Annotated in this window: 53 protein-coding genes and 1 tRNA gene (1 of these 54 cut by a window edge); 35 read left to right on the forward strand and 19 right to left on the reverse strand. The window is 36.9% G+C overall.

All coding sequences use genetic code 11. The features are described 5' to 3' along the window. Positions 1 to 28 precede the first annotated feature (28 nt). From JNG87_RS01105 to JNG87_RS01115, 3 genes are all read left to right on the forward strand, one after another. Positions 29 to 493 (forward strand): RidA family protein, encoded by a 465-nt coding sequence (locus JNG87_RS01105; protein ID WP_202841223.1) that lies wholly within the window; start codon positions 29 to 31, stop codon positions 491 to 493. A 15-nt stretch (positions 494 to 508) separates the two neighbouring features. Then, entirely contained in the window at positions 509 to 1,462 is a 954-nt protein-coding gene (gene ftsY / locus JNG87_RS01110; RefSeq protein WP_076595870.1) for a signal recognition particle-docking protein FtsY, read from the forward strand. A 72-nt stretch (positions 1,463 to 1,534) separates the two neighbouring features. Further along, the gene (locus JNG87_RS01115; protein WP_034694983.1) at positions 1,535 to 1,795 is read left to right on the forward strand and encodes a GlsB/YeaQ/YmgE family stress response membrane protein; all 261 of its coding nucleotides are present in this window, start codon (positions 1,535 to 1,537) and stop codon (positions 1,793 to 1,795) included. A 77-nt stretch (positions 1,796 to 1,872) separates the two neighbouring features. On the opposite strand, the gene sppA is transcribed toward JNG87_RS01115, so the two are convergent. Further along, positions 1,873 to 3,630 (reverse strand): signal peptide peptidase SppA, encoded by a 1,758-nt coding sequence (sppA, locus tag JNG87_RS01120; protein WP_202841225.1) that lies wholly within the window; start codon positions 3,628 to 3,630, stop codon positions 1,873 to 1,875. A gap of 20 nt (positions 3,631 to 3,650) precedes the next feature. On the opposite strand from sppA, the gene folK reads away from it, so the two are divergent. The 6 genes from folK to fmt all read left to right on the forward strand — a co-directional run bounded on the left by folK (position 3,651) and on the right by fmt (position 11,509). Then, a complete protein-coding gene (folK, locus tag JNG87_RS01125) occupies positions 3,651 to 4,067 on the forward strand; it encodes a 2-amino-4-hydroxy-6-hydroxymethyldihydropteridine diphosphokinase (RefSeq protein ID WP_202841227.1) in 417 nt (138 codons plus the stop codon). Between the two features lie 17 nt (positions 4,068 to 4,084). Beyond that, complete coding sequence (locus tag JNG87_RS01130; protein WP_202841229.1) at positions 4,085 to 5,200, forward strand: OmpA family protein; 1,116 nt, start codon at positions 4,085 to 4,087, stop codon at positions 5,198 to 5,200. A 52-nt stretch (positions 5,201 to 5,252) separates the two neighbouring features. Further along, a complete protein-coding gene (locus tag JNG87_RS01135; RefSeq protein WP_110008045.1) occupies positions 5,253 to 6,779 on the forward strand; it encodes an OmpA family protein in 1,527 nt (508 codons plus the stop codon). A gap of 209 nt (positions 6,780 to 6,988) precedes the next feature. After that, positions 6,989 to 8,428: an OmpA family protein gene (locus JNG87_RS01140; RefSeq protein ID WP_202841231.1), complete on the forward strand. Its 1,440-nt coding sequence runs from the start codon at positions 6,989 to 6,991 to the stop codon at positions 8,426 to 8,428. A 78-nt stretch (positions 8,429 to 8,506) separates the two neighbouring features. Next, on the forward strand, positions 8,507 to 10,414 hold the full coding sequence (locus tag JNG87_RS01145) for an ATP-dependent DNA helicase RecQ (protein ID WP_202841233.1): 1,908 nt from the start codon (positions 8,507 to 8,509) through the stop codon (positions 10,412 to 10,414). A gap of 147 nt (positions 10,415 to 10,561) precedes the next feature. Beyond that, complete coding sequence (gene fmt / locus JNG87_RS01150) at positions 10,562 to 11,509, forward strand: methionyl-tRNA formyltransferase (protein WP_202841235.1); 948 nt, start codon at positions 10,562 to 10,564, stop codon at positions 11,507 to 11,509. An 80-nt stretch (positions 11,510 to 11,589) separates the two neighbouring features. Here fmt and JNG87_RS01155 read toward each other — a convergent pair whose 3' ends face one another. The 3 genes from JNG87_RS01155 to JNG87_RS01165 all read right to left on the reverse strand — a co-directional run bounded on the left by JNG87_RS01155 (position 11,590) and on the right by JNG87_RS01165 (position 14,468). Continuing rightward, positions 11,590 to 12,171, reverse strand: coding sequence for a Crp/Fnr family transcriptional regulator (locus JNG87_RS01155; protein WP_202841237.1), 582 nt, complete (start codon positions 12,169 to 12,171; stop codon positions 11,590 to 11,592). Between the two features lie 102 nt (positions 12,172 to 12,273). Then, positions 12,274 to 13,395, reverse strand: coding sequence for a 3,4-dihydroxy-2-butanone-4-phosphate synthase (ribB, locus tag JNG87_RS01160; protein ID WP_202841239.1), 1,122 nt, complete (start codon positions 13,393 to 13,395; stop codon positions 12,274 to 12,276). A 68-nt stretch (positions 13,396 to 13,463) separates the two neighbouring features. Further along, positions 13,464 to 14,468 carry an LLM class flavin-dependent oxidoreductase gene (locus tag JNG87_RS01165; protein ID WP_062676211.1) on the reverse strand — a complete coding sequence of 335 codons (1,005 nt, stop codon included), beginning with the start codon at positions 14,466 to 14,468 and terminating at the stop codon, positions 13,464 to 13,466. 261 nt (positions 14,469 to 14,729) lie between these two features. On the opposite strand from JNG87_RS01165, the gene JNG87_RS01170 reads away from it, so the two are divergent. Beyond that, complete coding sequence (locus JNG87_RS01170) at positions 14,730 to 15,578, forward strand: M12 family metallopeptidase (RefSeq protein WP_202841240.1); 849 nt, start codon at positions 14,730 to 14,732, stop codon at positions 15,576 to 15,578. A 36-nt stretch (positions 15,579 to 15,614) separates the two neighbouring features. On the opposite strand, the gene JNG87_RS01175 is transcribed toward JNG87_RS01170, so the two are convergent. Further along, complete coding sequence (locus JNG87_RS01175; protein ID WP_202841241.1) at positions 15,615 to 17,741, reverse strand: helix-turn-helix domain-containing protein; 2,127 nt, start codon at positions 17,739 to 17,741, stop codon at positions 15,615 to 15,617. Between the two features lie 82 nt (positions 17,742 to 17,823). Between JNG87_RS01175 and JNG87_RS01180 the strand changes: the two genes are divergently transcribed. Continuing rightward, entirely contained in the window at positions 17,824 to 18,276 is a 453-nt protein-coding gene (locus JNG87_RS01180) for a hypothetical protein (protein WP_202841242.1), read from the forward strand. A gap of 176 nt (positions 18,277 to 18,452) precedes the next feature. Here JNG87_RS01180 and JNG87_RS01185 read toward each other — a convergent pair whose 3' ends face one another. Then, complete coding sequence (locus tag JNG87_RS01185; RefSeq protein WP_034694954.1) at positions 18,453 to 18,989, reverse strand: gamma carbonic anhydrase family protein; 537 nt, start codon at positions 18,987 to 18,989, stop codon at positions 18,453 to 18,455. Positions 18,990 to 19,151: 162 nt separating this feature from the next. Here JNG87_RS01185 and JNG87_RS01190 point away from each other — a divergent pair, with 162 nt between their 5' ends. From JNG87_RS01190 to hemH, 3 genes are read left to right on the forward strand one after another with little or no spacing between them, the layout of a single operon-like run. Then, the gene (locus tag JNG87_RS01190) at positions 19,152 to 20,030 is read left to right on the forward strand and encodes a NifU family protein (protein ID WP_202841243.1); all 879 of its coding nucleotides are present in this window, start codon (positions 19,152 to 19,154) and stop codon (positions 20,028 to 20,030) included. Between the two features lie 10 nt (positions 20,031 to 20,040). Then, positions 20,041 to 20,574 (forward strand): NADPH-dependent FMN reductase, encoded by a 534-nt coding sequence (locus JNG87_RS01195; RefSeq protein WP_202841244.1) that lies wholly within the window; start codon positions 20,041 to 20,043, stop codon positions 20,572 to 20,574. 15 nt (positions 20,575 to 20,589) lie between these two features. Beyond that, a complete protein-coding gene (hemH, locus tag JNG87_RS01200; protein ID WP_202841246.1) occupies positions 20,590 to 21,618 on the forward strand; it encodes a ferrochelatase in 1,029 nt (342 codons plus the stop codon). A gap of 81 nt (positions 21,619 to 21,699) precedes the next feature. Here hemH and JNG87_RS01205 read toward each other — a convergent pair whose 3' ends face one another. Further along, positions 21,700 to 23,652: a M4 family metallopeptidase gene (locus JNG87_RS01205; protein WP_202841249.1), complete on the reverse strand. Its 1,953-nt coding sequence runs from the start codon at positions 23,650 to 23,652 to the stop codon at positions 21,700 to 21,702. A gap of 353 nt (positions 23,653 to 24,005) precedes the next feature. Then, complete coding sequence (locus tag JNG87_RS01210; protein ID WP_110008057.1) at positions 24,006 to 25,226, reverse strand: DUF5103 domain-containing protein; 1,221 nt, start codon at positions 25,224 to 25,226, stop codon at positions 24,006 to 24,008. Positions 25,227 to 25,296: 70 nt separating this feature from the next. Between JNG87_RS01210 and JNG87_RS01215 the strand changes: the two genes are divergently transcribed. Beyond that, entirely contained in the window at positions 25,297 to 25,935 is a 639-nt protein-coding gene (locus tag JNG87_RS01215) for an MBL fold metallo-hydrolase (protein WP_202841251.1), read from the forward strand. Positions 25,936 to 26,435: 500 nt separating this feature from the next. On the opposite strand, the gene JNG87_RS01220 is transcribed toward JNG87_RS01215, so the two are convergent. From JNG87_RS01220 to JNG87_RS01230, 3 genes are read right to left on the reverse strand one after another with little or no spacing between them, the layout of a single operon-like run. Beyond that, positions 26,436 to 28,880: a TonB-dependent receptor gene (locus JNG87_RS01220; protein WP_202841253.1), complete on the reverse strand. Its 2,445-nt coding sequence runs from the start codon at positions 28,878 to 28,880 to the stop codon at positions 26,436 to 26,438. 23 nt (positions 28,881 to 28,903) lie between these two features. Then, a complete protein-coding gene (locus JNG87_RS01225; protein WP_202841255.1) occupies positions 28,904 to 30,385 on the reverse strand; it encodes a trehalase family glycosidase in 1,482 nt (493 codons plus the stop codon). A 2-nt stretch (positions 30,386 to 30,387) separates the two neighbouring features. Further along, complete coding sequence (locus JNG87_RS01230; RefSeq protein ID WP_062676222.1) at positions 30,388 to 31,617, reverse strand: MFS transporter; 1,230 nt, start codon at positions 31,615 to 31,617, stop codon at positions 30,388 to 30,390. A gap of 123 nt (positions 31,618 to 31,740) precedes the next feature. Between JNG87_RS01230 and JNG87_RS01235 the strand changes: the two genes are divergently transcribed. Beyond that, positions 31,741 to 32,646: an AraC family transcriptional regulator gene (locus JNG87_RS01235; protein WP_202841256.1), complete on the forward strand. Its 906-nt coding sequence runs from the start codon at positions 31,741 to 31,743 to the stop codon at positions 32,644 to 32,646. A 544-nt stretch (positions 32,647 to 33,190) separates the two neighbouring features. Here the strand turns inward: JNG87_RS01235 and JNG87_RS01240 are convergent. Continuing rightward, complete coding sequence (locus tag JNG87_RS01240; RefSeq protein ID WP_120232903.1) at positions 33,191 to 33,745, reverse strand: thioredoxin family protein; 555 nt, start codon at positions 33,743 to 33,745, stop codon at positions 33,191 to 33,193. 309 nt (positions 33,746 to 34,054) lie between these two features. Between JNG87_RS01240 and JNG87_RS01245 the strand changes: the two genes are divergently transcribed. The 4 genes from JNG87_RS01245 to JNG87_RS01260 all read left to right on the forward strand — a co-directional run bounded on the left by JNG87_RS01245 (position 34,055) and on the right by JNG87_RS01260 (position 40,980). Continuing rightward, positions 34,055 to 34,651 (forward strand): TetR/AcrR family transcriptional regulator, encoded by a 597-nt coding sequence (locus JNG87_RS01245; protein ID WP_034694942.1) that lies wholly within the window; start codon positions 34,055 to 34,057, stop codon positions 34,649 to 34,651. A 363-nt stretch (positions 34,652 to 35,014) separates the two neighbouring features. Further along, a complete protein-coding gene (locus tag JNG87_RS01250; RefSeq protein WP_062676224.1) occupies positions 35,015 to 36,175 on the forward strand; it encodes an efflux RND transporter periplasmic adaptor subunit in 1,161 nt (386 codons plus the stop codon). A gap of 40 nt (positions 36,176 to 36,215) precedes the next feature. After that, positions 36,216 to 39,398 (forward strand): efflux RND transporter permease subunit, encoded by a 3,183-nt coding sequence (locus JNG87_RS01255; RefSeq protein ID WP_202841257.1) that lies wholly within the window; start codon positions 36,216 to 36,218, stop codon positions 39,396 to 39,398. A 169-nt stretch (positions 39,399 to 39,567) separates the two neighbouring features. Next, positions 39,568 to 40,980, forward strand: a complete 1,413-nt coding sequence (locus JNG87_RS01260; RefSeq protein ID WP_062676226.1) for an efflux transporter outer membrane subunit — start codon at positions 39,568 to 39,570, stop codon at positions 40,978 to 40,980. 228 nt (positions 40,981 to 41,208) lie between these two features. Here the strand turns inward: JNG87_RS01260 and miaA are convergent, their stop codons facing one another. Continuing rightward, entirely contained in the window at positions 41,209 to 42,129 is a 921-nt protein-coding gene (gene miaA / locus JNG87_RS01265; protein ID WP_202841258.1) for a tRNA (adenosine(37)-N6)-dimethylallyltransferase MiaA, read from the reverse strand. 303 nt (positions 42,130 to 42,432) lie between these two features. On the opposite strand from miaA, the gene JNG87_RS01270 reads away from it, so the two are divergent. From JNG87_RS01270 to JNG87_RS01285, 4 genes are all read left to right on the forward strand, one after another. Next, on the forward strand, positions 42,433 to 43,278 hold the full coding sequence (locus tag JNG87_RS01270) for a YicC family protein (protein WP_062676228.1): 846 nt from the start codon (positions 42,433 to 42,435) through the stop codon (positions 43,276 to 43,278). A gap of 82 nt (positions 43,279 to 43,360) precedes the next feature. Continuing rightward, positions 43,361 to 43,924 carry a guanylate kinase gene (gmk, locus tag JNG87_RS01275; RefSeq protein ID WP_110008065.1) on the forward strand — a complete coding sequence of 188 codons (564 nt, stop codon included), beginning with the start codon at positions 43,361 to 43,363 and terminating at the stop codon, positions 43,922 to 43,924. A 104-nt stretch (positions 43,925 to 44,028) separates the two neighbouring features. Then, positions 44,029 to 45,048, forward strand: coding sequence for a quinolinate synthase NadA (nadA, locus tag JNG87_RS01280; protein WP_002976710.1), 1,020 nt, complete (start codon positions 44,029 to 44,031; stop codon positions 45,046 to 45,048). A 51-nt stretch (positions 45,049 to 45,099) separates the two neighbouring features. Continuing rightward, positions 45,100 to 45,261, forward strand: coding sequence for a bacteriocin-like protein (locus JNG87_RS01285; RefSeq protein WP_157885796.1), 162 nt, complete (start codon positions 45,100 to 45,102; stop codon positions 45,259 to 45,261). Positions 45,262 to 45,317: 56 nt separating this feature from the next. Here the strand turns inward: JNG87_RS01285 and JNG87_RS01290 are convergent, their stop codons facing one another. From JNG87_RS01290 to JNG87_RS01310, 5 genes are all read right to left on the reverse strand, one after another. Beyond that, positions 45,318 to 45,527, reverse strand: a complete 210-nt coding sequence (locus tag JNG87_RS01290) for a bacteriocin-like protein (protein WP_110008066.1) — start codon at positions 45,525 to 45,527, stop codon at positions 45,318 to 45,320. Positions 45,528 to 45,551: 24 nt separating this feature from the next. Then, positions 45,552 to 45,749 (reverse strand): bacteriocin-like protein, encoded by a 198-nt coding sequence (locus JNG87_RS01295; protein WP_202841259.1) that lies wholly within the window; start codon positions 45,747 to 45,749, stop codon positions 45,552 to 45,554. 39 nt (positions 45,750 to 45,788) lie between these two features. After that, the gene (locus JNG87_RS01300; protein WP_157885797.1) at positions 45,789 to 45,959 is read right to left on the reverse strand and encodes a bacteriocin-like protein; all 171 of its coding nucleotides are present in this window, start codon (positions 45,957 to 45,959) and stop codon (positions 45,789 to 45,791) included. 46 nt (positions 45,960 to 46,005) lie between these two features. Next, a complete protein-coding gene (locus JNG87_RS01305) occupies positions 46,006 to 46,200 on the reverse strand; it encodes a bacteriocin-like protein (RefSeq protein WP_110008068.1) in 195 nt (64 codons plus the stop codon). A 110-nt stretch (positions 46,201 to 46,310) separates the two neighbouring features. Beyond that, positions 46,311 to 46,493, reverse strand: a complete 183-nt coding sequence (locus JNG87_RS01310) for a hypothetical protein (protein WP_202841261.1) — start codon at positions 46,491 to 46,493, stop codon at positions 46,311 to 46,313. A gap of 42 nt (positions 46,494 to 46,535) precedes the next feature. On the opposite strand from JNG87_RS01310, the gene thrA reads away from it, so the two are divergent. The 9 genes from thrA (at position 46,536) to JNG87_RS01355 (ending at position 54,998) form a co-directional block, all read left to right on the forward strand. Further along, on the forward strand, positions 46,536 to 48,983 hold the full coding sequence (thrA, locus tag JNG87_RS01315; protein ID WP_202841263.1) for a bifunctional aspartate kinase/homoserine dehydrogenase I: 2,448 nt from the start codon (positions 46,536 to 46,538) through the stop codon (positions 48,981 to 48,983). A 10-nt stretch (positions 48,984 to 48,993) separates the two neighbouring features. Next, positions 48,994 to 49,920 carry a homoserine kinase gene (locus tag JNG87_RS01320; protein ID WP_202841265.1) on the forward strand — a complete coding sequence of 309 codons (927 nt, stop codon included), beginning with the start codon at positions 48,994 to 48,996 and terminating at the stop codon, positions 49,918 to 49,920. Positions 49,921 to 49,935: 15 nt separating this feature from the next. Then, positions 49,936 to 51,240: a threonine synthase gene (gene thrC / locus JNG87_RS01325; protein ID WP_202841266.1), complete on the forward strand. Its 1,305-nt coding sequence runs from the start codon at positions 49,936 to 49,938 to the stop codon at positions 51,238 to 51,240. Positions 51,241 to 51,243: 3 nt separating this feature from the next. After that, complete coding sequence (folB, locus tag JNG87_RS01330; RefSeq protein ID WP_110008073.1) at positions 51,244 to 51,612, forward strand: dihydroneopterin aldolase; 369 nt, start codon at positions 51,244 to 51,246, stop codon at positions 51,610 to 51,612. A 34-nt stretch (positions 51,613 to 51,646) separates the two neighbouring features. Beyond that, positions 51,647 to 53,011, forward strand: a complete 1,365-nt coding sequence (locus tag JNG87_RS01335) for a DUF4403 family protein (RefSeq protein WP_202841268.1) — start codon at positions 51,647 to 51,649, stop codon at positions 53,009 to 53,011. Between the two features lie 42 nt (positions 53,012 to 53,053). Further along, on the forward strand, positions 53,054 to 53,563 hold the full coding sequence (locus JNG87_RS01340; protein ID WP_202841270.1) for an RDD family protein: 510 nt from the start codon (positions 53,054 to 53,056) through the stop codon (positions 53,561 to 53,563). 58 nt (positions 53,564 to 53,621) lie between these two features. After that, positions 53,622 to 53,692, forward strand: a tRNA-Cys gene (locus JNG87_RS01345). Positions 53,693 to 53,781: 89 nt separating this feature from the next. Further along, complete coding sequence (locus JNG87_RS21760; protein ID WP_202841272.1) at positions 53,782 to 54,225, forward strand: CPBP family intramembrane glutamic endopeptidase; 444 nt, start codon at positions 53,782 to 53,784, stop codon at positions 54,223 to 54,225. A 545-nt stretch (positions 54,226 to 54,770) separates the two neighbouring features. Further along, positions 54,771 to 54,998, forward strand: a complete 228-nt coding sequence (locus JNG87_RS01355; protein ID WP_202841274.1) for a glutathione synthase — start codon at positions 54,771 to 54,773, stop codon at positions 54,996 to 54,998. 653 nt (positions 54,999 to 55,651) lie between these two features. On the opposite strand, the gene JNG87_RS01360 is transcribed toward JNG87_RS01355, so the two are convergent. Further along, positions 55,652 to 56,092: a hypothetical protein gene (locus JNG87_RS01360; protein ID WP_110008077.1), complete on the reverse strand. Its 441-nt coding sequence runs from the start codon at positions 56,090 to 56,092 to the stop codon at positions 55,652 to 55,654. Positions 56,093 to 56,334: 242 nt separating this feature from the next. Here JNG87_RS01360 and JNG87_RS01365 point away from each other — a divergent pair, with 242 nt between their 5' ends. Further along, positions 56,335 to 56,883, forward strand: a complete 549-nt coding sequence (locus JNG87_RS01365; protein ID WP_110008078.1) for a glycine zipper domain-containing protein — start codon at positions 56,335 to 56,337, stop codon at positions 56,881 to 56,883. Between the two features lie 55 nt (positions 56,884 to 56,938). Beyond that, on the forward strand, positions 56,939 to 57,671 hold the beginning of the coding sequence (locus JNG87_RS01370) for an LIC_10190 family membrane protein (RefSeq protein ID WP_238349648.1). Its footprint extends 902 nt past the window's final position; the window shows 733 of its 1,635 coding nt (coding positions 1–733); its start codon is at positions 56,939 to 56,941; the stop codon falls past the right edge of the window.

A 57,671-nucleotide genomic window follows, 5' to 3' on the forward strand; every position in this document is an offset into this window, starting at 1 on the left:
TGCTCACCAGATTATTAATCAGTAAAGTATGAAAAAGATACTTGTTCTGGCCTGCACAGCAACTTTTCTATTTTCATTCAGTCAGAAAACAATGAATTTAGAATATAAAAGTTCGCCGAAAGTTTTCAGCATAAAAGGATTATCTCAATCGGTAAGTATTGATTGCGGAAATTCCAGAATGATTTTGCTATCCGGACAGGTTCCTCTGGACACGGAAGGCAATCTTGTGGGAAATACGATTGAAGAGCAGACCCAGCAGGTTTTCAAAAATATTGAAAACATCCTGAAAGAATATGAAGGTACAGGAAAAGATATTATCAAACTGGTCATCTACACCACAGACATCAAAAAAACACCTGATTTCAGAAAAGTAAGGGATTTGTATGTCAATCTTCAGAATCCTCCCGTAAGCAGCCTTGTAGAAGTGAGCAGGCTTTTCAGAGATGATGTGTTGATAGAAGTAGAAGCCACAGCAGTGATTAAAAATAAATAAGAATAAACTAAAACTATGAGTTGGTTTAAAAATATTTTCAAAAAGGAAGAAAAGGAAACCTTAGATAAAGGATTGGAAAAATCCAGCCAGGGATTCTTTGAAAAAATGACGAAAGCCGTAGTCGGTAAAAGCAAAGTAGATGATGAAGTTCTGGATGATCTGGAGGAAGTACTGATTGCTTCCGATGTAGGTGCCTCTACCACTATCAAAATTATTGAAAGAATTGAAGAACGTGTTGCCAGAGATAAATATGTAGGCGTCAACGAACTTGACAAAATTCTCCGTGAAGAAATTTCGGGATTATTGCTTGAAAATCCACATGCCGGTACGGGAAATATAGACACTTCAAAAAAACCATATGTCATTATGGTAGTAGGAGTAAATGGAGTGGGAAAAACAACAACCATCGGAAAACTGGCTCATCAGTTCAAATCGGAAGGTAAAAAAGTAGTTCTTGGAGCGGCTGATACCTTTAGAGCGGCTGCCGTTGACCAGCTTGTTATCTGGAGCGAAAGAGTGGGTGTTCCCATTATAAAACAGGAAATGGGATCGGATCCTGCGTCTGTAGCTTTTGATACGGTACAAAGTGCTGTAGCTCAAAATGCAGATGTTGTCATCATCGATACTGCAGGAAGACTTCACAACAAGATCAACCTGATGAACGAGCTTTCCAAGATCAAAAGAGTGATGCAGAAAGTAATTCCTGATGCACCTCATGAAATTTTATTGGTGCTTGACGGCTCTACAGGGCAGAATGCTTTCGAACAGGCAAAACAATTTACAGCAGCAACGGAAGTAAACGCGTTGGCAGTAACAAAACTGGACGGAACAGCCAAAGGAGGTGTTGTTATCGGTATCTCCGATCAGTTCCAGATTCCGGTGAAGTATATCGGTGTAGGCGAAAAAATGCAGGATTTACAACTTTTTAATGGTACGGAATTTGTAGACTCATTCTTCAAGAAAAGATGATTTATATCATGTTTTCCCTTATATTAGTAACAAATCATTTTTAAAATATTAACAATAAAAAAATTTGCAACTATGGGAATTATTACATGGATCTTATTCGGTCTTATTGCAGGTGCTATCGCTAAAATGATCATGCCTGGAACTCAGGGAGGAGGATGGCTTATCACTATCATCCTGGGAATTCTGGGAGCATTTGTAGGAGGAGCTATAGGAGTTTACGTTTTACACTGGGGTGATGTCACTTCATTCTGGAATCCGAGAAGCTGGATTCTCTCAATCGGAGGCGCTTTAATCATTCTCTGGATTTATGGAATGGCCACAAAGAAAAGCTGATAGTAACGCTGATAAAAAATAAAATCCCGGATCTGAAATTTCAGGTCCGGGATTTTTGTATACAATATAAAATTTAGTTAGTTGTTGATTCTGATCTGATAAGGCATTTCCATTTTCACCTCAGACTGTAGTTTTTTGTTTGTAATCTGCTGTAAAATCTCATAGTTGGACTTCCCTATCTTATTTTTAATAATTCTTGCCGAAACATCTTCCTCATTCAGGTCTTTAAAGATTTGCTCGAACGGAGTCATTCTCTTAGGGAAAGCCTCTACGTGGTAAGATTTCATTCCTGCTTTCTGAGCGGCAAATTTCACAGCATCAGTTAAAGTACCCAATTCATCCACCAATCCAATTTGCTTGGCACGAACACCACTCCATACTCTACCGCCTCCTACATTGTCAATCTGCTCAAAAGTTTTCTTTCTGTTTTGAGTTACAAAATGAACAAATCTCTTGTAAGTACCTTCTACACTTCTTGTCATCATATTCACTCCATAAGGCGTCACTCCGTTTAATCCTGAATAATACATAGAGTTGGCATTGGTAGAAACAATATCCGCACGAATCCCGTTTTTAGCAGCAATATCTTTATAGTAAGGCATCACCCCGAACACTCCGATAGAACCGGTAAGTGTATTAGGCTCTGAATAAATTTTATCTGCAGCCATTGCTACATAATATCCTCCTGATGCTGCATAGTCTCCAAAAGAAACGATCAGTGGCTTTTTCTTTTTCAGCTGCTGTAATTCAAATAAAATTTCATCTGAAGCATTGGCACTTCCTCCCGGAGAGTTGATTCTGAACACAACCGCTTTCACTTTATCATCCTCCTGAAGTTTTTTGATGTACTTCACATATTTCTCGGAATGAATATCATTGTATTCATCTCCGTTATTAATAGATCCCGAAGCATAAAGTACAGCGATCTTTTCACCGGATTTATCTTCATCCGCATAAGAATTGATATAGCTTGTCAAAGAAATCTTGTTCAGCTTTTCTTTATCTTTTACATTAAGCTTCGCTTTCAGAAGATCTTCATATTCGGATTTCTGGATCAGCTTATCCGCAAGTTTATACTGTAAACTCTGCTCAGGAATCATTCCGTATAAGCTGTCTGTAATTGTTCTGAACTGAGCAGTATCAATTTTTCTTGAAGCAGCCATTTTATTGGATGTATTTTTCCAAAGATCATTCAAAAGAGTACTTAACTGTTCTTTATTTTCAGGAGAAATATCATTTCTTAAAAAGGGTTCTACCGCAGACTTGAATTTACCGTGACGGATTACTTCGATTCCGATTCCGTACTTATCTGCAAAATCTTTGAAGAAAGTAACCTCAGTAGAAAGACCTTTTAATTCGATCATTCCTGCCGGATGCAGGTAATATTGATCAGCAACAGATCCTAAATAATAAGCAGACTGTGATACTCCGTTTCCATAAGCGTATACAAACTTTCCGCTTTTCTTGAAATCCTCAATAGCATTTCTAAGATCATCAATCTGTGTAAGGCCTGCAGACAAGTCATCAGCTTCTATACTGATTCCTTTAATATTATCATCAGTTTTTGCTTTGTTGATAGCCTCTAATGCATCATATATAAGAATACTTTTATTTTGGGCGCCTATCCCGAATAATCCCATCTCTTCTTCGGTAGGACTATCGATGATACTGGTCTTTAAATTAATCGTAAGAACTGAGTTCTTTTTCACCGCCACCGACTTATCATTCCCCATTGCACTGAACACAAGCATCATGATGAAAAAGATGAAAAATAGAGCGCAAAGTATGATAATTGCGACTATATTTGCCAAAACATTTTTGAAGAAACTTCTCATAAATCAATCAATTTTCTAATATGTCGCAGCATAAGGTCGTTTTGTTACTGGGAAGTAACTTAGGAGAGCAAAAAAAAAATGTAGAGCTTGCATTAAAAAAAATCAGTGAAGCCGGAAATTACATTTCACAAACCAGCGAATTTTTAATGTCTGAGCCTGTAGAGTTTGCCAGTTCCAATATTTTTTGTAATATTGCAGCAATAATATTCACACATCTTTCACCCATTCAACTGCTTGATTGTATTAAGAATATAGAAGTTGAGATGGGAAGAATTAATGATTCAAAAGTATCCGGAGGTTACACAGACAGGATAATAGATATTGATATCATTAAGTATAATGAGTTGAATTTTAAATCAGAAAGATTAGAAATCCCTCATAAAAAACATCTTTTTGAAAGGGATTTTTCCAGGATATTATTAAAAGATTTTATTTAAAACATAAAACATATTGTATGAAATTAGGTTTATTATTATTGGCTACGTCATTGCCAATTGCAGCTTTCGCACAGAACAGCGGCACAACAGTAAGCTCTTCCACAGAGTACCCTAATACATTCTCCTCAGGTTCCGCTAATGTAAAACCCTTTGACAATAAATCCAGACGTTTCAGAGACTGGTCTATTTCTGTTGGAGGAGGTCCTGCATTTATGGTACACTCCGATTTAAAATCTATCCGCAAGGATAAGACTAATTGGGGATACAATGCTTACGTAAGCGTGGACAAACAAATCACACATGCATTCGGGCTAAGCCTTATGTATATGAGAGGAGAAACAAAACAGACAGCCCAGCTTCCTGGTGCTGAAGGTGTAAAATCAGGAATAGCTACTGCAACAACACAGTTTGACAACATCTCTTTATTGGGGGATATCAACTTCTCGAACTTATTCAGAAGAGTAGACAACCACTCTCCATACAGATGGGCTTTCCACGGATATATGGGTATCGGTCTTCAGGGATTCAGAACATCACTGCATGATAATGACGAATTCAGATGGAGCAATTCTCCAAGAAGAACTCCTTTATTCATTAAACAGGACATTGATATCAACTCTATCTTCTATCAGGGAGGTGTGGGAATCAAGTACAATGTTTCAAAACTTATTGACGTTGAGGCAAGAACCATGTACATTATCAGTGGTGATGATGAATTCGATGGCGGCGGATGGGCAGATCCTAATGATTATGATCCTTCCACTCCAGGTTCAAAATATAACATGTTAAATTCCAGAAGATCTGATAACGCCTGGACAGTAAGTTTAGGAGTATCTTTCAAACTAGGAAAGCACGAATCTCATCTGGCATGGCATGATCCGCTTCAGGAAGCTTATTACAGAACCAGCGTTCTCGAAAATGCAAGTACTGACCTTGTTGTCTGCGAAAAAGGAGATGCAGACAATGACGGAGTATGCGATGACTGGGACAGACAGCTTGATACTCCTGCAGGAGCAAGAGTAGATGGAGCCGGAGTTGCTTTGGATATGGATCTTGATGGAGTTATTGACCTTTACGATAAGTGCGTAACTGTACCAGGACCTGTTGAAAATAACGGATGCCCGATTAAATAATTAAAACAGTCTTACAATTCTTTTACAAAAAGAAATCAAATAATAATACACGATGAAATTAAGTTTAGCAATTGTTGCATTAGCTTTGGCAATTCCTTCTGCCGCTTATGCACAAGACTCAACAGCAGTTTCGAATGGAAAATATCCCAATACATTTTCCTCAGGATCTGCCAATGTTACACCATTTACCAACCAATCCAAGAGATTTAATGATTGGTCTGTTTCAGTAGGAGCAGGTGTTCCGCTTCTGCAGTCAGCAGATTTAACCTCTATCAAAAATGGTAATGGTAAAAACCTTTTTGGCTATTCAGCGTATGTAAGTATTGATAAAGCGATTACCCATGCTTTTGGGATCAATTTACAGTATGACAGAGGTGAAACCAGACAAGGATGGTTCAATACTAAAAATGCAGCACCGGATGCAACAGCAGTAGGAGCAAGAACTCAGTATGACGCGATCTCTATCTTAGGAGATATCAACTTCTCAAACCTGTTAAGAAGAGTTGACAACCATTCTCCTTACAGATGGGCACTTCACGGATATGCAGGTATCGGTACTATTGCATACAGAGCATATCAGAAAGACGGAAGCAACAGACAGAGATTGATGACAGAAATCAAACCTTTCGAATTAGGTTCTATGTTCTTTCAGGCTGGTACAGGTCTGAAGTTCAAAGTGAACAGAAGAATCGATATTGAAGGTAGATTAATGTATGTGGTAACCGGTGATGATGAATTTGACGGTGGAGGTGATGCTTACAGCGCTATCAACAAGCGTTCTGAGCAGGTTTCAGACAACTTCTTCAACGCTACTTTAGGTCTTTCTTTCAAACTAGGTAAGCACGAGTCTCACGTAATGTGGCATGACCCGCTTCAGGAAATCTATTATAAACTTGATGTACTGGCTAACAAAAACCAGGATATTGAAGTATGTAAAAAAGGAGATGCTGATAATGATGGTGTATGCGACGATTGGGACAGACAGCTTGATACTCCTGCAGGAGCAAGAGTAGATGGTGCCGGAGTTGCGCTTGACACTGACTTAGACGGTGTAATTGACCTTTACGATAAGTGTGTAACGGTTCCAGGACCTGTTGAAAACAACGGATGTCCAGTTGTTAAAGATAATAAGCAAACTGCTGTAGAAGTAGAGAAAACCCTTAAAGATATTTATTTCAACTTTAATAAAGCAACCATCAGACCTGAATCTAATGAGAAACTGGATCTGGCTGCTTCAATTATCAAAGAAAACGGAGGTAATTACCTGTTAACAGGACATACCGATATCAAAGGAAATGCAGCATACAACCTTAGATTGTCTAAAGAAAGAGCAGCAGCTGTAGTTGGAGCTCTGGAAAACAGAGGCATCAATGAAAATGTGCTGAAATCAAGAGGAGTAGGTTCTGCTGAAGCTACTATCCCTGCATCAGCTTCAGATGCTGAAAGAATGGCGGACAGAAAAGTTACTGTAAGATTTATAGAAAGTTCAGAATGGGATTCTATCAAAAAGAAAGACTATGAAGATGCTCCTGTAAAAAAAACAGTCAAAAAAGCTCCCGCTAAGAAAAAGAAGAAATAATTTCAAATACTTCATAAACCGAAAAGAATTGTTCTTTTCGGTTTATTTTTTTTCTACTACGAATTTTTTTACATACCTTTATCATTATTTTCAGGACAATTGTACAAACACATTAGTAATCAGTACGTTTGTTTTGAAAAAAATTAACACAATATCACTTTTTAGCGTAAAAAATCATTTAAAATAACTTAACTTAAAAAAATAACACTATGAAATTAAGTTTAGCAATTGTTGCATTAGCTTTGGCAATTCCTTCTGCCACGTATGCACAAGACTCAACGGCAGTTTCAAAAGGAGAATATCCTAATACATTTTCTTCGGGATCTGCTAATGTTTCCCCATTCACCAATCAATCTAAAAGATTTAACGATTGGTCTATTTCTGCCGGGGTGGGTGTTCCACTTCTTCAGTCTGCGGATTTAACCTCTATCAAAAATGGTAACGGTAAAAACCTTTTTGGATATTCAGCGTATGTAAGTATTGATAAAGCGATTACCCATGCTTTTGGGATCAATTTACAGTATGACAGAGGTGAAACCAGACAAGGATGGTTCAATACTAAAAATTCAGCACCGGATGCAACAGCAGTAGGAGCAAGAACTCAGTATGATGCGATCTCTATCTTAGGAGATATTAACTTCTCAAACCTGTTAAGAAGAGTTGACAACCATTCTCCTTACAGATGGGCACTTCACGGATATGCTGGTATCGGTACTATTGCGTACAGAGCATATCAGAAAGACGGAAGCAACAGACAGAGATTGATGACTGAAATCAAACCTTTCGAATTAGGTTCTATGTTTATGCAGGCTGGTACAGGTCTGAAGTTCAAAGTGAACAGAAGAATCGATATTGAAGGTAGATTAATGTATGTGGTAACCGGTGATGATGAATTTGATGGAGGAGGTGATAAATACAGCGCTATCAACAAGCGTTCAGAGCAGGTTTCAGACAACTTCTTCAATGCTACTTTAGGTCTTTCTGTTAAACTTGGAAAACATGAATCTCACTTAATGTGGCATGACCCGCTTCAGGAAATCTATTATAAACTTGATGTGCTGGCTAACAAAAACCAGGATATTGAAGTATGTAAAAAAGGAGATGCTGATAACGACGGGGTATGCGACGATTGGGACAGACAGCTTGATACTCCTGCAGGAGCAAGAGTGGATGGTGCCGGAGTTGCGCTTGACACTGACTTAGACGGTGTAATTGACCTTTACGATAAGTGTGTAACTGTTCCGGGACCTGTTGAAAACAACGGATGCCCTGTAGCAACAACAGGACCTGTAGTAGAAACAGAAACTAAATTGGAAGGAATTGAGTTTGATTTGAATTCTGACAGAATTTTACCTTCAAATACTCCAATTTTAAATAATGCAGTAAACTATATTAATTCTTCAAATGGTTCTTACAATGTAATCGGAGCTACAGATACAAGAGGTACTGATGCTTACAACCAGAAACTATCTGAAAGAAGAGCAAACAACGTTAAGAACTATCTGATCAAAAATGGTGTTCAGACAGGTAAACTACAGGCTATAGGAAAAGGTGAAAAAGACCTTAAATATCCTGAATGTGAACCGGCAACGAAGTGCCCTGAATGGAAAAACAGAGCCAACAGAAGAGTATACTTCGAAGCTAAATAATAAACATATTGATACATTATATGAAAGTCACGCCCTGCGTGACTTTTTTTGTCCTAATTCTTTCCTTATTTTTACAACATGATTTCTCCGCAGGATTTTCAAAAGCTAAAATATGATACTCTTAAGTATTTCTGGGGTTATACCGACTTCAGAGATTCTCAGGAAGAAATTATCAATGCTGTAATCAATGAAAAAGACACCCTGGTTCTCTTACCTACAGGAGCAGGAAAGTCTTTATGTTATCAATTACCAGCCTTACTGAAAGAAGGAACCTGCCTTGTTGTTTCTCCTTTGCTGGCATTGATGAAAGACCAGGTTAATCAGCTTAAAGCGCGTGGTATAGAAGCAGAATATCTTTCCTCCGAATTGGATGAATATGATGCTGAAGCCATTTATGACCGCTGTAAAGAAGGACTTACCAAGCTGCTCTATGTTTCTCCTGAAAGGCTTACCAATACTCAGTTTATTCAAAATATGGAAGAAATACAGCTATCCTTCATTGCCGTTGATGAAGCACACTGTATTTCAGAATGGGGACAGGATTTCAGGCCCAGCTACCAGAATATAAAAGGATTCAGAAATAATAACCCGGAGATTCCCTGCCTTGCCTTGACTGCAACTGCAACTCCGAAAGTGCTGGAAGAAATTAAAAATAAACTGGAACTGAAAAATCCTTTTGTTTTTCAAAAGAGTTTCAAAAGAGAGAATATTAAAATCTTTACAGATGAAGTATCTGATAAATTTCAACGTGTTTTTGATATTCTAAAATACAGCAATGATTCCGGAATTGTTTACGTAAGAACAAGAAAAGAAGCTGAACTGCTGGCAGAATTTCTAAAGAAAAATCAACTGAAAAATGTAGATTATTTTCATGCCGGTCTCACAACCAAAGAAAAGAATGCAAGACAGAATCTTTGGAATAACAGTGACAATCACGTTCTTATTTCTACCAATGCCTTTGGAATGGGTATTGACAAAGATAATGTCCGTTTTGTCATTCATTATTCTCCCGCTGCATCCCTTGAAAACTATTATCAGGAAATCGGAAGAGCCGGAAGAGATGGCAAAGACAGTTTTGCCTTCATGCTCTGGAACAAACAGGAACTATTGAATTTTGATCAGGTTTTAAAAAACCAGACTCCCAACAAAGCTGAGTTTTTGAAAATCGTTAGTTATCTCTACTCTATTTTTCAGGTAGCTGAATTTGAACTTCCGGAAAAGACATTTCAACTGAATCATCTCAGTATACAGAATTTTACAAAACTATCGAAGGCCAAGATCAACAATGTACTCAATTTTCTGCACAATCAGGAAATTGTTTACTACAATGATAACAAAAGTCTGTCTTCGCTCGAACTTTTTATTAAAGCTGATGAGATTGACCAGTTGCCACAAAAAGATGGCCATTTCATAGAACTCCTTTTCCGTACCATATCAGGAATTACTACGCACAAAGTTATGTTCAGCGAACAGCAGGTCAGCAACAAAATCAATATCAGTGTTCCTTTAATCAAGGAACGTCTGAAAGAGCTGCAGCAAAAGAATTACCTTGAATATATTGACGGAGCATTAGCCAGTATTAAATTCCTCAAACCCCGTGATGAAAGAGCTGTGAACAGCGCTTACTGGAAATTATTTGAACATATTCAGAGGAATAAAATCCAGAAATGGGAAGAGATGAAGTTTTACGTAGAAAATAACGACTACTGTAAAATGAAACTAATTCTTGCTTACTTTGGTGAAAAAAATTCAAAAAACTGTGGACAGTGCTCTGTCTGCGAAAAAAATAAGCAGTCTATCTTTGGGAAAAATATTTCCCAGCAGATCATTAATTTATTAGCTAAAAAATCGGCTACTATTGAAGAACTGTCTATCCAGCTCAGCTATCATTCCAAAGAAAATATACTGGAGAATCTGATTTTTCTTTTGGATTCAGGAAAGGTAAGAATGCTGAATTTCAGAACGTATGCGCTGAATCATGAGTAATGAGTAATATGCAATGAGCAATGAGCAATGATTGATAAATATTATGACCCTCAACCTGCCTAAATCTCAAAGCTCATACTCTAAAACTCTCCTACCTTCAAACCCTGATATTTTCCGACTCTCAGATCAAAAACTTATCTTTGCATTATGAAATCATTGAAAGTCGTTTTTTTAGGAACTCCTGAGTTTGCAAAAACCTCTTTGGAGGCCATCCACCAATCTCACCATCAGGTAGTAGGTGTTGTAACTGTAGCTGATAAGGCAAGCGGACGCGGACAGAAAATTCACCAGTCACCGGTAAAAATCTATGCAGAAGAAAATAATATTCCTGTTTTTCAGCCAGAAAAGTTGAGAAACCCTGAATTCCTGGAAGAACTTAGGAAACTGGATGCTGATGTTTTTGTAGTGGTTGCCTTCAGAATGATGCCTAAAGTGCTTTTTGAGATGCCTAAAATGGGAACTTTCAATCTTCATGCTTCACTGCTTCCTGATTACAGAGGTGCTGCACCCATCAATTATGCTGTAATCAACGGAGAAGAAAAAACCGGAGCAACTACATTCTTTATTAATGAAAAAATTGACGAAGGAAATATTCTTCTTCAGCAGGAAATGGAAATTTTACCGGATGAAAATGCAGGAAGCCTTCATGACCGACTCATGGAAATGGGCTCAGGCCTTGTGGTTAAGACATTGGATGGTCTTGCCGAAAATGCTATTGAAGAAAAACCTCAGCCCCATGTAGAACATCCTAAAAATGCTTATAAAATTTTCAAGGAAGATACGAGGATTAATTGGGAACAGCCTTCAAAAACTATTCATCAGTTTATTCTGGGAATGTCTCCTTATCCTGCAGCCTTCACTACTTTAAAGATTGACAACGAAGAAAAAGGATTAAAAATATTCGGGGGTAAATTTGAACTTTCTGATCACGGAAAACCAGCCGGAACGCTGGATATTTCAAAAAATGAATTTAAAATTTACACTCAGGACGGGATCTACTACCCTCTTGAACTTCAACTGGAAGGTAAAAAAAGAATGATGGTAAAAGATTTTCTGAATGGCTTCCGAAACTTTGACGGAATTACATTAAGCTAAAATAGACTATTATCAAACATAGAAAAAGTCCCGAAAACATGTACCAATAAACTTTCGGGACTTTTTATTTTTTTCGGTCATCAGCTTTTACTGACAATTTTCTTTCGGATTCTGCTTATAAATTCCGGAGTTACTCCCAGATATGCTGCAATCTGAATATTCGTTAAACGGTTGGCTGTCTGTGGATAATCTTTTAAAAACTCAACATAACGTTCATCAGAAGGCTTGCTTAGATTATCAATAATTCTACGCTGTAGTGCAATAATTGATTTTTGAAATTTAAGCCTCATTAATCTTTCAACCTCCGGCATTTCAGTATACAGTTTTTCTTTGTCTTTTTTGGGAATAAGAAGGATTTCACTATCCTCAAGCGCCTGAATATTGAGTTTAGAGGGAATACGGTTCACAAAACTATCAATATCGGAGATCCACCAGTTTTCAATTCCAAAATACAATATCTGTTCGGCTGCATTATGATGGGTATGAAAAACTTTAAAACATCCGCTTACTACAAACCCTTCAAATTCGCAAATTTCACCTTCTTTTAAGAGGAATTCTTTTTTCTTGATTTTCCTTAAACTGAAAGCACTGCAGTATTTCTCCAGCTTTTCATCTGAAATTTCAATATAGCCCCGGATATGTTTTTTTAAAGATTCAGTCATGGTTTAAAAAATAAAAAAGGTTTAGAAAAATCCTAAACCTTATATTTTATATTACAAACAGTCAATTAATGTGAAAACAATTCACTATTGACCATTCATTTTTTATAGTTGTACCATCTCCGTAACCTCTACATCATATCCTCCAACCTGAGGTTTGATATTAGGGTTTTGAGTGATTACTTTAAACTTGTTGATTCCTAAATTCTTAAGGATCTGCGTTCCGATTCCATAATCTCTGTAGTTGTACGCCAGTGTAGGATGCTGCTCCTGACCGTCCTGATAGTTCAGGAACTGCTGAAGTTTTCTCAATGTATTTTCAGAGTTGGAAACATTGTTGATGAAAATAATAGCTCCTTTTCCAGCCTCATTAACCATATTGGTTACTTTTTCCAACAGAGGTTTCTCCCCATTATTTAATCTTGTCAATACATCGAAATAAGAATCTGAAGATTGTACTCTTACCAAAACAGGCTCATCTACTGTCCATGTTCCTTTTGTCAATGCAAAGTGGATCTGGTCATTGGAAGTTTCTCTGAAAGCATAAAAATCAAAATCACCATAATGGGTTTTTACTTTTTTCTCTTCAAGTCTTTCTACAAGATTTCCTTTTTTAAGCTGATAATGGATCAGGTCTTCGATAGAAACGATCTTCATATCGTGTTTTTGGGCAAAAGCATGAAGTTCAGGCAGACGGGACATTGTACCGTCTTCGTTCATGATCTCGCAGATCACACCTCCTTCTTTTAACCCTGCTAAGTTCGTAAGATCGATGGCCGCTTCAGTATGTCCGGCTCTTTTCAATACACCTCCTTTTCTTGCACGAAGCGGGAAAATGTGGCCAGGTCTCATAAAGTCCGTAGGCTTGGATTTTTCATCCATCAGCGCTAAAATTGTTTTTGCTCTGTCACTTGCAGAAATTCCGGTAGATGTTCCGTTACCCAGAAGGTCAACTGATACGGTGAAAGCAGTTTCCTTAGGATCGCTGCTTCTGCTTACCATCACTTCAAGTCCAAGCTCATCACATCTTTTTTCAGGAAGCGGCATACAGATCAGCCCTCTTCCGTGAAGAGCCATAAAATTGATAATTTCCGGCGTTGTCAGTTCTGCCGCGCAAAGAAAATCACCTTCATTTTCTCTGTCTTCATCATCTACTACTATGATTATTTTACCATTTCTAAGGTCTTCGATAGCCTCTGGAATAGTATTTAATTTAATATCGGACATTTTTACTTTTTATTTGTGCAAAGATACTCATAAAAATAAGCATCTGCCAATTAATTATGTATGGTTTATTACGCTTTGGATAAAGAGTCTGCAGCCTCTCTGAAAATCTCGTAAGATCTCAATCTTTTCTGATGATCGTAGATATGTGAATTGATCATCAGTTCATCCACCTGGAATCTTTCCTGGAAATCTTTAAGCTTTTCCTGAACTTCAGCCTTATCTCCGATAAAAGTATATCTCAGTTTCTGTAAAACCATAGATTTTTCCATTGGCGACCAGATTTCATCCATATCATCCACGGGTGGAGCAAAAGGTTTTCTGTCGTTTCTTACAATATTGATGAATGCCTGGAATAAAGTGGTGGAAATTTTATGAGCTTCCTCAGAAGTTTCAGCCGCTACCCCATTTACACACGCAATGATATAAGGTTTATCCAGATATTTTGACGGTTCGAAATGTTCTCTGTATATTTTAAAAGCCATTTCCATCTGCTCAGGTGCAAAATGTCCCGCAAATGCATAAGGCAGCCCTAGTTCTGCAGCCAGCCATGCACTGTCTGTACTTGACCCCAGAATATATAGCGGAATATCCAATCCTTCTCCCGGAATGGCACGAACCATCGCCTCTGAATTTTCTTTTGAAAAATATCTTTGAAGTTCGAGGATCTGTCTTGGAAACTGTTCATTGATGATGGCTGGATTCCTTCCCAACGCTTGTGCTGTCAAGCCATCTGTTCCCGGAGCTCTTCCTAATCCAAGGTCAATCCTTCCCGGAAACAGAGATTCCAGAGTACCAAATTGTTCTGCAATGATCAGAGAACTGTGGTTAGGAAGCATAATTCCTCCTGAACCTACTCTGATTGTTTTCGTTCCATTGGCAATGAAACCAATTAAAACAGAAGTTGCAGAGCTTGCAATACTTTCCATATTGTGGTGTTCTGCCAGCCAGAATCTTTTATAATTTAAATTTTCAGCGTGATTAGCTAGTGATAAGCTGTCCTGAAAAGTATCATGAATGCTTTTACCTTGCTTTACCGGGGCAAGATCTAAAACAGAAATTTCAAAATTTTTCATGTTATGATGTTAATTTTTCTTTAATCTGAAAAACAAGGCAAATTTAAAACATAAAAACTGCATTAGTTACTTTTTGTAATTAATAAAAACAATTGCTCAGTTCAGGGAAAAACTATTGGAATGAAAATTTTGCTTACATCGTTTTACCTATGTGATCTTAAAATTAAATAATCATATTAAAAAACATATTTTAACAAAAATAATTCAACAAAAAGAGATATATTTATTATATTCGTATACCAAATTTTTAAAAATTTTAATATGAACAAAAAAACAAACAGCCTGTTTTATAAGCAGATGTTGACAGGAAAAACTGTCTTTATGAGTTTTCTTATTGCTGCAATATTTTCGTCTTGTAGCAAAAACAATGAAGAAATTACTTCTGAAGCTCAAACCAATGCCTTCAACGCAGACAATGTAAAAAAAGGACAATTGAACGGCCAGGAAATTACCTATGAAAGAAAAAACGGAATGAATTTTTTCCAGGGAGATATTGTTCTTACCGACAAACAATTATCAGAAGGTAATGAAGTTAATAAAGGCGGTGCAAGCTATTCAAGATGGCCGAATGGTAAAATTTATTATACTATTGCCGGCAATATGGGTTCCATCAATGTTAACAAAATCAACTCTGCCATCAGCGAGTACAATAATAAAACGAATACACAGTGGATCTACCGTACCAACCAGGCTAATTATGTGGAATTTATTTTCGGAAGCTCATCAGGATCTGATGGCTGGGCGCATATCGGATACCAGGGTGGAAAACAAACTATTTCTTTGGATCAGTATATTTCTGTAGGATCAGTTATCCATGAAATGGGGCATACGGTAGGACTTTATCATGAACATACGCGTAAAGACAGAGATCAATACGTAAAAATTCTGTGGAATAATATTCAAAACGGACAGTCTTATAATTTCAATATCTATAATTCCGGAACAGATATAGGCCCGTTTAATATTAATTCGGTGATGATGTATTGGCCGACCTCATATTCCAGAAACGGGCTGCCTACGATTACCAGAGCTGACAACAGCAATTTTACTTATACCAGAACCGGATTTACCACCGGAGATATCAATACCATCAATGCGATGTATCCTTAAATTTTTAAGAATCGTCTCTCCATAAAAAAAGAACTCTTACGAGTTCTTTTCTTTTTTATAATTATAATGATTAATTAAAATCCTGATTTCGTTAAATTCAAAATGGCTTGGCAATGCATTCTTCCACTCGGTTAATGTTTCATGTGGATTTTTATAGAATTCATCTTCAAAAGCTTTGATTTTATCTGAAGTAATGACTCTGGCGATGTCCAGCAATCCCTGCTCGGCAAATTTGGCAAGATGCCCAATAACTGTTTCTTTCACCAGCCCTCTTTCCAAGGCAATTTCACCGATCGTTTTTCCTTGCTCAAACAACTGGAAGGTTAAAACCTGGGACGGAACTTTAGCAATTTTCAGATTGATTTCCTTATCATTCTTTTCATCTAAAAGTTTCGTTTCAAGCAGGTGAATATCTCTCAGGCTGTTCAGATATTCTTCAATGTCTTCCAGCCAGCTTTTAAATTCTTCGTTGTATTGTTTCAATCCTTTTGCACCTTTTATCTCAGCATAAAACTCTTTCAAAGGATCGAATATTTTATTTCTGGTTTCTGTAAAAAAGAAATTAACCGCACCTTTTGATTTGCTTTCAATTTCGGACCATTCTTCTTTCTGTTCAATAAAATTATTGACTTTCTGGAAAATGATTCGTTCTAATTTTTCAAAAATTTTCCCCAGGTTGACCGCTTCATGTTTCAACTGAAGATAAAGCTGTTTGGTTTTAACGTGGTCTATATTTTTGGTGACAATGGAAAGGTTATTCCACTCCTCCACTTCTTTCAAAAACCATGTACAGTCTAACGTTCGCAATACTTTTCTGATGCTGTAATCATATTTTTCCTGATTCAGAATCGCCTCCACATGATCATTGGCAATAGTATCGGTGTGGAAATGAAGAATCCTGTTATCCTTGAAAATAACTTCGGGAGTAATTTTTGATTTTAAAACAATGCCCTCCAGAGTTCTGCAGCGGGATAAAGCCACATACACCTGACCGGCAGTAAAACTTTTCCCGGCATCAATAATCACTTTATCAAACGTTAATCCCTGGCTTTTGTGAATCGTAACCGCCCATGCTAATTTGATCGGAAACTGCTCGAAACTTCCCAACACTTCCTCTTTGATATTTTTATCCGTATCAAGGAAATATTTTTTCTGTTCCCAGGTTTCCCTTTTTACCACAATTTCTCTTTCACTTTCATCCAGAACAACACGGATTTCATTCTCATCCAACCCGATAATCTCACCCAGTTTTCCGTTAAAATATTTCTTTTCTCCGGAAATATCATTTCGGATAAACATGATCTGAGCTCCAATTTTCAGTTCCAGAAACTGGTCATTTGGAAATTGATTTTCTTTAAAGTCTCCTACCAGTTTAGCTTCATAAATCTGAGGATCTACTTTAATTTCTGCCAGTTTTTGCTGATTGATCTCGTCTGCCATTTTGTTGTGAGAACACAGATATACATAAGACTCTTTTCCCATATCAAAGTCAGGATCATACCTTTCATTGAGATGATCAAAGTCTATATTATCCACATCGCCGTCACGGATCGCATTCAGAATTTCCAGAAACTCTTCGTCAGATTGTCTGTATACCTTTGTCAGCTCAATGGTGACGATTGGAATTTCCTTAATGGCATGGCTGTCAAAAAAGAAAGGTGAGTTGTAATACATTTTGAGTATATGCTCATCCCTTACCACCGGAGGAAGTTGATACAAATCTCCGATAAAGAGCATCTGTACCCCTCCGAATCTCTGATTATTCCTTCTGATGAATCTCAAAGAAAAATCCATCATATCCAGAACATCAGCCCTCAGCATCGAAACCTCATCGATAATGATGATCTCAACCTCTCTCAGAAGTTTGAGTTTATCTTTACGGTATTTGAAATGAGGCATCAGATCGGCAATATTATTGGCCAAACTGGTATCTATCCTTTCTGTAGTAGGAAGAAAGGTTCTCAACGGCAGCCCAAACATGGAATGGATGGTTACTCCTCCAGCATTAATGGCAGCAATTCCCGTGGGAGCCACTACAATATGCTTTTTCTTGGTACGCCTTACAAAATCATTAAGAAATGTTGTCTTTCCTGTTCCGGCTTTCCCCGTTAAAAAAACACTTCTGTTCGTATACTCTATTAAGTCAAAAAAATGATTATTCATCTCCGTCAAAAATACGGAAATGAATTTGAATTTCTTACCTTGGCATAAGTTTTGAAAATTCTTAAAAAGAAAAAAGTTTATTGTGAAAAAATTATTCTTTCATATCCCGGCAATAGTATTGTGTACTACATTAACTTTAGTTTCGTGTAATACATCAAAGAATGCCAATACCAATCTTCCTGTTGATATTGCAGACAGACCTGCTGACGAAGACAGTCAGAAATATGAACAGGCACAACTGGATAGATTAAAAGCTTCTATTGAATCTGAAGTATCAGGAGAAAAATGTACGGATGCCAGCGAATGGGCATTTGCTCCCATGGGATCAAAAGCCTGCGGCGGACCTCAGCAATACATTGCCTATCCTAAGAAAAAAGAAGAAGCTTTCTTACAAAGAGTGAATGAGTATACGGATAAAGTGAAAGCTTTTAATGAAAAGTATAATATTACGTCTGACTGTATGATGATCGAGCCACCTACATCACTCAAATGTATCAATGGTAAGATCAGACTTATCACGCCGGACAATAATTAACAATAAAGCAAAGGTTCTATATCAAATCGAAAAAGCTCTGTTTCAGAACAGAGCTTTTATATTTATTTTTAAATAGTTCAATGGTGAATTTTGCTTTGCAAGTGAATGGTGAATTTTTGCAGTACAAAATAATTGACAAGCGCAGCGGATTGACTATTCACTATTCACCTGACATCCTAAAATTGATGATCCTTCACATTCTCCTTATACCATGATGAATATTTCACATAGTTATCTGCAATTCTGTTCACTTCTCCTTCCAGTAACTGAGCATTGATATCTTTTATTTTTCTTGCAGGAACTCCTCCCCAGACTTCTCCGGATTTAATGTGAGTTCCCTGGGTCACTACAGAACCTGCTCCTACAATGGAGTTTTCTTCTACAAGACAATCATCCATCACAATAGCTCCCATTCCGATCAATACATTATCTTTAATGGTACATCCATGAACAATCGCGTTATGTCCTATGGAAACATTGTTCCCGATATTCAAAGGATATTTCTGATACGTACAGTGCAGCATTGCATTATCCTGAACATTTACCTTGTCTCCCATTTTGATGTAATGAACATCTCCTCTGATTACTGCATTATACCAGACACTACAGTCTTTTCCCATTGTGACATCGCCAATAATAGTTGCCGTTTCTGCTAAAAAAGTATTCTCTCCGATCTGTGGTGCTTTTCCTAAAAGCTGTTTTATTAGTGCCATAATATTAATTTGAAAATGTGAAAATGTGCCCAATTGGGAATTAAAATATACTATCATTTCTGATATCTAACTTCTAAATTATAGTGATAGCAAAAATCTAACTCTCAATTTTCAGCTTCTAACTTCTAATGCGTATTTTTGTATCTCAAATTTAACGAAAAAATGCGTACCGTACTTATAGAACCAACTGAAAACCCAAAAGTGATGAAATTTGTAGCAGATTACAATCTCATCCCCGGGTCTTTGGAACTGGACAGAAATTCAGATATTTCAGAAATTCCTCTGGCACAGGAACTTTTCAATTATCCGTTTGTGGAAAGAGTTTTCATTACCGCTAATTTTGTAGCTGTGGCAAAACAGGATACCATAGAATGGGAACATGTTGCTGAAAGTCTGAAAAATGTAATTGAGGATGAATTACTGGCCAACCCGAGAATTTATCTTCAGAAGAAAAAAGAAATGTATCAGATCTATGCTGAAATGACTCCGAATCCCAACGTAATGAAGTTTGTATCAAGCAAACTGCTGATGGATGGTTTTGTAGAAGTAAAATCGAAAGAAGCTGCTGAAGAAGTTCCTTTGGCACTGGCTATTTTTAAAGAGTTTGATTTTGCTACGGAAGTTTTCATTTCAGACAATTTTGTAGCTGTTACAAGAGATAATTCTGTAGAATGGCACCAGGTGATGATGACTGTTCGTGCCCTTATTGCCGAATATCTTCAGAACGGAGGTGAAATTTCAAAAATCGAACCTCAGAAACATGAAAATCCTGTGGAGAAAATTATCAACAGAGATTATACAGAGGATGAGCAGAAAATTTCTGACATTTTAAATGAATACGTAGCTCCTGCCGTAGAAAATGATGGTGGAAAAATTTCTCTGATGGAATACGATCAGGAAAATAAAACAGCAAAAATGCTTCTACAGGGTGCATGCTCCGGCTGCCCAAGCTCTACTGCTACTTTGAAAAACGGAATTGAAAATATTTTAAAACAATTCGTTCCGGACTTAGTAGAAAGAGTGGAAGCTGTAAACGGATAAAACTGCCGAAATGCCTCCCGGAAAAAAAATTGTAGTGATTATTGGAAGTGCTTCGGCAAATTCCAGCAATCAGAAACTGATGGAACAGGTGCTGGAAAAAACAGACAACGCAAATACAGATTTTCAGTTGTATGCTGACCTTTCTGTTCTTCCGCATTTTGATACCGCATTAACTGATGATCATACTCCTGAAGAAGTTCTGAAGATCAGAGAGGATATTAACCGTTCAGCAGGGGTGATATTTTCTACACCGGAATATATTTTCAGTATTCCCGGAAGATTAAAAAATCTATTGGAGTGGTGTGTTTCCACAACGGTATTTTCTGAAAAACCTGTTGCTGTGATCACGGCTTCCGCCAGCGGAGAAAGAGGACATGAAGAGTTATTATTGATTTTAAAAACTCTCGGAGCTGTAGCAGATGATAAACATCAGGTATTAATAAAAGGGATAAAAGGCAAATTTGAAAGCAATGGCTTACTGGAAAGTAATACCTTTGCCAAAGTATCAAAATTAGTAACAGATTTTAGAACCTCTGTTTCATAATTAAAATTTAGAATATTGAATAAGAAAGGAATTTTACTAGTCAACCTCGGATCACCGAGATCAACAGCTGTAAACGACGTAAAGGAATATCTTGATGAATTTCTGATGGATGAAAGGGTGATTGATTACCGTTGGATCTTTCGTGCACTTCTTGTACAGGGAATCATTCTGAAAACAAGACCTGCAAAATCTGCTGAAGCGTATAAAACAGTCTGGACCGATAAAGGTTCTCCACTGATCGTTATTACTGAACAAATTCAGAAAAAGCTTCAGAAAGTAGTAGACGTTCCTGTGGAAATCGGAATGAGATATGCACAACCAAGCATTGAAACCGGAATCCGGAAACTGGTTGATCAGGGAATCACTGAAATTGTTCTTTTTCCACTATATCCTCAATATGCGATGAGCACCACGGAAACGGTTATTGAAAAGGCCGAAGAGGTAAGAAAAAAGAAGTTTCCCGGTATAAAAATTAATTATATTCAGCCTTTTTATAACAGAGATATTTATATCAATTGTCTTGCAGAAAGTATTAAAGAGAAGCTTCCTGAAAATTTCGATGCATTGCAGTTTTCTTACCATGGTGTTCCGGAAAGACATATTTATAAAACAGATCCTACAAAGACCTGTAACCTTAATGACTGTTGTTCCAGAGATGATAATCCAAGTCATCAGTTCTGCTACCGTCACCAATGTTATAAAACAACGCAGCTTGTTATTGACAAACTGAATTTACCTAAAGAAAAAACGATTGTTTCTTTCCAGTCAAGATTAGGAAAAGATAAATGGATTGAGCCATATACCGACGAAACATTGGAAACAATTGGTAAAAAAGGGATCAAAAACCTGGCCATTGTATGTCCGGCTTTCGTTTCTGACTGTCTTGAAACCCTGGAAGAAATTTCTGTGGAAGGAAAAGAACAGTTCATGCATGGTGGTGGAGAAAATTTCCATTATATCCCATGTCTGAATGATGAAGACCGATGGATTGAAGTGGTAAAAACACTTTGTGAAGAAAAACTTAATGATTTCTATTTAGTATAATTTTTTTTGCTAAAAATATACAAAAGGCCACAAGAATTAACTTGCGGCCTTTTCATTGAATATATTAAAGATTTGATTTGGTTATTTTTTAATCAGGTTTCCTGCTTTTTCTCCGTTGACCAATACAATGTATACTCCCGGAAGAATATTAGAAGGAAGCTGAATGTTCAGTTTATTTGTCCCATCAGTAATTTCAACTTTTTCTGAAATTTCTTTTTTACCTGTAAGGCTTACCAGTTCTACAATTCCTTTTCCTGATTTTCCTTCAAAGTTGATGGTAAATCTGTCTGTTGCAGGATTCGGGCTTATCGTGTACAGTGCTGTATCTGCTGTTGCCATTTTTCCTGCCGGAGAAGTTCCACCTCCTACACCTACAGCATTCCATGCATTTTTAACCTGAGTCACTTCATTGCTGGTTGCTCCGTATAAATCAGTAGCTGCCTGAATAGAATAGGTTCTTGCATTGGCATATGTTGAAGAAGAGGTCAGATAAGTTGTCAATGTTCTATATGCAATGGCTCCAGCCTTATCAAGTCCTATTGCGGAAACATTGTAAGCAAAACCTTTGTCATTCGTACCGGAACCTCCTGTTACTAACAGATAATACCAGAAGTTAAGTACACCTGAATTGGTATGAACCCCACAATAATCATTAGACTGGCTTGGAGTAACGCAACCTGAAGTGGTGGTAGTTTTCCAGTAGGTTCCCATATAGGTATCCGGCTGGCTGTATGCGTTAGGGTTAGCCATATTCCTGATTACATAATTGAAATCTTCTCCCAGTGTCCAGCTTGCCTGTGTAGGTCTTGCCCAACGTTCAATGGTGTTTCCAAATATATCTGAGAAGCCTTCATTTAATGCTCCTGATTCTCTTTGATACGCAAGGTTAGCTGTTTTGGATGTTAATCCATGCGTAATTTCATGGCCGCAAACATCAAGTGCTGTTAATGGTTTTCCTCCGTTTGTAGTGGAACTACCATCTCCATAGGTCATTCTGGAACCATCCCAAAATGCATTAAAATAGTTGGTAGAATAGTGAACATAGGATTTAATAGCAAAGTTATTATTATCAATACTCTTACGTCCGTATTTTGTATAGAAGTAATCCACTGTCATTTCTGCTCCCCAATGGGCATCTGTAGCATATTGATCTTTATTGGTATTGACATTATTCCAGTTGTTGTCCGTATCTGTAAAGTCTACTGCAGAAGCATAGCTTGTTCCTTTTTTCAGGTTATAAGTTTCTACTGAAGTTCCTCCGTTTCTTCCTGTTTCTCTTAATCTGTAGCTTCCGTTATAAGAGTCTGTAGTGATGCTGCGGGTTCCGCTATATCCTGTAACGGCTGTTCCCGGTGTGTTTACTTCGTGAATAATGGCATCTACTCCCAGCACTTTTCCATTTTTAGCATCTACAAAAACATATTGTCTGCTTAATGGTTTTTCTGCATAGATATCGAATTTATAGGCTAGCCTTAAATCATTCAGCTTGTCATCATCAGGATTTGAATAATAAACCAATTCACCTTTTGGAGCATAGCTTGCATTGGGATCACCGGTTTCTTTTTTAAGAAAATCTTCTTCTTCTTTATTTTTCCATTTATAGGATTCTGCTCCTACAAATGACAAAGCGCTCTGTAAAGCAGCATTTTCAGCAAGACTGGCTGTTTTATCAAGTCCTTTCGGAACTTTAATAACCCATTTTCCTGATTGTCCTACAATTTTACCGTCTTTTGTCTGTACCGCCATCATTCCGTATTCTACAGGAATATCATTAACGGTCTGTTGAAATCTTTGAGTTTCAAAGCCTAATGCATCTTTTTCTAACCCTAGTTTACGAGCCTGCCCCGGAGAAAGCCTCTGAGAAGCTTCGTCAAATAAAACAGGGGCTCCCTGATAGGAAGGGGCATTTTTTTCAAATCTCATAAATTCAGCATGTAATCCGCTTTTTCCCGGAACTAATTTTGATGGTGTGTTTTGCCCAAAGACAAAAGAGCATGCAGCAACGCTTGCTACTAAGATAAATTTCGTTTTCATATTAATATTGGTTGATTGTGGTGACGAATTTATAAACTTTTCACAATAAAACAACAAAAACAATGAATAAAATTCAATTGATATTATAAATCAATAAATAAAACATAATAATGATTTTAAAACAAAGAAAATTATTTAAATATATTTTTTTTGTAATATGAATTTTATGTTAAAAAATTTAACTAAAATCAATTTTTTGTGAATTATTATTTTTCACTATGCAGTGCATTATAATGTAAAAAATTAATCCTAATCTACGGTCTGGAGGATAAATTCTGTTCAATAGAATCAAAAAAAAGGAACCATCTTAACAGACAGTCCCATTTTATATGATATTTTTATCGTATTACTACCTACCTCTTGTTGGCAATTGGTGTTCTGAATTCCCCATAACCCATCAAACCATCATAATTTCTTCCGAAAGGTGCATAATAAAGAAAAGCCTGATAGAGATTTTCTGTCTGCCAGAAATTACCGTTTATTTCTCCAAAGTTCAGAGAACCGTTTCCTTCTTTTGTTGCTAATACATAGTTATAAAAACCTTGTTTCAGGAATATTTTCGCGACATACTGTTTGGTAGATGCGTCATACTGCATTTGATTTTCCTTGCTGGGTTTAAAATTATTAAATCCTCCCAGTACATAAATTTCTTTATCCACAGGATCGGAATCCAGATAGAAGTGAACCCATGAATAATCAGCTTCTCTTTCTGCGTCTCTCTCTCTTCCCAAGTCGTTTCTTCTGTAGTACCAGGCTCCATTCACATCCGGCTGATACTGATAATTTAAAGGAAACGCCCATACCGGATGAAGATAAGTCTGGTTAACATCATCTTTTATTTCAGCAGCACGCACCATATCTGCGGCCATATTCATATTTTTATTATCGAAATAATAAAACTCATTATCTCCCGGAAAAACAAGATTCATCTGCTGAAACAATACCTGATTTCCTAAAACACTGCTCGGTTTAAGATTGGAAATCACCATATTCGGATTATTATTCTGCATCACATTCATCGTGATTGAATTGACGTTGGAAGAAATATCTCCGCCTTTCGGAGAAACATTCACTTCTACCCTCTGGTTAACGTTGGGATTTTTCGCATCTGCAAATCTTGAAATATTTAACCCCACAGACGTTACATCTTCTACCAGATAAAATCTCTTTTTGAACAGAGGCTGGTCTGCCGAATCTTTGTAGACAATCAGTTCATAATTCCCTGAGACTTTCAGCTGGATTTTATCATTCGGGAAAACAAGTTTATAGTGGGTATAAGCCTGTAATGTATTGAAAGAATACTGAAACTGATCCAGCAGTGCATTCATACTTCCGGTAGCAAATTCTGTAAAAAACAGATTATCTTCATTCCAGTTTCTGTCGTAATGTTTGAAGGTATACCTATAGATCTGACTGCCGTTTGTAAGATCATCAAAGCCTAAAACCAATTGTTCACCAATTTTAATGACAGGGGTTTCATCATTGGTCTGAGGGTTGAACAGCTGAATACTTTGGATATTTTGTCCAAAAACCAGTCCGCCCAAAGAAAGTAAGAGTATTCGCAAAGTTTTCATTATGACGAAGATAACGAAAAATAGCCATTTTCTTAATAATATCGTATTTTTGAATAAAAAATATTCAGATATGCTTCAGATTCAAGGTTTCGTATTCAACTTTGCGAGTGAAAATACTTACATCGTCTATAACGAAAATAAAAATGCCTGGTTAATCGATCCGGGAAATATGAATGCTCAGGAGACTCAGGCTATAGATAATTTTATTACTGAAAAAGGACTGAAGATTCAGAAAATTCTTTTAACCCATGCTCATATTGATCATGTTTTGGGCCTTCAGTGGGCTTTTGACAAATTCAATGTTCCTGTGAATATGCATCAGGAAGACCAGGAAGTTCTGGATATGCTTCAGGCGAGCGGGATGAGATTCGGAATGCAGATCAATCCGGTAAAAGTGGATGTAGAATATATAAAGGAAGGTGATGAACTTGATCTGGATGGAGAAAAATTCAAAATATATCATGTTCCGGGACATTCTCCAGGAAGTGTTGTCTATCATAACGAAGCACAAAAATTCATGATTTCCGGTGATGTTCTTTTTGAAGGAAGTATCGGAAGAACAGATCTGTATAAAGGAAATTATGATCAGCTGATTGAAGGAATTAAATCAAAACTTTTCATTCTGGATAATGATACCCAGGTTTTCTCAGGACATGGAAATCCTACATCTATTGGTTTTGAGAAACAGTATAATCCTTTTTTGAAGTAAACAATCTATTTAAACCTCATGCAGATAATGCAGATTCCTTCGAGATGAAATGATTTAAGTTTATTAAAAAATACTCATATAGCTAATCATTAAGAAGGATTTAAGTAATAAAGAATAGTTAAGATGAATCATTCTGATTTTTAAGCATAAAGCGCTGCTTATCTTAATACTCTCAAATGCTTAATGATAAACCTTTTTGTTTCAAAAAATAAAATTTAATCTTCATTAACAGGTCGCTCCTACGGAGCTTTATTTTACGGTGATCTTATTATTTTTCTATTAACAGTTGATCCCGATGGGATCAAATCCAGCTCCAGTAGGAGCTAACTGTTAATAGACGTATATGTTTTAACATTAGAGCTCCGGAGGAGCGACCTGTTAATCCATGCCATAAATATTGATATTTCCAATGTATTTAGACTTTTTATCGGACAGTTATGATAAAAAATACAAAACCGTCAGAAAATTCTGACGGTTTTGCTGTTATAAAGAAATAGAATTTAGAAATCCAATGTGATGGATGCTCTGGCAGCAGCTCCCATGATAGGTCTGGCCATGATGATTCCGTCTCCATTGGGCGATCCTGCTCTTGGATCTCCTTCTGTAATCCCGATGGTGTTAAAGATATTGGTTCCATCCACTGCAAAGCGTATTCTTCCTAACTGGTAAGACATTCCCGCTCCAAATTCTGTGAAAGAAGGCAAAGTCTGTACATTCTTCTCATCCTGGAAGCGTTTTCCATAATAATTCATACTTACATAGGCTCTCCATGATTTGGTAATATTCACAGCCGGTGAAATATTGAAGAAAAATTTAGGCATCCTTCTTACTACATTTCCTTCAAGAACACTTCCGGCCTCAAGGTTTTTATACTTTGGACTCTGAATGGTTCCGTTGAATGTTACTTCTACAATATTATTGAATAAGCGGGCGAAACCTTCCACTTCAACTCCATAGTTTTGTGTATTGGCAAAGGTATTTTCAGATTTTCCATCAGAGAAAACATCCGTAAATGACAGGTTCTTCAAGGTAGAATAGAACGGAATCACTGCTATATCAAAAGTACGCGAGTAATATTTATACCCAACCTCCAATTGGTTTGTGGTCACTGATTTTAAAGGTTTATCAGGAGTTGGATTGGAGAAATAATTGTAGTACGCTTCTTCATTCGGAGATCTGAAACCATTGGAGAAACGGGCGTATACTGCATTTTCTCTATTGATTTTATAATTCGCTGCTAATGTAAAAGATACTTTATCCACATTATAGTTCCAGTAGGTATATTTATTTCCCAGTACACTCATATTATCATCAGCAGTAGTCGTGCTGAAACCATGAGTTCCATCAATGGTTAACACTGAATTATTTAAATTCGCACTTGTTGTATTGGCAAAATTTCCTTTGTAATAATCGTGGCTGTAACGAAGACCTCCGTTTACACTTAAGGCATCGGTAATATTATAATCCAGGTTTACATACAGATCATTCAAACTTCCCTGAGTCTGGGTATCTCTCTGCAAAAATGTCATATTGGTAACCCCGTTATATGTTTTGGAATATCCAATATCTGACGGACTTAAAGAAGTATCTACCAGATTCAGTAGTTCGGGTCTGTCCGTTGCTGTAGTCAGAATATTACTCCAGTTCCAGTATTGGTGTGATTTCCAGTTGGATTTATAAAAACCTGCGGTAACATTTCCTTTATCAAATTTATAGTTGAACTGTAAATCGTTGACAAAGTTATTCATCTGCTTATCAATTGCCCAGAAACCTAATTTTTGAACAAATGCAGGATTTACAATCGCTCCGTTACTTACTAAAGAATATTGATAATTAGTCATACCATAATCTCCACCCTTGGAAACAGGTTTAGTTGCAAAGTCAGCTGCAGTTTCAGGCAATCCTGCAGGAAAAATTCCTGTATAGTTCATATTGATATTGGTGTATCTGGTTTTGTTTAAAACCGTGAAATTATTTCCAAGATCATACTTAAACTCAGCTCCCACTGCATCTACTTTCGGATGGATTCCATCTTCAAGATTTCTGTTGAAAAATCCACCTCCGGCCTGTGGAATGTTCAATTGACTGATAGCTCTGTAACTGTATGTTCCGTAATTAGGATCAAATCCCTGGAATCCTTTCAGTTTATTTCCGTTCTGGATTAAAGGAATCGGAAGGAAGAATGTATTTCTGTCATCCAGTTTTTTGTAATACACTTTTACATAGCCTTTGTCAAAGACATATTTCAGGTTCATTCTGATCTGCCCGCCGTTATTGGCTTTAAAACCCGTCTTCCTGATCCCGTCATCTGTTCTGTAAAAACCACCGACATTGAAAAACAATTTATCCTGAACCAATGCACCTCCTACATTCACATCGGTACGCATCAATCCGTAGGTACTGGTTTCAAGTTTCGCCGTACCTCTGAAATCATTGGTTCCTTCTCTGGTAATAAAGTTGATCAGACCACCTGGAGAATTCGTTGCATAAATAGATCCGGAACCTCCTCTCAAAGCTTCCATACGGTTGACCGAATTGTCTACACGGAAAAAGTTATCTGCATTGGCAAACTGAAGCGCTCCATCTTCAAAAACCGGAAGACCGTCTTCCTGTACCTGTACAAATTCATAAGCTCCTGCAGAAGGAATCCCCCTTGCAAAAAGGTTGTTTCCTACTTCACCTCCTGAAGTTTCCACTGCAAATCCCGGAACTCGCTGTAATAAAGCCGCAGCACTTATCGGGTTCTGTTTCTGAATTTCTTTGGAGCTAAATGTGGAAATTGCTGTACTGGATTCTATTTTTTTCTTTGGATTTGAGTTTCCTGTAATGACAATCTGATCGATGGAAGAAACTTTTGCAGAATCCTGTGTTGTTTCCTGGGCATAAGCATTATTAAAGTATAACGTAGCTGTTGCGGCGATTAAAAAGATTGAGTTTTTTTTCATAGCCATATTCTTTTATTGTTAGTTCAGTTTTGTTGTAATTGTAAATACACTCCATTGGTCCAACCGAATCCGTCCTGATTAGGGTATTCCCCTCCGCCTGCTATTGTTTCTGTGTCTAATGCATTGTATTTTTCCATCAGTTTCCCGGTATTTTTGTAGACCCTTTCTACATTGGAACACCAGTTGTTTTTAATTTTTTCTGCCAGTTCATTAAAGCCATAATTTTTCATTGCTTTAAAGCCCAGCCATTGATAAGGAGCCCACGCATTGGGAAGATCCCACTGCTGACCCGAGTTTTTAGTTGTGGTAACAAGACCACCCTGGTAAAGAAACTTTTCAGCAACAGCTTTGGCAACAGCCTCAGCTTGCTCCTGATTTGCAATACCCAGAAATAAAGGGTAAAGAGCAGCAATATGTTCAGACGGTGTTTTTGTGTTTTTTTTTGTGTGATAATCTTTATAATTGTTAGTATTTCCATCCCAGAAATATTTATTGATCATCTGTCTTCGGCTTGCTGCTCTTTCTGAAAAATAATTTTCTTTTTCACTCAGATTCTGAAGCGCTGAAGATTTTGCCAAAGTCATTTCCAAATGCCACAAAAGACAGTTCAAATCAACCTGGGCAAGATTCAGCGTTTCTATTGTCTGTATATTTTCTCCGTCTGCAAACCATCGGCTGGAAAAATCCCAGCCGGATTCGCAGGCACTTCTTATATTTCTGTAAAATTCTTCTCCTGAAGCCGTCTCCTGATCTTCAATATCGATCAGGTAACTTTCAGGGCGTGGTGCATTTTCTGCATCGTAATAACGGTTCAGGATATCTCCGTTTATTGTTTTCACTACTCTTTTTACGCTGGAATTGTTTTCAAGCCCATCTTCACCATCCATCCAGAAAGCATATTCTTTCTCCATAGTTTCGTGGTATTGTGTATAAATTCCTTCATCATGCGCTGTTTCAAAAAGGAGATCAAGCATTAATGAAAAGTAAGGAGGCTGCGATCTGCTCAGGAAATGCGTTCTGCTGGCATTCGGAACAAATCCTACATTTTGGATCAGATAAGAACAGTTTTCAATAATATTTTTCATCATTTCTACTCTTCCGGAAACCTGCAATCCAAGCATAATAAAGTAGCTGTCCCAATAGAAAAACTCATTGAAACGACCACCCGGAACGATATAGGGTTTTGGTAATTTTAAAAGGGTTCCTTTTTCTTCATACGCTGTACGGGTTAACTCATCCCATAGTTTTTCAATATGCTCACCAATGGGAAGCTGATCTTGTCTCTGAACAGAAACTCTTGCTCCTAAAAAGTCAAAATGAGTCATCACAAAATCCTTCAGATCAAAACCTTCTGCATCTTTTGATTGTTCATAATCCTCATTGATCTTTGCAATAGGAAAAAGAGGAACTGCATCCGTCATCATTTTCTGATCTTCAAAAATTTCAGATCTCTGTACATTATCAAACAGACTTTGAATTTCGTTTATATAAAGCTGATTACTCATTGTTATTTTTTAGGATTAATTTTTAATTTATTCATGAACACTGCCGAAGTGATCAGTAATGAAAGCGGAATCAGGGAAAGGTAAAATGCCCGCTGCCCGCTGAATTCCTGAAATACAAAACCGGTAATGATAGAACCTATCGTTCCCCCGATTGCTGAGAAAACAACGATCAATCCTGACATCGCACTGTGCAGATATTTAGGGATTGATGCCAGAATCACAGAATTAATACTTGGATAAATTGGTGCCAGCAAACCTCCCATCAAAGGAAATAAATACACAACCAAAGGAGCATTCAACCAGTTTGTATTTGTATCAATATGAATATTATGGGTCAAGGGCAAAACCAGCAATAAACTGATAGCAAAACCTACCACACAGAAAGAAACTACATAGATCCAGCTGAATTTTTTAGAGAAGAATCCCGATAAAAATCTTCCCAAAGCAAAAGCTCCCGCTAAAACCGCTCCCGCCTGAATACTCATAGAGGTAGGCACTTTTAAAATCTCTTTATAAAATGTGGGCGTCCACGTTTGAAAGCTCTGCTCTACCAATACAAAAAGGAAAGCGCATAATAAAAAACATAATACTTTTTTATAGCTGAATAAGCTTACACTATTTTTTAAATCTCCCAAGAGATCTGTTTTATCACTTTTAGCTTCCTGTTCGTTCAGTTTTGAAAAGAATAAAAATAAAAAAGACAAACTTGAAAGTCCTCCCAGCACCCAATACACATTCAGCCATTCAGTAGATTTCGGATTATGATCATCTATATATAAACTGAATAAAACATTTCCAGCCAGTACTCCGATCATGAAAAACCCTTCCAGAAATCCCATAAAACTGGAATGTTCTTTATCTGTTTCCGTTACCAACCCAATAGAAGTAAAAACTGATATTTTGATCAATGCAAAAGAAACTCCTACGGTTGCGAATAATAATTTGAATACCCAGAAGTCATTGGTAAAAGGCATTACAAAACACATGCAGCTTACCAGCAATAAAGCGATCAGCATTGATTTTTTGATTCCTATCTTCGGAAGAAATGAAGCCAGAATGAAAGAACATATGGCGATTGGAAGATCTTTGAAGCCTTCCAGAACGCTTGCCGAAGATTTTGAAATCCCAAAATTCTGCTGTACCTGTAGAATGACTGTTCCTACAGAATTCAGAAGAATGGCAAAGACAAAATAGTTTAAAAATAAAACGGCCTTGATGTTAAGATTTTTCATTCAGGTGATTTCTTGTTGGCTAAGATAGAAGCATTTCTGTTAACGATAATTTAACACAGTAAATCAATATTTGAACTATATTAATATATTTAGTATTTTTAGTGAATAAATATGATTAATTAGATGAAAGTTACTTTTGAAAGGGTAATCCCTAATGAAAAGAGCTCATTCCGCACCATTCATAATAATTCTCCCATTTCAGAATTCAAATGGGAGTATCATTATCATCCCGAAATTGAGCTGGTCTGTGTTATTTCCGGGAGTGGCACACGCCATGTGGGCTATCATAAAAGTAATTATACGAATGGAGATCTGGTATTAATCGGGTCCAATATTCCCCATTCCGGATTCGGTCTGAATTCTATTGATCCGCATGAAGAAATTGTACTTCAGTTCAAAGAAGAAATTCTTCAGTTTCCCCAGCAGGAAGTGGAAGCAAGATCTATCAAAAATCTTTTGGAACTTTCAAAATACGGGATTCATTTTCATCAAAAAGTAAAAAAAATAATGCTTCCCAAACTGAAGCTGATGCTGGAATCTGAAGGGTATAAAAGATATTTATTATTGCTTGAAATTCTTTTTGAACTTTCAAAATGTGAAGATTATGATCTTTTAAATAAGGAAATCATGCCCTACACCATTATTTCAAAAAATAAAACCCGCCTTGAAAACATCTTCACCTATGTAGAACATCATTACGATAAGGAAATTGATATTGAAGAAGTAGCAAAACTAGCTAACCTAACTTTACCTGCTTTCTGTAATTTCTTTAAAAAAGCAACCAAGATTACGTTTACAGAGTTTGTGAACCGCTATAGAATTAATAAAGCCTGTCTGCTGATGGCGCAGGACAGATCTATTTCAGAATGCAGCTACCAGTGTGGCTTTAATAATGTGACCTATTTTAACAGGATGTTCAAAAAATATACGGGCAAGACTCCTTCGGAATTTATCAGGAATTATTCTCATAGCAATGTTAATGTAGATATAAAGACTGAAAAGGAGACTAAAGCTAAAGTAAGTTTTTAGTAGAAAAACTACGCTGAGACTACTATGAAGTGACAAAGTGAATGAATAGACAATGCTTTCGTATTTGTCATTCCGTAGGAATCCATACTTACTTATGAAAATTTTGCAGGTACTTATAATAAAAAGATCAGTTGTGCCGAGACTCCTACGGAGTGACAATTCGTATGGTTATACTAAACGTTGTTTTTGTCCATTCCGTAGGAATCTAGACTTACTTATAGAAAATTTATAGAGGTTTATTAAAAAAGGCATACGATACTGAGGCTCCTAAGGAGTGACAATTCGTATGGTTATACTAAACGTTGTTTTTGTCCATTCCGTAGTAATCCAGACTTACTTTTCAGAAGTAATAATAAAAAGAATACAAAATGTGTTGAGACTCCTACGGAGTGACAAAGTGAGTGAAGAAATCTACTGTGTATTAAAAATCTGCTTCATCTGCAAAATCTGCGAGAGAAAATAACCCTGCAAGCAACAAAAAAGCCACTCCACAAGAGCAGCTTTGTATTATTGAGTAAAAACCAGTAACTAAATAAACCAGCAATTATTTCCATTTAATATTGCAACCCATGCTAGGTCTCTGAATTTCTTCCTGAGCTTCTCCAGCCAAAAGATTCTCAAAAGCAATAATCAAATCCTCACCTGTAACATCTTTATTATTTCCCGGTCTTGAATCATCCATCTGACCTCTGTATACAAGATCAAGCTTATCATCAAAGAAATAAAAATCCGGTGTGCAAGCTGCATCGTAAGCTTTTGCTACTGCCTGGCTTTCATCAAACAGATAAGGGAAATCAAATCTTCTTTCAATTTGAAATTCGATCATTTTTTCCGGAGAATCTGCCGGATATTTTTCAATATCATTCGCATTGATGGCGATGAATTCAATTCCGCGCTCGTTATAATCTTCGTATAGTTCATTGATTTTGTCAATTACATGAAGAACAAACGGACAGTGGTTGCACATAAAGATCACCAAAGTACCTTTTTCTCCTTTCAGCTCTTCCAAAGACTGAAGTTCATTCGTTTTTGACGGGTTAGGAAGTTCAAAAAACGGAGCTTTTGTTCCTAATGCCAACATATTTGAGGGAGTATTCATATCCTTATTTCTTTACCGGCAAAGATAATTATTTCTTTTGTTAATTAGGAAGAAGACATTTTCATTTTTAATAAAGTAAAGAATCTGGAATCTGGAGGATGAAGATTGTTAACCCTCAAAAATAGTTATAGTCAAATTCTATTATTATATTATTTACCTTCAAAATAACTTCCAGCACCCATTCTTCCAGCTTCCAACCTTTAATTAATCTTCTTTAAAAAGCAGACAAACCTATAAAACTTACAATATCCCTTGGAAGTTATATTAAAAAGTTTGTAGTTTTGCTAACGCTGTTAGTAAATAAAAATCATGGGTCTACATGAACGCCGTCAACGAGAAAAAGAATCCATCCGTGCAAATATTTTGCAGGCTGCTTTTACGTTGGCGAAAACTGAAGGCTGGGGTTCGCTTTCTATGCGCAAGATAGCAGATGCTATTGAGTATAGTGCTCCCGTTGTATATGATTATTTTGAAAATAAAGAAGCTATTCTATTTGAAATTTCTTTAGATGGCTTTCATAAGTTACATATAGAATTATTAAAAGCTCAGCAGAAACACGATACTCCGGAAGAGCAGCTTGTTGCCATTGTGGATGCGTACTGGAACTTTGCTTTTAAAAATAAGGAATATTACCAGCTGATGTTTGGTCTTGGAATGCAATGTTGTGGAAAAGGGCAGATGAAAAAAGAATTCTCATCATTTCAGGAACTTATTTATGAATGTACTTATGAGATTATAAAGAAAAACGGATCTAATCCAGACAATGCCTGTCATATGTCCCACGCTCTGTTTTCTGCCGTTCACGGTATGATCTCTATTATGATGATGCGTACAGCTGATATCCCTTCAACAATGAATAAAACGACTTTGGACGAAACTGTTTCGGCTTTTATTAAGTCTTTATAGATTTTTTTTGAATTAAAAATTAACACCGTTAGGAAAATTAACACTGAATTAATAGATTATTCTGTTATTCCTGATTAAAAAATGAAATCACTTATGAAGCAATATATAAGATTCAGCTGTTAAAAGTAATCATTTTTTGCTTATAAATTAACACTGTTAGTAAAATTAACACACCTTACACCATCATTATACACTTCAATACATTAAAAAAATTTCAATTATGGAAACAATCGACCTCATCGGACATTAAAAATTCTGTAATTTTTTTTGAACAAATTATTAACACTGTTAGGAAAAAATACAGCATTTATCAAAACATTTTTTACTTACCTCTAACACTTCATTAAAAAAATTAAACCAACAATGAAATTACCTGGAAAAACAAGGTTTATTGTACTTATTGCAAGTATAATTCTTTTACAGAGCTGCACAAAAGCCGCAGAAGGAACCAATGCCGCACCTCCAGCTCCAGAACTTCCGGTTTATACCGTTATCACTTCACCCGCTACTACATATCAGGAATTCCCAACTGCATTGGAAGGGAAAAACAACGTAGAAATCAGATCTCAGGTAGATGGATACCTGGACAGAATCTATGTAGAAGAAGGAGCATATGTAAGAGCAGGACAACCGTTATTTAAAATAGATTCAAGAAGCTATGGCGAACAGATGAATATGGCTCAGGCTAATCTTCAGGCGGCCAATGCCAATATTCAAAAAGCAAGAGTGGAAGTAGACAGACTTCAGCCGCTGGTTGCTGCAAAAGTAGTTTCTGATGTACAGCTTAAAACCGCAAAAGCCAATTATGAAGCGGCTGTAGCAGCAGCTGCACAAGCGAGAGCCTCTGTAGGAAGCGCCAGAATCAACGTAGGATTTACAACCATTACAGCTCCTGTAAGCGGCTATATCGGAAGAATTCCTTATAAAAAAGGAAGTCTGATCTCCAGAACAGATGTGAATCCATTGACATTACTATCTGATATCAGTGAAATCTATGCGTATTTCTCTTTAAGCGAACTTGATTTCATTGCTTTCCAGAATAAATATCCGGGAGCAAGCTTAGAAGAAAAACTGAAAAATATGCCGATGGTAGATCTTGTGATTGCTGACAACAGTACTTACCCTGAAAAAGGAAGATTAAGCATTGTAGATGGACAGTTTGACAAAACTACGGGAGCTATCAGTGTACGTGCCGTTTTCCCTAACGCCAACGGAACTTTAAGAACCGGAAATACAGGAAGAGTGCGTATGCCACAGCTGATTTCTAATGCAGTCGTAATTCCTCAGGAATCAACCTTCGAAATTCAGGATAAAACCTATGTTTATGTAATGGGTAAAGACCAGAAGGTAACCGGGAGACCGATCAAAATATCAGGAAAAACGGATAGCTATTATTTTATTTCTGAAGGGCTTAAGCCTGGAGAAAAAATTGTATTCACGGGAATTGGAAACCTGAAAGACGGAGCTTCCATCAAGCCGAAAAATATTTCTTCGGACAGCTTGTTAAAAGCAAAACCTCTATAGTTCTTTCCGAATACAGAAGACTTAAAAAAATAAACTTCTTATGTTAAAACAATTTATAGAAAGACCGGTCCTTTCAACGGTCATCTCCATAATACTCTTATTATTGGGAGCTTTGTCTCTCTTTAATTTACCGATTGCCCTTTTCCCGGACATCGCTCCACCAAGCGTTCAGGTAACGGCATTCTACCCTGGAGCCAATGCTGAGGTCGTAGCCCGTTCGGTAGCTACTCCTATTGAGGAAGCGGTAAACGGAGTTGAGAACATGACTTATATGACCTCAAACTCCAGTAACGACGGTACCATGACCCTGAGTGTTTTCTTCAAACAGGGTGCCGATGCAGACAATGCAGCAGTAAACGTACAGAACCGTGTATCGAAAGCGATGAGCCAGCTGCCTCAGGAAGTGGTACAGGCCGGGATCTCAACCCAGAAGGTTCAGAACAGTATGATTATGTTCATGGGACTGACCAGTGAAGATGCAAAACAATATGATGAATTATTCCTTCAAAACTATCTGAAGATCAATGTTATTCCACAGATACAGCGTATTCCGGGGGTAGCACAGGCTCAGGTATTCGGGACAAGGGATTATTCCATGAGAATCTGGCTGAAACCGGATCGTCTGGCGGCTAATAATCTTTCTCCACAGGAAGTTTTGGGAGCCATTAAAGACCACAACCTTGAAGCTGCTCCGGGCCGTCTTGGACAGGGAAGTAAGGAAACCTACGAGTATATCCTTAAATATAAAGGAAAACTGAATAAGGGTGAAGACTATGAAAACATCGCCATCAAAGCAAACAGTGATGGATCTTTCTTAAGATTAAAAGATGTTGCAAGAGTAGAATTCGGTTCTTATACGTATACTGCCACCAACAGGGTAGACGGAAAACCGGTTGCCGGATTTGCTATCCTGCAGACAGCCGGATCCAATGCCAACGAAATCCTTACGGAAATTGAAAAGCAGGTGAAATTAATGGAAACCACTCTTCCAAAAGGAGTGAAGCCAATCATCATGTACAACTCTAAAGACTTCCTGGATGCTTCTATTCATCAGGTTGTGGAAACACTTGTTATCGCTTTCATCTTGGTATTTATTGTAGTATTTATTTTCCTTCAGGATTTCAGATCTACCTTAATTCCTGCTATTGCCGTGCCGGTTGCAATTATCGGAACCTTCTTCTTCCTGCAGTTATTTGGTTTCAGTATCAACATGCTTACCTTATTTGCATTGGTACTCGCCATTGGTATTGTAGTGGATGATGCCATTGTAGTGGTAGAAGCCGTCCATTCTAAAATGGAACAGACGGGAATGCCTGTAGAGCATGCTACGATGCACTCGATGAGTGAAATTTCAGGAGCTATTATTTCCATTACATTGGTAATGTGTGCCGTGTTTATTCCGGTTGGATTTATGCAGGGACCTGCAGGAGTTTTCTACAGACAGTTTGCTTTCACATTGGCGATTGCGATTTTAATTTCAGCGGTGAATGCATTGACATTAAGTCCGGCATTATGTGCGATGTTCTTAAATGATCCTCAGGGAGAACATGGAGAGCACGGTCATAAAAAAGGTTTTGGAGCAAGATTCTTCAATGCTTTCAATGCGAGCTTCAACAGCATGACCAGAAAATACATCTATAGCCTTAAGTTTTTAATTAAAAACAAATGGGTGGCGATAGGAGGTCTTGTTATCATCACCGCAGCAAGTGTATTTTTAATCAAGAAAGCGCCGTCAGGATTCATTCCTACGGAAGACCAGGGATTCGTATTATATGCAGTGAATACTCCTCCGGGAAGTTCACTGGAAAGAACCCACAGAGCTACGGCTCAAATTGATCAAATCATCAATGGTGAAAAAGCAACCAACCACCTTTGGGTAGCGGACGGGATGAACTTCATCAGTAATGCCAACGCATCTCCCTATTCTGCAGGTTTCATCAAGCTTAAAGATTATGACAAGCGTGGTGAAATGAAAGATCCCGATCAGATTGCAGCAACGTTGACAGGTAAGGTAAGCCAGGTGAAAGATGCCAACGCATTCTTCTTCAACTTCCCTACTGTACAAGGTTTCGGTAACGTTTCCGGATTTGAATTCATGCTTCAGGACAAAACGAATGGTTCTTTTGAACAGTTGGGAACAACCACACAGCAGTTTATCGGAGAGCTTATGAAAAGACCTGAAATTGCTTTCGCCTTTACAACATATGCGGCAGGAAACCCTCAGTATACTATTGATGTGGATACTGATAAAGCTAACCAGCTGGGCGTTTCTGTAACAGAACTGATGCAGACCATGCAGATTTATTTCGGAAGTAGCTTTGTATCGGATTTCAACAGATTCGGGAAGTATTACAGAGTAATGGCTCAGGCCGATATTCCTTACCGTACGGATGTTAATTCATTAGAAGGAATCTATGTTAAAAATAAATCAGGAGAAATGGTTCCTGCCAAAACTCTGGTAACGTTAAAAAGATCTTTCGGTCCTGAAACGGTAACAAGAAACAACCTTTTCAATGCTGTTACGATTAACGGAACCCCGAAACCTGGATACAGTACCGGAGATGCCATCAAAGCGGTAGAAGAAGTTGCCCAGCAGTCACTTCCGAGAGGATACGGATATGAGTGGACAGGGATTACCCGTGAAGAAATTAAAACAAGCGGACAAACTGCCTTTATTTTCTTCTTAAGTATTCTATTCGTTTACTTCTTACTGGCAGCTCAGTATGAAAGTTATATCCTTCCGTTTGCGATTATTCTTACCATTCCAACAGGGATTTTCGGAGTATTTGCCTTCACAGGACTAGCTGGAATTGATAACAATATTTACGTTCAGGTAGGATTGATCATGCTTGTAGGACTATTAGCGAAGAATGCCATCCTGATTGTGGAATTTGCCGTACAGAGAAGAAAGGCAGGTAAAACACTGATAGAATCAGCACTTCAGGCATCGAGATTACGTTTAAGACCGATCTTAATGACCTCTTTTGCCTTCATCGTGGGAATGCTTCCATTGGTATGGACGCAAGGTGCTTCTTCAAAAGGAAACCACTCTATCGGTTACAGTACCGTAGGAGGAATGCTTACAGGGGTAATCTTCGGGATCTTTATCATTCCGGTAATGTATGTAGTGTTCCAGTACCTGCATGAAAAAATGCCAAGCAGAAAAAAGAAAAGACTTCTGAAAAAACAAATGGAGGAAGAACTTTTAGCTGCTAGTCACTAATAAAAAAATGAATGACAAAAACTTAGAGAAAATTTTAAGATCATAGGTTTACCTATTTACCTGCCTGTTCTTAATGGTTTAAAAAACTAACTATTTTCTCCTACTAAAGAAATTTTTGCATCAACAGAAACCTCTCTAAGTTTTGTCTTCAATTAAAAGTTTAAAAACTATGAAACGAGTAAAAAATATTATTCTAACATTTGTGCTGGCCATCGGCTCTGTTTCGTGTGTGTCTAAACTGGCCTACACGGAGCCTGAGCTTCCACTTCCGGAAAAGTTCCAGTACACGGCCACTGCAGACACAGCCAGTATAGCTAACCTGGAGTGGAAACAGTTTTTCAGTGATCCTATTTTACAGGGACTGATTGAAAAAGGAATTAAAAATAATTATGATCTTCAGATTGCCTTAAAGCAGGTGGCTGCTTCACAGGAAAAACTGAAACAGGCAAAATATATGCAGTATCCGGATGTTGGGTTCGGAGTAAGCGGACAGATTTCAAGACCATCCAAAAACAGCATGAACGGGCAAAGCTTAAATTTATTTTTAGGCTCGAGCCATGTTGAGGATTATAACGCAGCCTTCAATCTTTCATGGGAAGCAGATATCTGGGGAAAAATCAAAAACCAGCAGGAAGTTTCAAGAATGCAGTACCTTCAGACCTATGAAGGTTCAAAAGCAGTTCAGACTCAGGTAGTAGCAGCTATTGCACAAGGGTATTATAACCTGTTGATGCTTGACAGACAACTGGCGATCGCAAAATCCAACCTGGAACTGACCAGCAATACCCTTTTAATGACCCAGAAAATGTGGGAAAGTGGTGATAATACTTCTTTGGGAGTACAGCAGGCCGCTGCACAGAAACAGGCTACAGAGCTTCTGATTGCCCAGCTGGAACAGAATATTGCCATCCAGGAAAATGCACTGAGTATTCTGGTTGGAGAACTTCCCAATAAAGTCGACAGAACCATTGAAATGTCTGATACTTCACTGCCTCAAAACATTACGGCAGGACTTCCGGCAGCTATGGTAAGCAGAAGACCGGACGTTCGTCAGCAGGAACTGGTTTTATTAGAATCCAATGCGATGGTAGGAATTGCTCAGGCGAATATGTATCCGGCATTGAAAATTACTGCTAATGGTGGAGTAAATTCATTCAAGTTTGACAACTGGTTCCAGATTCCGGCTTCGTTATTCGGATCGGTTTTAGGGGGAATTACCCAGCCTATTTTCCAGAAAAGACAATTGAAAACAGATCTGGAAGTAGCCAAAATTCAAAGAGAAAAAAATGTTCTTGCATTCCGTCAATCAGTATTAAATGCTGTGGGAGAAATTTCTGATGCCTTGGTTTCCAATGAAAACTTAAAAGTTCAGGAACAAAAAGCCACAGAACAGGCAACTACACTAAAAGATGGAATTAAAAGCGCACAACTTCTTTACAAAGGAGGTTCAGCCAATTACCTGGAAGTGATTACAGCACAGGGGAATTCCCTACAGGCAGAGTTGAATCTGGCTTCCATTAAAAGACAGAGATTAAGCAGCATTGTAGATTTATACAGAGCTTTAGGCGGCGGTTGGAAGTAGTAAATTAAATTATATTTGTTGAAGTGCGGTTCTTTTCAGAGCCGCATTTTTTGTATTGTTTCTGTTTATTACAATGAATATAAACTTAGATTCCTACGGAATGGCATAGTGTATGGATAAATAAAGCGTCCGGTTTGTCATTCTGAATGGAACAAAGTGGAATGAAGAATCTTTAAAAACAATCGATGAGATTCTTCCTTCGTCAGAATGACAAACTAAGTGCTTAATTTATTCCTGAAATTGCTCAGCAATCCATTTTAACAGAGCCTCAAAGTCTTCCTGAGAATATCCCAACTGTAAATAATGAATATCATCCGCTTTTCTGTACCATGTCAGCTGGCGTTTCGCATACCTGCGGCTGTTCTTTTTAATTTCCGAAACCGCAAAATCAAGATCCCATTCTCCATCAAAATACTTGAAAAGTTCAGCGTAACCTACAGTATTCAAAGCCGTCAATCCTTTGAATTTCTCAAGGCTTTTCACCTCATCCAGCAGTCCGTTTTCCATCATGATATCCACTCTGCGGTTAATTCTGTCATATAATTCTTCCCTTGGAGCTTCTATCCCGATTCTGATTACATTAAAATCTCTTCCATTCTGAGACACTGAAATATGTTCAGAATATTTTTTATCCGTTTGCCAGATAATATCAATAGCTCTCAACAGCCTGCGGTGATTGTGAATATCCACCACACTGAAATATTCAGGATCCAGTTCTTTTAAAATCTCCTGAAGTTTTTCAATTCCCTCCTGCTCCATCATATTTTGAAGCTTCTCCTGGTTTTCAACATTGGCTTCCGGAAGATCGTGGAGACCTTCTATCACAGCTTTTTCATACATCATGCTTCCTCCTACAAGAATTACCGTGTCATGAGCAGCAAAAAGGTCATTAAGTTTTTGAAGCGCATCTTCTTCATACTGCCCGATAGAATAATACTCTTCCACTGAAAGATTTCCGATAAAATGATGAGGTGCCTGCGCCAGTTCTTCTTCCGAAGGGGCGGCAGTCCCTATTTTCATTTCTTTAAAAAACTGGCGGGAATCACAGGAAATAATCTCGGTATTGAAATGCTGCGCCAAATCAATTGCCAATCTCGTTTTTCCAATTCCGGTGGGTCCTACTACAGAAATTAAATTTTTCTTTTTCACAGCGCTAATTTACGAAAACGAGCTCATTTGAATTTTTATTTTTAAACACAAAAAAGCTACGGATTGTTTTGAACCATTAAGAATATTTAAGTTGTTAAGTTTAATTAAGAAAAAATCAAATAGATTTCTTGTAAGCACTATGCTAAAAGCGAAGCTCATCTTAATATTCTTAACATTTCATTAAAATCTTAATGGTTTATTTAAAATTGAATGATCAGATTGTATACGTTGGAATTTCATTGTATCACATTATACACTTAATTGTTTATCTTTGTAGAACAATAAAAAACTATGATTTTATCAATGACCGGATTCGGTAGAGCCGAAGATGTTTTTGAAGGAAAAAAAATTACTATTGATATTAAATCTCTGAACAGCAAGAGCTTTGATTTAAATATTAAAATTCCTTTACGTTATAAAGAAAAAGAATTTGAAATCAGAAAAATTCTTAACGATAGAATTATCCGTGGAAAAGTAGACTGCTACGTTAATATCGAGAATCTTGAAGAGTCCAACGATGTAAAAATCAATAAAAACTTAATTGACTCTTATATTAACGAACTTAAAAACATAGCTTCTGACGGTCCCAATTTCGAATACCTTAAAATGGCAGTAAGACTTCCTGATGCCATCACTTCAAGACCTGACGAATTAACGGAAGGTGAATGGGAAGCTCTGGCTAAGATTGTCAATAATGCCGTAGACAGATTCGAAGAATTCAGAAGAACTGAGGGTGGTATCTTACACGAAGAACTCAACAGAAATATTCAGAATATCGACAAATATCTTAGCGAAGTGATTCCTTTTGAAGAAGAAAGAATTGTAAGCGTGAAAGAACGTTATCAGAAATCTTTGAAAGAATTTGAAAATGTTGATGAAACACGTTTCTATCAGGAAATGGCCTATTTCACTGAAAAACTTGATATTTCTGAAGAAAAGGTAAGACTTGCCCAGCACCTGAAATATTATAAAGAAGTAATGGACAATGAGTCTTTCAACGGAAAAAAACTGGGATTTATTTCTCAGGAAATCGGAAGAGAAATCAATACACTGGGTTCTAAAGCCAATCACGCAGAAATCCAGAAACTGGTGGTGATGATGAAAGACGACCTTGAAAAAATTAAAGAACAAACGTTAAACGTATTGTAATGATAGATACGGGGTACGAGATGCGTGGTTGTTCTAAGAATAGATCACCAAACTCGAAACCCGTAACCCGAAACCCAAAAAAATGGATAAAGTAATTATATTTTCAGCACCATCAGGGAGCGGAAAAACTACATTGGTAAAGCATTCACTGGAGACATTTCCTGAACTGGCATTTTCAATCTCATGTACTACAAGACAGCCAAGAGGAAGTGAAGTACATGCCGTAGATTATCATTTTCTGACACCGGAGGAGTTCAGACAGAAAATTTCCGAAGATGCTTTTGTAGAATATGAAGAAGTTTATACTGACAAATATTACGGTACTTTAAAATCTGAAGTAGAAAAAATCTGGAATCAGGGAAAAGTTGTTATTTTTGATGTAGATGTAAAAGGAGGCATTTCATTAAAAAAATACTTCGGTGAAAAAGCGTTGTCTATTTTTATAGAACCGCCTTCCATTGAAGAATTGGAACGAAGATTGATCTCCAGAAACACAGATGATGCAGAAACCATAAAAACCCGTGTCGCAAAGGCAGAAGAAGAAATGACCTACGCCAGCGGGTTTGACAAGATCGTGATTAATGAAGATCTTGATGCAGCTAAAAAAGAAATAGAAAGTTTAATAAAAAGTTTTATCAGTAATTAATGGCTGGAAGATGGAAGAAGGAGGATGGGAGTAAAATACTACACTCAAAATCTAACTTCTAATTTCTAACCTCTAGCTTCTGATCATAAAAAATTGAGGTGGATATGAGTACCGAAACATTAGAAAAAGCTAAATCTGCAATTCCTGTCAGAGGATTTCTGGATATAAAAGATATTGCTATTCCTCAGGGTGAAGAATTGGTGAAGGCCATTCTCAAACTGAAAGAAGAAAAAAATGCGGTTATTCTTGCCCATTATTACCAGCCCGGAGAAATTCAGGACATCGCAGATTTCCTTGGAGATTCTTTACAGTTGGCAAGACAGGCTAAAGATACCAATGCTGACATGATTGTATTCTGTGGAGTACATTTCATGGCAGAAGCCGCTAAAATTCTGAATCCAACTAAAAAAGTAGTTCTTCCTGATACCATGGCCGGATGCTCTCTGGCAGATGGATGTTCAGGAGAAGGACTGAGAAAAATGCGAGAGCAGCACCCGAATGCTTTAATTGCTACTTACATCAACTGTAATGCTGAAACTAAAGCTGAAAGTGATATTATCGTTACAAGTTCAAACGCTGAAACAGTGATTGAAGCACTTCCGAAAGACAGACCGATCATTTTTGCACCCGACAAAAACCTGGGAAGATACCTTTCTAAGAAAACAGGCCGCGATATGATCCTTTGGGATGGAAGCTGTGTGGTACACGAAGCATTTTCAATGGAAAGAATTGCCCAGCAATTGGCAGACAACCCGGATGCAAAACTGATTGCACACCCTGAAAGCGAAGAAGCGGTATTGAAATTAGCTCATTTCATCGGCTCTACTTCTGCTCTTTTAAATTATGTAGAAAAAGATGACTGCCAGAAATTCATCATCGCTACAGAAGAAGGAATTCTTCACGAAATGAAAAAACGTGCACCTCACAAAGAACTGATTCCTGCATTGGTTTTCGACGAAAGCTGTAACTGTTCAGAATGTTTTTATATGAAGCGTAATACAATGGAAAAATTGTATCTATGTATGAAATATGAACTTCCGGAAATTCTTATCGACGAAGAATTAAGATTAAAAGCATTAAAGCCTATTGAAGCGATGCTTGATCTTTCCAAAAGCATAAAATAATTTTTTTATCACGAATATTTATTATATTTAAAACTTAAACTAATAATAAATATGAAAAATCTAAAAAAATTAGACAGAAGAAGTCTTAAAAATGTAAACGGAGGAAGTAACATATGTAACTTAAACTGCGAAATACATGAAACCTGCGGAGCAGGATGCAATGGAGAATTGATCTGCGTACCCAGAGGAATGTATATTCCGGATAACTGTTAAAAAAATAAAGCACTGTTTTTACAGTGCTTTTTTATTGTTCTGAAACAGATCTTGTGTTAAGAGACACCTCCGTCTACGCATTCCATACTTACCAGAACACACATCTTACAATAATCAGGCAGTCCCTGATAAGCAGAACATGGATACTGATATTCTGGTCCATCTCCGAACGTAGCATTCTGAGGACACCCTGCACATCTGGACGGACCAGCTGCCCCATTTAATTTTTCAAGTTCTTTTCTGTTTAATTTCTTTAAATTTTTCATAGTTGTTTTAATTTTTAATACGTTTTAAGATTCTGAAATAAGACAACTTCCCGGAATTGACGGATCATAAGGGAAAAGATAAAGACAAACTTTACGCCCTTTAAGATCTGTGCATACTGCACACCCTTTTGGTCCGCAATCGAGGTCAACTGCACAGCTGTCTCCTGTACCTCCGATAATAGATCTTAAGCTTTCTCTGTTTAATTTTTTTGAATTTTTCATAGTATTTTAATTTTTAAATTGAGTTTAGTCTATTCAATACTAAAGCATTGGTGCATAGCAGGTTCCTCCCGGCTTCAGCCAGCATCCCCAATTCCCGCCTCCGCGGAAACAAACAAACTGCTCGCCTCCACAGGCTTCAATCTGAATATCAGTGAAACCACCTTTGATGTTCTTCTTGTCTTCTCTTGATAATTTTTTAATTGTTTTCATATGGTAATAATTTTGGTATTCTGTAACAATAAATTGATCATTTGAATCAGTAAGGTCCGAAGCATTCAAAGCTTACCAGAACTCTTCCTTTACAGCATTCCGGTAAAGCATGATAATCGGCACATGACCTTGGCTCGCCTGGTCCGTATGGGCCGGCAGGACAATTCTCAAAACAGTTATTCACATTTCCTCCACTGATTGACTTCAGATTCAAACGGTTTAATTTCTTTAAATTTTTCATAGTTATTTCGTTATTAGTTAATATCATAAATGTAACATTTTTAATCAATTACACCAAAATATATCTCATAAAAAGGAAATATATTTTATTATGTTAAAAACTTGTCTGTTTCAAAATAATTTGTACATTTGTTCCGTTACAATGAATTTTTTAAGAAACATATCTGATATTTCTGCTCTGAAGTCACTTATTTCAGGCGTATCTTCTGTTTCTACATTTGCCACTACAACAATTACCCCATAACGGGGTAGATTTTCACATATTATTCCCGGTACCCGTACTCTTTTTTTCAAAGAGTAACCACTTCTTTTTATCCAACTTCAAAAAAATAATTGATGAAAGTTTTAAAATTCGGCGGAACATCAGTCGCCCATTCTCAGAATATCTTACTGATGGAAAAAATCGTAAAAAGAGAATCTTTAAAAAGTAAAGTTGTTGTTATTGTATCAGCTCTTCACGGAGTTACAGATCAATTGATCAAAGCAGCAGAACAGGCTTCTGTAAAAGATGAAAATTACAGTCAGGCCGTTCAGAACCTTGAAGAAAAACATATCAGTCTGGTGAAAGAACTTTTCCCAATCACAGAACAAAGCTCATGGCTGAGTTTTGTAAAAAAACATTTCAACGATATCGAAGATCTCTGCAATGGAATTGCTGTTCTTGGTGAATTGACAGATAGAATTAAAGATAAAATTGCTTCTTACGGAGAATTCCTTTCCTCAAAAATTATAGCTGCAAGATTACAACATGAAGGATTAGACTGCGTCTGGATGAACTCTGCAGAACTGATCAGAACAGACAGTAATTTTACCCATGCAAAAGTAGATTTTAAATCCACCGATCATAATATTGCCCGTTTTCTGAATGATAATCAGAACCCCATTATCGTAGGACCAGGTTTTATAGCGAAGGACGAGAAAAATAACGCCACCACATTAGGGAGAGGCGGATCAGATTACACCGCATCTATTATTGCAGCGGCTATTGATGCAGAAGAACTCCAGATCTGGACCGATGTAAGCGGAATGATGACTGCTGATCCCCGTCTGGTCTCCAATGCTAAACCTATTTCAGAAATATCTTATCATGAAGCGATGGAACTGTCACATTTTGGGGCTAAAGTGCTCTACCCGCCTTCCATTCAGCCTGTCATGGTAAAAAATATAAACCTGCTTATCAAAAATACTTTTGATCCCGATGCAGAGGGAACTCTGATTTCTCATCAACTACAATCTTCAGAAGATGAAAAACAGATTGCAGTAGGAATCTCCAATATGAACAGTATTGCCCTGCTTACACTGGAAGGCAGCGGAATGGTAGGAATACCCGGAATTTCAGCTAAATTATTTCAGTGTTTAAGCCATGAAAAGATCAATGTAATCCTTATAACACAAAGTTCTTCAGAGCATTCCATCACTATTGCGATTGAAGAAAAAGAAGCTTTATGTGCCGAGCATGCAATCAACTCTTCTTTTGCGGATGATATTAATCTGAAAAGAGTGTACGCGGTGAAAATTGAGACCGGACTTTCTATTGTAGCTCTGGTTGGAGAAAGTATGAAAAGCAGAAGCGGTGTAAGTGCAAAAATGTTCGGATGTCTGGGAAATAACGGAGTTAATATTAGAGCCATAGCACAAGGGTCTTCGGAAAGAAATATCAGTATTGTGATTTCAGAAAAAGACAGTAAAAAAGCGGTAAATGTACTTCACGAAGATTTTTTCGAATCTGAAATAAAACAAATTCATCTTTACATCTGTGGAACAGGAAATGTAGGTTCAAAACTGATCCAGCAGATTTATGACCAAAATGATTATCTAAAAGAAAACTTTCTGATCAACCTGAGAATTGCAGGAATCTCCAACAGCCGGCATATGATGTTTTCAGATCAGGGAATATCACAGGAAAATTATTTTAACTGGAATCAGCAGGGTGAAAAAGCCTCTGCCAGGGAATTTGCTGATGAAATTATCCACAGAAACCTTAGAAATTCTGTTTTCGTTGATGTAACTGCAAGTCCTGAGGTTCCTGAAGTGTATGAAAGCTTATTAAAAAGAAGTGTGGATATTGTTGCCTGTAATAAAATTGCAGCTTCTTCTGATTTTAAAAAGTATAAAACCTTAAAAAATACCGCCAGAAACCACAACTGCAGTTTTTATTTTGAAACCAATGTAGGGGCAGGGCTTCCGGTAATAGGAACTATCAACGACCTCATTAAAAGCGGAGACCAGATTCAATCCATTAAAGCTGTACTGAGTGGAACATTGAATTTTGTATTTAATGAGTATGACGGAAACAGGACTTTTTCCGAAGTGGTAGCCCAGGCTCAGAAGGAAGGATACACAGAGCCGGATCCAAGGCTTGATCTTTCGGGAACAGATGTAGCAAGAAAAATTTTAATTCTGGCCAGAGAGGCAGGATATCTGCTTCAGTTTGAAGACATTGAAAATATAGGTTTTCTGCCTGAAGAATGCATGGAAGGAAGCGTTGAAAACTTTTATGAGAAACTCACAGTATATGAAGACCATTTTAAAAACTTATTAAACAATGCTAAAGACGAAGGCAAAATATTAAAATACGTAGCAGAATTTGAAGACGGAAAAGCCAGAGTAGGTTTACAGCATATTGCTCCGGACAGCGATCTGTTTCATCTGTATGGCAAAGACAATATTGTCATTTTTAAAACGCTGAGATATTCCGAACAGCCTTTGGTGGTAAAAGGAGCCGGTGCCGGAGCGGATGTAACAGCGAGTGGAGTTTTTGCAGATATTATCCGTTCTATTTAAAAATACAAATATGAAAAAAGTAAAATTAAAAGTACCTGCCACTGTTGCCAACCTGGTTTGCGGATTCGATATTTTAGGAATGGCAGTTCATGATCCTTATGATGAAATGGAATTCAGATTATTGGAAACTCCTGATATTATTATACAACATACAGACTCTTTCGGGCTGCCTGAAGAACCGTCCAAAAATGTTGCAGGCATCGTCTTGTTGAAAATTCAGGAACATTTTAATCTGAAAAATGGTTTTGAAGTGATTATTCATAAACATATAAAGCCTGGAAGCGGGCTCGGCTCCAGTGCGGCAAGTGCCGCCGGAGCCGCCTTCGGAGCCAATATATTATTAGGAAACAAATTGTCAAAAGAAGAAATGGTTCATTTTGCCATGTTTGGAGAAGAACTGGCTTCGGGAGTACGCCATGCAGACAATATCGCGCCATGCATCTATGGTGGGATTACACTGGTAAAATCTACTGATCCGATTGATATTATTCCGCTGAACAGCCCGGATTTGTTTGTAACAGCAGTACATCCGCAGGTAGAAGTTAAAACTTCGGATGCCAGACAGATTTTAAAGAAAAACATCAGTTTGAAAAGCGCTGTGGAGCAATGGGGAAATATCGCAGGGCTGGTAGCTGGAATTGAGAAAAATGATTTCCCGTTAATTGGAAGAAGTCTTAACGACGTCATTATAGAACCTGTCCGCAGTATTCTGATTCCGAAGTTTGACGAAATCAAAGAAAAAAGCTTACAGATAGGAGCTTTGGGAGGAGGAATTTCCGGTTCAGGACCATCTATTTTTATGTTATCTGAACAAAAAGAAACTGCAGAAAAAATTGCTCACATGATGGAGTTAGTGTATAATGAAATTGAAATAGAAAGTTTTGTCTATGTTTCAAAAATAAATCCGACAGGAATTCAGATCGTTGAAGAAAATTAATCTTAAAAAACAGAAATGAAATATTATAATCTAAAAGACCATCTGGAAAAAATTGATTTCAGAGAAGCAACAATAAAAGGGCAGGGAAAAGAAAAAGGATTGTTTTTTCCGGAAAACATTCCGCAATTTGACCAGGAATTTATTCAAAATCTTCATCAGTATTCCAATGAAGAAATTGCGTACCAGTGTATGAAAGATTTTGTGGGTGATGAAATTCCTTCTGAAATCTTAAAGGAAATTGTTGCTGAAACAGTCAGTTTTGATATTCCTTTGGTTAAGATCAATGAACAAATCTCTATATTGGAATTATTTCATGGTCCCACCCTGGCTTTTAAAGATATCGGAGCCAGATTCATGAGCCGCTGCCTTTCCTATTTTTTGAAAGACCGGAATAAAAAAGTCACTGTTCTGGTGGCAACTTCAGGAGATACGGGAGGAGCTGTTGCCCATGGATTTTATAAAATTCCGCAAATTAATGTAGTCATTCTGTATCCTAAAAACAGAGTCAGTCCTGTGCAGGAAAAACAATTGACCGCATTAGGCGAAAATATTTCAGCGCTGGAAGTCAATGGAAGTTTTGATGATTGTCAGAATCTTGTTAAACAGGCTTTTTCAGATGAAGAAATCAATAGTCAGTTATTTTTGACCTCTGCCAATTCTATCAACGTTGCAAGATGGCTTCCTCAGCAGATTTATTATTTAATCGCTTTAAAACAATGGATACAGGAGCATAAGGAACAACCTGTAATCTGTGTACCCAGCGGAAATTTCGGAAATATCTGTGCCGGGCTTCTGGCTCATGTCAGAGGTTTGCCTGTCAGCCATTTTATTGCCGCCTGTAATGCCAACCAGGTAGTTCCTGATTATTTTAAAACTCAGAATTACCAGCCACAAAAAGCCATTACCACTCTATCCAATGCTATGGATGTGGGAAACCCAAGTAATTTTGTAAGAATTCTGGAGCTTTTTGGGAATCAGTTTGAATTGGTAAAAAATAAAATTTCAGCTTATTCCATTGATGATGAGCAAACGATGAATACTATCTCGGAAGTTTATGAGAAATACGGATATGTTCTGGAGCCTCACAGCGCTGTTGCATTAGCCGCAATGGAACAATATCTGCAAGAAAATCCTGAACAGAAAGGATTTATTCTGGGGACTGCACATCCTGTAAAATTCCCTGATGCGGTGGAAAAAGCCATTCATACGCAGATTGAAATTCCTGAACCTTTGAAAGAACTTATGGAAAAGGATAAAAAAACTGTAGAAATAAATTCAGATTTTGAAGAATTAAGACGATTTTTGCTTCATAAAATCTAAGCAATGAGCAAAATATATCTTGAAGATGTAAGAATATATGCCTACCACGGTGTACTTCCCGAAGAAAATATCATCGGTACCTATTATATTCTGAACGTAGAACTTCATACCGATCTGTGGAAAGCTGCAGAATCTGATGATTTGCATGACACAATAAGCTATGCAGACATCAATGATATTCTTCATGGTGAGATGAAAATAAAATCCAGATTACTGGAACATGTTGCCGGGAGAATGATTACAAAAATTCACAACAGCTTTCCACAGATTGATTATATTAAATTAAAAATCACCAAAACAGCTCCTCCAATGCAGGGAGAAATGAAAGGCGCCAGCATTGAGCTTGAAAAAAGCTTTAAGCCGGAAAATTAAAATTCATATTTTCGTTGATAAAAAAACATTCAAATTGAAATTCGTTACAATATTATTTTTAGCAGCAGGAATCAGCGTTTTTGGCCAGACCACCGTTGATAATCAGCTGGCAGCCTATAACTTTCCGAAGATAAAATCCAGTATTACAATGCCTGTGACCATTCCTCTTTCGGAGCTTAGCAATATGATCAATGCTTCCGTGAAAGATCTTGTTTATCAGGATGATTCTTATACAGACAATAACAATGACCAGTTCAAGGTAAAAGTATGGAAAACAAGACCTATCCGCCTTGTAGGTGGAACCAGCCAGAATCTGCTGATTGAAGTTCCTTTAAAAATATGGGCAGAAAAAGGAATTGGTACATTGGGAGTTTATACCTATCAGAATACAACCTTCGAAACGGTAATGTCTTTCAATACCACTGTTACTTTTAAAAATAACTGGACCATTACTACGAATACCCGTCCGAACGGTTTCAGATGGGTTACAAAACCTGTTCTGGACTACGGAAGAATCCAGATTCCTATTACTTCCATTGTTGAAAAAAGCCTAAAAGAACAACAGGAAAAATTCTGTAAGACAATTGATCAGCAAATGGCTGCACAGTTGAATTTCCAACAATATGCCTTAATGGCCTGGAATACTTTTCTGCAGCCCTTCAATATTTCTGAGGAATATAATACCTGGCTGAAAGTAAGTCCGGTGGGAGTTAATATCACTCCTTTGAAGTTCTATGGAAATCAGATCAACGCTACTCTTGGTGTTGATATCTTTTCGGAAACTTTCACAGGAAATAAACCTGCAGCTTCTTCACCGGTGACCAGCGTTGCCAATTTTAATACAACACCGGCAGTTGCAGATCGATTTATTTTGCAGACCACTGCTAATATTCCTTTTACTGAGGCAAGTAGTATGGCAAGAAAAACTTTCCTGAATAAGGAGTTTGATGTGCGTGATTCTAAAGTAAAAGTAACCGACATCAGAGTGTACGGTGTTGATGACAGAGTCGTTATTGAAGCGCAGACTGATGGCTATATAAAAGGGACTTCCATTATTTCAGGGATCCCGGTATATGACGAAACGAAAAGGAAAATTGTTTTGTCACAAACCAAATTCAAGCTGAAAACGACCAATATTCTGCAGAAAACGGCTTCCCTTCTGTTCCAGGGAAAAATTGTAAAAATGATTGAGGAAGAATATGGTATCCCCACTCAGGAGCTGGAGGAAACTTCAAGGAAAAGTATTGAAGAAGCTTTTAATAAAGAGTATTATAAAGGATTAAAAATGAACGGAAGAGTTTTCAATCTTAAGCCCAGTAAAATTCTACTTAGCAGTACAGGAATTACCGCCGTTATTGATACAAATGCTTCGTTAAAATTGATTGTGAACGGATTCTAAAATTTTAAACTCAAAAACTAAACCAAAAACTAACAACCGACCATGAGAAAATATTTACTAGTTGTAGATCGAAACAAAGCTGAAAAGCTGACCAGATTTGCTAATTTTTTTATTGACAGACTTGTCATCTCAGTTTTTTTTCTTGCTTTGGGCTTTACTGCTTCCTTACTGTATAACCTAGCCAATATTGACTTTCTGATCAAGATTATTTATAAGATGTCAGAAATCAATAGGTTTCTTGATATACTGATAACCTCTCTTATCTACTTTATGTACACTTTTCTGATAGAATATTTTACCAAAGGAAGATCGATCGGCAAGTATATTACCGGAACAAAAGTCATTTGTATTGATGGAACAGAACCTACTTTCAATGATTATTTGGTTCGCAATATTTCGAGAATTGTTCCTTTTGATACATTTTCCTTCTTAGGTGAAAATGGCTGGCATTATAAATGGAGTGAAACAAGAGTAATAAACATCAAAAATTATCAGGCTGAAATTCAAGCAAAAAGCGAAATTGAGGATCTTGGAAAGAAAGAAATTGCTTAAAAACTTTTGTTCATAAAGAAATTTTACTATATTTGCACACCTCAAAAATGGTAAAAATGGTACTTTGGCCGAGCGGCTAGGCAGTGGTCTGCAACACCATCTACAGCGGTTCGAATCCGCTAGGTACCTCAGAAAAAACCTCTAAGTTATTTAGAGGTTTTTTTGTTTTTATATTTTTACGATTTTTAAATATTCCATTTTTTTTCAACAATATTATTATGAAAAAGTTGATCACTTTCTTTCTGATTTCTTTTGTCTTAGCAGTTTTAAACGGATATTTTTTTAATTATATTAATGACACCTACTTACATTTTGATGTCAATTACAATAAGTCTCAAAATATCTCAAAAAATGAATTAAACTTTATTGCGCTATTCGTTGCACCTTTTATTGAAACTTTTATATTTCAGTATCTCCCCTACCTGATTTTAAGCAAATGGATAAAGCTCAATAATAAAGCATTTTGCATCATCATTATGAGTATTATTTTTGCATCAATGCATTATTATAACTGGCTCTATATTGTGATGACATTTTTTGGAGGCATGATTTTAAATAACCTTTATATTTATTACCACAAGCAAATTCCTAACTACAGTTTTATTCTAACAGTACTCTTCCACATGTTGTTCAATCTTTATGGGTTTTTGTTTATCATGTAACTTTTCTTTATTTAAAAAACAAGCTCTTCCTGATCAAAGAAGAGCTTGGTAAATAATGCAAAAAGTAATGATGGATAAAAAATTATCTTTTTCAAAGATAAAGGGATACATCAACCTGAGTTTATGAGCAGCGTCATATCAGATCAAAAAAAATCCCCGGAAATTCCGAGGATAAAAACTAATAACCATGAAAACTCAAATTAAACATGAGTTACATTTCTATATTGAAAAATCGTGCCAAGAATAACAATTTTGAGAAAAAAAGTTAATTTCTTACTGCAGCACCATTTTAATCAATTCAGCATTTTAAACCGATTTTACTGATACTTTAAAAACCACTTCATAATTACTTCTAATAATTTCAGATAAATATAACGGTCTGGCAAAAGTATTAAAAAAAAAGTAATTTACATTTTAATAAAATAAAATTTACATTCATGACATAAAAAAAATTAAAATAACTTAATCGGCCATAAAAATATTTTTTGTCACAAATTGGCATACTTTATTCTTTATATAAACCAACCCAGTAAAATTTAAATGTCATGTCACAAAAAAATTTTAATAAAGAAGATTTCACAAAAATCAAAGATGGGGAATATCAGTTGGAGTATACAATAAGTGAAATAGGTGAAGGGGCAGATCTTATCGTGGAAAGAATGACAGAAAATGGAAACTATGAAATGATTCAGCCTCAGTTACGAAAATCAAATGACAAAATATCAATCATTTGGGACAGTCCGTTCGACGGTAGAATTCTATTTGATGCATAAGGGCAATTCAGACATGTTCATCATATAGAAAAAGCCCCCAGAAATGGAGGCCTCAAAAAACACAAATGATGAAAAAAAATTTTATATCAGAGATAAAAATTATTTTATCTATTAATTCTTAGTCAAAGATATACCACTCTTTTTTTTTATTTTATGATTATACTCATAAAATTTTTAATTCTTTTAAGTAGGAATTTTTCCGAGCCTTTCAAATATTTCTCAAAAAGAGACAATAATTAAAATCTGTAATACTCTGTTTTCTTATAACTGGGAGAACAGCATTTCTTTAGATGAAAATGCATCATAAAAATATCATGTTTTGCACAATTATCATATTCGCTAAGTCATATAAAGCATAAAAAGAAACGGCCTCCGCAAGGAGGCCTAAAAAACACAAATGATGAAAAAAATCTATTTAGAAAAATCCAAACAGAATATTGTGGAATCATTCAAAAATGGTCATTATATTGTTACATTTTCTAAGCAGAAAACACTATACAATACTGGAACAGAAGAATGAATACTTTCTATAAGAATCAAACTGCATCTGAAGATCAATTAAACACCAAAACAGGGTGAAATTATTTAGTAAACTAAAAGATCTTCATCTGTGGAACGGGTAAATTTAGTTAAATATTTATTTGCTCACAAGACTATTCCTCCCAAATGATTGGAATATACACTGTAACATATCCATCAGCATCTACATGGGCATCAGAAACCGTTGCAACGACAGTTCCATAACCTACCCAGCCTCCCTGGCCCTGCGTAGCAGAAAAATTATAGGTTCCTGCAGGAAGGCCATCATAATATTGTGGAACAGATTGAAATCCGCCACCGTAATAGGTATCATACACTTCTCCTGTAGCTATATTCTCAGCAAGAAAACTTCCTACATCATAATTTCCAGAAAGAATTTTGGTTCCGTTTTTTGAGAGAAGACCGTACCGGATCTTATAGGTCTGAGTTTTTGGCGTTTCACCGGTTATTCCTGAACTACCTTTATAGGGCTGGGCTATTTCTCTGGAGGAAAACGATGTGGCAACAGTAAGCAATGTAATCACTGCTGATACTGTAAAGATTGATTTTTTCATATTAAAACGAATTTGGTATTCAAAAATACTCAACTTATATGAATTTAATAAAAACTATTAATGAAATAAAATTTACAAATATTCCTGAAACCCTGCATTAACAATATAAAATTCATCATTATTCAAAATCATTTTCCTTTTAACTATTAATTTTAACACTCGTTAACTAAAATTTGGCTCTATAATTGAAAATACAACTAAAATTAAAAGTCAATTGACTTTATTGTATTAAAATTTGAATTATGAGAAAGATAGTATTAGCAGGTTTTTTATCCGTCTTTTTAATGACGGCCTGCAAGAAAGATGACCGTGTTGCAGAAAAGTCGCTGGAAGCACAGAAACTTGAGTTTCAGGCCAGACAACTTGAAATAGAAAAACAAAAACTGGCTATTGAAAAAGAAAAAATGGTGTACGAAGCCCAGAAAAAAGCAGACAGTATATCAGAAAGCAAAAAATCAAGAGCTGCTGCTGAAAATAATTCAAAACCACAGGTGATCAGAGAAACACGAACAGTATATAGAGACAGAAGCTCAAACTCTGGTTCAGGCAGCAACGGAAGCTATGCAGATAACGGAAGTGGTACTTCACAGGGAACCACACAGAAAAAAGGATGGAGTAAGGCTGCCAAAGGAACTGTTATTGGTACCGTAGGTGGAGCAGCTGTCGGAGCGATAGTGGCTAAGAAAAACAGAGGCCTTGGTGCTGTCATAGGTGGTGTTGTAGGAGGTGCTACAGGATATACTATTGGTAGATCACAGGATAGAAAAGACGGACGAGTACAACCACGTTAATAAATATTTTAATGATAAAATACAAAGATTGCTTACTTTTAAGCAATCTTTTTTTATGATACTGATTCTGTTTTCATCCATTTTCATGATTCCTGTCCTGATGGGCTGGGGAAAGATCATGGAAAATATATGGGGAGTTCTGTTTCAGGGAATTTCAGGGAAAATTTTATCCGGAATCCTGGGATTAAGTCTGATATGGACAGTTATCTCATTTTTCACTCCCTTGAATATCAATATAGAAATACCTTCCATATTCTCAGGGTTATTCTTTTTCTTTAAAAACAAACTTTATCAGAATTTCTATAAGCTTACAAAAAAAGATTTTAAAGTATTAAGTGTAAGTTCTCTGGTTATTATATTCGCAGGTTCTTTTTATCCTTATATATTGGATCATTTCGGATATTATATTCCTACGTTGAAATGGCTCACAGAATATGGTCTGGTAAAGGGAATTTCTAATGTAGATCTCACCTTAGGGCAAATGTCTGTCTGGCATACCTTTCAGGCTGGGTTCTCTAATTTCTCTGACCCTTTCTTAAGAATCAATACGGTGCTGCTTATCATCTACAGTATGTATAGTATTGAAAAGAAAAACTGGATACATCTATGTTTCCTACCGGTATTACTGCTGTTTTCACAGTCTCCAAGCCCTGATCTTCCTGTTATTATTTTTTCATTGATTATTTTAAATGAGATCATGACAGGGAACAGAAATTCCACTTTCCTTTTTACATTTTCAGTATTTGTTTTTGCCATAAAACCAACCATGATATGGCTGCCTGTATTGA

Origin of the sequence: Chryseobacterium cucumeris (genome assembly GCF_016775705.1) — a bacterium.
In the GTDB taxonomy this organism is placed as follows: Bacteria; Bacteroidota; Bacteroidia; order Flavobacteriales; family Weeksellaceae; genus Chryseobacterium; species Chryseobacterium cupriresistens.

Bases quoted from the DNA above. Each gene is read 5' to 3' on its own strand.
- JNG87_RS01105 (WP_202841223.1), top strand. From the start codon at position 29: ATGAAAAAGATACTTGTTCTGGCCTGCACAGCAACTTTTCTATTTTCA.
- ftsY (WP_076595870.1), top strand. From the start codon at position 509: ATGAGTTGGTTTAAAAATATTTTCAAAAAGGAAGAAAAGGAAACCTTA.
- JNG87_RS01115 (WP_034694983.1), top strand. From the start codon at position 1,535: ATGGGAATTATTACATGGATCTTATTCGGTCTTATTGCAGGTGCTATC.
- sppA (WP_202841225.1), bottom strand. From the start codon at position 3,630: ATGAGAAGTTTCTTCAAAAATGTTTTGGCAAATATAGTCGCAATTATC.
- folK (WP_202841227.1), top strand. From the start codon at position 3,651: ATGTCGCAGCATAAGGTCGTTTTGTTACTGGGAAGTAACTTAGGAGAG.
- JNG87_RS01130 (WP_202841229.1), top strand. From the start codon at position 4,085: ATGAAATTAGGTTTATTATTATTGGCTACGTCATTGCCAATTGCAGCT.
- JNG87_RS01135 (WP_110008045.1), top strand. From the start codon at position 5,253: ATGAAATTAAGTTTAGCAATTGTTGCATTAGCTTTGGCAATTCCTTCT.
- JNG87_RS01140 (WP_202841231.1), top strand. From the start codon at position 6,989: ATGAAATTAAGTTTAGCAATTGTTGCATTAGCTTTGGCAATTCCTTCT.
- JNG87_RS01145 (WP_202841233.1), top strand. From the start codon at position 8,507: ATGATTTCTCCGCAGGATTTTCAAAAGCTAAAATATGATACTCTTAAG.
- fmt (WP_202841235.1), top strand. From the start codon at position 10,562: ATGAAATCATTGAAAGTCGTTTTTTTAGGAACTCCTGAGTTTGCAAAA.
- JNG87_RS01155 (WP_202841237.1), bottom strand. From the start codon at position 12,171: ATGACTGAATCTTTAAAAAAACATATCCGGGGCTATATTGAAATTTCA.
- ribB (WP_202841239.1), bottom strand. From the start codon at position 13,395: ATGTCCGATATTAAATTAAATACTATTCCAGAGGCTATCGAAGACCTT.
- JNG87_RS01165 (WP_062676211.1), bottom strand. From the start codon at position 14,468: ATGAAAAATTTTGAAATTTCTGTTTTAGATCTTGCCCCGGTAAAGCAA.
- JNG87_RS01170 (WP_202841240.1), top strand. From the start codon at position 14,730: ATGAACAAAAAAACAAACAGCCTGTTTTATAAGCAGATGTTGACAGGA.
- JNG87_RS01175 (WP_202841241.1), bottom strand. From the start codon at position 17,741: ATGAATAATCATTTTTTTGACTTAATAGAGTATACGAACAGAAGTGTT.
- JNG87_RS01185 (WP_034694954.1), bottom strand. From the start codon at position 18,989: ATGGCACTAATAAAACAGCTTTTAGGAAAAGCACCACAGATCGGAGAG.
- JNG87_RS01190 (WP_202841243.1), top strand. From the start codon at position 19,152: ATGCGTACCGTACTTATAGAACCAACTGAAAACCCAAAAGTGATGAAA.
- JNG87_RS01195 (WP_202841244.1), top strand. From the start codon at position 20,041: ATGCCTCCCGGAAAAAAAATTGTAGTGATTATTGGAAGTGCTTCGGCA.
- JNG87_RS01205 (WP_202841249.1), bottom strand. From the start codon at position 23,652: ATGAAAACGAAATTTATCTTAGTAGCAAGCGTTGCTGCATGCTCTTTT.
- JNG87_RS01210 (WP_110008057.1), bottom strand. From the start codon at position 25,226: ATGAAAACTTTGCGAATACTCTTACTTTCTTTGGGCGGACTGGTTTTT.
- JNG87_RS01215 (WP_202841251.1), top strand. From the start codon at position 25,297: ATGCTTCAGATTCAAGGTTTCGTATTCAACTTTGCGAGTGAAAATACT.
- JNG87_RS01220 (WP_202841253.1), bottom strand. From the start codon at position 28,880: ATGAAAAAAAACTCAATCTTTTTAATCGCCGCAACAGCTACGTTATAC.
- JNG87_RS01225 (WP_202841255.1), bottom strand. From the start codon at position 30,385: ATGAGTAATCAGCTTTATATAAACGAAATTCAAAGTCTGTTTGATAAT.
- JNG87_RS01230 (WP_062676222.1), bottom strand. From the start codon at position 31,617: ATGAAAAATCTTAACATCAAGGCCGTTTTATTTTTAAACTATTTTGTC.
- JNG87_RS01235 (WP_202841256.1), top strand. From the start codon at position 31,741: ATGAAAGTTACTTTTGAAAGGGTAATCCCTAATGAAAAGAGCTCATTC.
- JNG87_RS01240 (WP_120232903.1), bottom strand. From the start codon at position 33,745: ATGAATACTCCCTCAAATATGTTGGCATTAGGAACAAAAGCTCCGTTT.
- JNG87_RS01245 (WP_034694942.1), top strand. From the start codon at position 34,055: ATGGGTCTACATGAACGCCGTCAACGAGAAAAAGAATCCATCCGTGCA.
- JNG87_RS01250 (WP_062676224.1), top strand. From the start codon at position 35,015: ATGAAATTACCTGGAAAAACAAGGTTTATTGTACTTATTGCAAGTATA.
- JNG87_RS01255 (WP_202841257.1), top strand. From the start codon at position 36,216: ATGTTAAAACAATTTATAGAAAGACCGGTCCTTTCAACGGTCATCTCC.
- JNG87_RS01260 (WP_062676226.1), top strand. From the start codon at position 39,568: ATGAAACGAGTAAAAAATATTATTCTAACATTTGTGCTGGCCATCGGC.
- JNG87_RS01270 (WP_062676228.1), top strand. From the start codon at position 42,433: ATGACCGGATTCGGTAGAGCCGAAGATGTTTTTGAAGGAAAAAAAATT.
- gmk (WP_110008065.1), top strand. From the start codon at position 43,361: ATGGATAAAGTAATTATATTTTCAGCACCATCAGGGAGCGGAAAAACT.
- nadA (WP_002976710.1), top strand. From the start codon at position 44,029: ATGAGTACCGAAACATTAGAAAAAGCTAAATCTGCAATTCCTGTCAGA.
- JNG87_RS01285 (WP_157885796.1), top strand. From the start codon at position 45,100: ATGAAAAATCTAAAAAAATTAGACAGAAGAAGTCTTAAAAATGTAAAC.
- JNG87_RS01290 (WP_110008066.1), bottom strand. From the start codon at position 45,527: ATGAAAAATTTAAAGAAATTAAACAGAAAAGAACTTGAAAAATTAAAT.
- JNG87_RS01295 (WP_202841259.1), bottom strand. From the start codon at position 45,749: ATGAAAAATTCAAAAAAATTAAACAGAGAAAGCTTAAGATCTATTATC.
- JNG87_RS01300 (WP_157885797.1), bottom strand. From the start codon at position 45,959: ATGAAAACAATTAAAAAATTATCAAGAGAAGACAAGAAGAACATCAAA.
- JNG87_RS01305 (WP_110008068.1), bottom strand. From the start codon at position 46,200: ATGAAAAATTTAAAGAAATTAAACCGTTTGAATCTGAAGTCAATCAGT.
- thrA (WP_202841263.1), top strand. From the start codon at position 46,536: ATGAAAGTTTTAAAATTCGGCGGAACATCAGTCGCCCATTCTCAGAAT.
- JNG87_RS01320 (WP_202841265.1), top strand. From the start codon at position 48,994: ATGAAAAAAGTAAAATTAAAAGTACCTGCCACTGTTGCCAACCTGGTT.
- thrC (WP_202841266.1), top strand. From the start codon at position 49,936: ATGAAATATTATAATCTAAAAGACCATCTGGAAAAAATTGATTTCAGA.
- folB (WP_110008073.1), top strand. From the start codon at position 51,244: ATGAGCAAAATATATCTTGAAGATGTAAGAATATATGCCTACCACGGT.
- JNG87_RS01340 (WP_202841270.1), top strand. From the start codon at position 53,054: ATGAGAAAATATTTACTAGTTGTAGATCGAAACAAAGCTGAAAAGCTG.
- JNG87_RS21760 (WP_202841272.1), top strand. From the start codon at position 53,782: ATGAAAAAGTTGATCACTTTCTTTCTGATTTCTTTTGTCTTAGCAGTT.
- JNG87_RS01355 (WP_202841274.1), top strand. From the start codon at position 54,771: ATGTCACAAAAAAATTTTAATAAAGAAGATTTCACAAAAATCAAAGAT.
- JNG87_RS01360 (WP_110008077.1), bottom strand. From the start codon at position 56,092: ATGAAAAAATCAATCTTTACAGTATCAGCAGTGATTACATTGCTTACT.
- JNG87_RS01365 (WP_110008078.1), top strand. From the start codon at position 56,335: ATGAGAAAGATAGTATTAGCAGGTTTTTTATCCGTCTTTTTAATGACG.